Annotated in this window: 51 protein-coding genes, 1 tRNA gene, 1 other RNA gene and 1 pseudogene (1 of these 54 cut by a window edge); 22 read left to right on the forward strand and 32 right to left on the reverse strand. The window is 44.2% G+C overall.

All coding sequences use genetic code 11. The annotated features are described in order from the left end of the window. The 9 genes and pseudogenes from B0180_RS00450 to B0180_RS00490 form a co-directional block, all read left to right on the forward strand. A partial coding sequence (locus B0180_RS00450; RefSeq protein ID WP_167366895.1) for a site-specific DNA-methyltransferase occupies window positions 1-1,487 on the forward strand: 1,487 nt, incomplete at its 5' end. A gap of 2 nt (window positions 1,488-1,489) precedes the next feature. Beyond that, the gene (locus B0180_RS00455; RefSeq protein ID WP_078255176.1) at window positions 1,490-4,267 is read left to right on the forward strand and encodes a DEAD/DEAH box helicase family protein; all 2,778 of its coding nucleotides are present in this window, start codon (window positions 1,490-1,492) and stop codon (window positions 4,265-4,267) included. Window positions 4,268-4,485: 218 nt separating this feature from the next. After that, window positions 4,486-5,769, forward strand: coding sequence for an aspartate kinase (locus B0180_RS00460; RefSeq protein ID WP_078255177.1), 1,284 nt, complete (start codon window positions 4,486-4,488; stop codon window positions 5,767-5,769). 212 nt (window positions 5,770-5,981) lie between these two features. Further along, window positions 5,982-6,149: pseudogene (csrA, locus tag B0180_RS00465) on the forward strand (carbon storage regulator CsrA); the annotation flags it as partial. A 98-nt stretch (window positions 6,150-6,247) separates the two neighbouring features. Next, window positions 6,248-6,595, forward strand: coding sequence for a HopJ type III effector protein (locus tag B0180_RS00470; RefSeq protein WP_078255179.1), 348 nt, complete (start codon window positions 6,248-6,250; stop codon window positions 6,593-6,595). 250 nt (window positions 6,596-6,845) lie between these two features. Beyond that, entirely contained in the window at window positions 6,846-7,082 is a 237-nt protein-coding gene (gene rpmB / locus B0180_RS00475; RefSeq protein ID WP_049236285.1) for a 50S ribosomal protein L28, read from the forward strand. Window positions 7,083-7,122: 40 nt separating this feature from the next. Continuing rightward, window positions 7,123-7,278, forward strand: a complete 156-nt coding sequence (rpmG, locus tag B0180_RS00480) for a 50S ribosomal protein L33 (protein WP_049236287.1) — start codon at window positions 7,123-7,125, stop codon at window positions 7,276-7,278. A gap of 175 nt (window positions 7,279-7,453) precedes the next feature. Beyond that, window positions 7,454-7,646, forward strand: a non-coding RNA gene (gene ssrS / locus B0180_RS00485) — 6S RNA. A 116-nt stretch (window positions 7,647-7,762) separates the two neighbouring features. Next, window positions 7,763-7,838: transfer RNA gene (locus B0180_RS00490), tRNA-Asn, on the forward strand. Window positions 7,839-7,924: 86 nt separating this feature from the next. On the opposite strand, the gene B0180_RS00495 is transcribed toward B0180_RS00490, so the two are convergent. The 3 genes from B0180_RS00495 to purM all read right to left on the reverse strand — a co-directional run bounded on the left by B0180_RS00495 (window position 7,925) and on the right by purM (window position 10,504). Continuing rightward, window positions 7,925-8,625, reverse strand: a protein-coding gene (locus tag B0180_RS00495; protein ID WP_420866047.1) for an IS1 family transposase whose coding sequence is annotated in 2 segments (ribosomal slippage) — window positions 7,925-7,974 and window positions 7,974-8,625 — 702 coding nt in all. Because the reading frame shifts where the segments join, the coding sequence is not laid out codon by codon here. 164 nt (window positions 8,626-8,789) lie between these two features. Then, complete coding sequence (purN, locus tag B0180_RS00500; protein ID WP_078255181.1) at window positions 8,790-9,458, reverse strand: phosphoribosylglycinamide formyltransferase; 669 nt, start codon at window positions 9,456-9,458, stop codon at window positions 8,790-8,792. After that, the gene (purM, locus tag B0180_RS00505; RefSeq protein WP_078255182.1) at window positions 9,458-10,504 is read right to left on the reverse strand and encodes a phosphoribosylformylglycinamidine cyclo-ligase; all 1,047 of its coding nucleotides are present in this window, start codon (window positions 10,502-10,504) and stop codon (window positions 9,458-9,460) included. Before purM ends, purN begins: the two co-directional genes overlap by 1 nt. 260 nt (window positions 10,505-10,764) lie before the next feature. Here purM and B0180_RS00510 point away from each other — a divergent pair, with 260 nt between their 5' ends. The 3 genes from B0180_RS00510 (at window position 10,765) to B0180_RS00520 (ending at window position 13,541) form a co-directional block, all read left to right on the forward strand. Continuing rightward, window positions 10,765-11,874 (forward strand): AI-2E family transporter, encoded by a 1,110-nt coding sequence (locus B0180_RS00510; protein ID WP_078255183.1) that lies wholly within the window; start codon window positions 10,765-10,767, stop codon window positions 11,872-11,874. 161 nt (window positions 11,875-12,035) lie between these two features. Then, window positions 12,036-12,815 (forward strand): DnaA ATPase domain-containing protein, encoded by a 780-nt coding sequence (locus B0180_RS00515; RefSeq protein ID WP_078255185.1) that lies wholly within the window; start codon window positions 12,036-12,038, stop codon window positions 12,813-12,815. A gap of 78 nt (window positions 12,816-12,893) precedes the next feature. Continuing rightward, entirely contained in the window at window positions 12,894-13,541 is a 648-nt protein-coding gene (locus tag B0180_RS00520; protein WP_078255187.1) for a DUF2057 domain-containing protein, read from the forward strand. Window positions 13,542-13,583: 42 nt separating this feature from the next. Here B0180_RS00520 and zupT read toward each other — a convergent pair whose 3' ends face one another. From zupT to B0180_RS00560, 8 genes are all read right to left on the reverse strand, one after another. Then, window positions 13,584-14,390, reverse strand: a complete 807-nt coding sequence (gene zupT, locus B0180_RS00525; RefSeq protein ID WP_205276503.1) for a zinc transporter ZupT — start codon at window positions 14,388-14,390, stop codon at window positions 13,584-13,586. Window positions 14,391-14,535: 145 nt separating this feature from the next. After that, window positions 14,536-14,793 (reverse strand): 50S ribosomal protein L27, encoded by a 258-nt coding sequence (rpmA, locus tag B0180_RS00530; protein WP_003659274.1) that lies wholly within the window; start codon window positions 14,791-14,793, stop codon window positions 14,536-14,538. A 64-nt stretch (window positions 14,794-14,857) separates the two neighbouring features. Then, window positions 14,858-15,169, reverse strand: a complete 312-nt coding sequence (gene rplU / locus B0180_RS00535) for a 50S ribosomal protein L21 (protein ID WP_049236325.1) — start codon at window positions 15,167-15,169, stop codon at window positions 14,858-14,860. A 179-nt stretch (window positions 15,170-15,348) separates the two neighbouring features. Beyond that, complete coding sequence (locus B0180_RS00540) at window positions 15,349-15,747, reverse strand: hypothetical protein (protein ID WP_078255189.1); 399 nt, start codon at window positions 15,745-15,747, stop codon at window positions 15,349-15,351. A 133-nt stretch (window positions 15,748-15,880) separates the two neighbouring features. Continuing rightward, window positions 15,881-16,984 carry an RNA-guided endonuclease InsQ/TnpB family protein gene (locus tag B0180_RS00545; RefSeq protein WP_078255190.1) on the reverse strand — a complete coding sequence of 368 codons (1,104 nt, stop codon included), beginning with the start codon at window positions 16,982-16,984 and terminating at the stop codon, window positions 15,881-15,883. A gap of 103 nt (window positions 16,985-17,087) precedes the next feature. Continuing rightward, window positions 17,088-17,606: a TPM domain-containing protein gene (locus B0180_RS00550; RefSeq protein ID WP_078255191.1), complete on the reverse strand. Its 519-nt coding sequence runs from the start codon at window positions 17,604-17,606 to the stop codon at window positions 17,088-17,090. Continuing rightward, window positions 17,606-18,724, reverse strand: coding sequence for a TPM domain-containing protein (locus B0180_RS00555; protein WP_078255192.1), 1,119 nt, complete (start codon window positions 18,722-18,724; stop codon window positions 17,606-17,608). Before B0180_RS00555 ends, B0180_RS00550 begins: the two co-directional genes overlap by 1 nt. A 22-nt stretch (window positions 18,725-18,746) precedes the next feature. Next, window positions 18,747-19,391 carry a LemA family protein gene (locus B0180_RS00560; protein WP_078255194.1) on the reverse strand — a complete coding sequence of 215 codons (645 nt, stop codon included), beginning with the start codon at window positions 19,389-19,391 and terminating at the stop codon, window positions 18,747-18,749. Between the two features lie 583 nt (window positions 19,392-19,974). On the opposite strand from B0180_RS00560, the gene B0180_RS00565 reads away from it, so the two are divergent. Continuing rightward, window positions 19,975-21,486: an alanine/glycine:cation symporter family protein gene (locus tag B0180_RS00565; RefSeq protein WP_420866048.1), complete on the forward strand. Its 1,512-nt coding sequence runs from the start codon at window positions 19,975-19,977 to the stop codon at window positions 21,484-21,486. Window positions 21,487-21,670: 184 nt separating this feature from the next. Here the strand turns inward: B0180_RS00565 and exaC are convergent, their stop codons facing one another. The 20 genes from exaC to serS all read right to left on the reverse strand — a co-directional run bounded on the left by exaC (window position 21,671) and on the right by serS (window position 45,758). Continuing rightward, a complete protein-coding gene (gene exaC / locus B0180_RS00570) occupies window positions 21,671-23,182 on the reverse strand; it encodes an acetaldehyde dehydrogenase ExaC (RefSeq protein WP_078255198.1) in 1,512 nt (503 codons plus the stop codon). 229 nt (window positions 23,183-23,411) lie between these two features. Further along, window positions 23,412-25,409: a protein-disulfide reductase DsbD gene (gene dsbD / locus B0180_RS00575; RefSeq protein WP_208609370.1), complete on the reverse strand. Its 1,998-nt coding sequence runs from the start codon at window positions 25,407-25,409 to the stop codon at window positions 23,412-23,414. A 161-nt stretch (window positions 25,410-25,570) separates the two neighbouring features. Beyond that, window positions 25,571-25,696 (reverse strand): cytochrome bd-I oxidase subunit CydX, encoded by a 126-nt coding sequence (cydX, locus tag B0180_RS00580; RefSeq protein WP_049236336.1) that lies wholly within the window; start codon window positions 25,694-25,696, stop codon window positions 25,571-25,573. A gap of 11 nt (window positions 25,697-25,707) precedes the next feature. Beyond that, window positions 25,708-26,844, reverse strand: a complete 1,137-nt coding sequence (gene cydB, locus B0180_RS00585) for a cytochrome d ubiquinol oxidase subunit II (RefSeq protein ID WP_233424892.1) — start codon at window positions 26,842-26,844, stop codon at window positions 25,708-25,710. A 14-nt stretch (window positions 26,845-26,858) separates the two neighbouring features. Continuing rightward, window positions 26,859-28,463 carry a cytochrome ubiquinol oxidase subunit I gene (locus B0180_RS00590; RefSeq protein ID WP_078255439.1) on the reverse strand — a complete coding sequence of 535 codons (1,605 nt, stop codon included), beginning with the start codon at window positions 28,461-28,463 and terminating at the stop codon, window positions 26,859-26,861. Between the two features lie 244 nt (window positions 28,464-28,707). Then, on the reverse strand, window positions 28,708-28,836 hold the full coding sequence (locus B0180_RS00595; protein ID WP_078255201.1) for a methionine/alanine import family NSS transporter small subunit: 129 nt from the start codon (window positions 28,834-28,836) through the stop codon (window positions 28,708-28,710). Window positions 28,837-28,848: 12 nt separating this feature from the next. Continuing rightward, entirely contained in the window at window positions 28,849-30,339 is a 1,491-nt protein-coding gene (locus B0180_RS00600) for a sodium-dependent transporter (RefSeq protein ID WP_078255202.1), read from the reverse strand. 340 nt (window positions 30,340-30,679) lie between these two features. Continuing rightward, on the reverse strand, window positions 30,680-31,453 hold the full coding sequence (lpxA, locus tag B0180_RS00605; RefSeq protein ID WP_078255204.1) for an acyl-ACP--UDP-N-acetylglucosamine O-acyltransferase: 774 nt from the start codon (window positions 31,451-31,453) through the stop codon (window positions 30,680-30,682). A 41-nt stretch (window positions 31,454-31,494) separates the two neighbouring features. Continuing rightward, window positions 31,495-32,022, reverse strand: coding sequence for a 3-hydroxyacyl-ACP dehydratase FabZ (fabZ, locus tag B0180_RS00610; RefSeq protein ID WP_078255205.1), 528 nt, complete (start codon window positions 32,020-32,022; stop codon window positions 31,495-31,497). A 70-nt stretch (window positions 32,023-32,092) separates the two neighbouring features. Further along, window positions 32,093-33,106 carry a UDP-3-O-(3-hydroxymyristoyl)glucosamine N-acyltransferase gene (gene lpxD, locus B0180_RS00615; RefSeq protein ID WP_078255206.1) on the reverse strand — a complete coding sequence of 338 codons (1,014 nt, stop codon included), beginning with the start codon at window positions 33,104-33,106 and terminating at the stop codon, window positions 32,093-32,095. Continuing rightward, window positions 33,106-35,547 carry an outer membrane protein assembly factor BamA gene (gene bamA, locus B0180_RS00620; RefSeq protein ID WP_078255207.1) on the reverse strand — a complete coding sequence of 814 codons (2,442 nt, stop codon included), beginning with the start codon at window positions 35,545-35,547 and terminating at the stop codon, window positions 33,106-33,108. The genes lpxD and bamA overlap by 1 nt, the downstream gene beginning before the upstream one ends. Window positions 35,548-35,720: 173 nt before the next feature. After that, window positions 35,721-37,097: an RIP metalloprotease RseP gene (gene rseP / locus B0180_RS00625; RefSeq protein ID WP_078255208.1), complete on the reverse strand. Its 1,377-nt coding sequence runs from the start codon at window positions 37,095-37,097 to the stop codon at window positions 35,721-35,723. Next, window positions 37,094-38,338, reverse strand: coding sequence for a 1-deoxy-D-xylulose-5-phosphate reductoisomerase (gene dxr / locus B0180_RS00630; RefSeq protein WP_078255209.1), 1,245 nt, complete (start codon window positions 38,336-38,338; stop codon window positions 37,094-37,096). Before dxr ends, rseP begins: the two co-directional genes overlap by 4 nt. A gap of 51 nt (window positions 38,339-38,389) precedes the next feature. Continuing rightward, window positions 38,390-39,238: a phosphatidate cytidylyltransferase gene (locus tag B0180_RS00635; RefSeq protein WP_078255210.1), complete on the reverse strand. Its 849-nt coding sequence runs from the start codon at window positions 39,236-39,238 to the stop codon at window positions 38,390-38,392. A gap of 59 nt (window positions 39,239-39,297) precedes the next feature. Next, window positions 39,298-40,050 carry a polyprenyl diphosphate synthase gene (gene uppS / locus B0180_RS00640; protein ID WP_078255211.1) on the reverse strand — a complete coding sequence of 251 codons (753 nt, stop codon included), beginning with the start codon at window positions 40,048-40,050 and terminating at the stop codon, window positions 39,298-39,300. Window positions 40,051-40,151: 101 nt separating this feature from the next. Continuing rightward, complete coding sequence (frr, locus tag B0180_RS00645) at window positions 40,152-40,706, reverse strand: ribosome recycling factor (protein ID WP_049236355.1); 555 nt, start codon at window positions 40,704-40,706, stop codon at window positions 40,152-40,154. Between the two features lie 48 nt (window positions 40,707-40,754). After that, window positions 40,755-41,480 carry a UMP kinase gene (gene pyrH, locus B0180_RS00650; protein WP_078255212.1) on the reverse strand — a complete coding sequence of 242 codons (726 nt, stop codon included), beginning with the start codon at window positions 41,478-41,480 and terminating at the stop codon, window positions 40,755-40,757. Between the two features lie 206 nt (window positions 41,481-41,686). Continuing rightward, window positions 41,687-43,675, reverse strand: coding sequence for a transketolase (gene tkt / locus B0180_RS00655; RefSeq protein ID WP_078255213.1), 1,989 nt, complete (start codon window positions 43,673-43,675; stop codon window positions 41,687-41,689). 67 nt (window positions 43,676-43,742) lie between these two features. Beyond that, a complete protein-coding gene (locus B0180_RS00660) occupies window positions 43,743-44,399 on the reverse strand; it encodes an NAD(P)H-binding protein (RefSeq protein WP_078255214.1) in 657 nt (218 codons plus the stop codon). A gap of 90 nt (window positions 44,400-44,489) precedes the next feature. Then, window positions 44,490-45,758 carry a serine--tRNA ligase gene (serS, locus tag B0180_RS00665; protein WP_078255215.1) on the reverse strand — a complete coding sequence of 423 codons (1,269 nt, stop codon included), beginning with the start codon at window positions 45,756-45,758 and terminating at the stop codon, window positions 44,490-44,492. 224 nt (window positions 45,759-45,982) lie between these two features. Between serS and B0180_RS00670 the strand changes: the two genes are divergently transcribed. Next, complete coding sequence (locus tag B0180_RS00670; protein ID WP_078255216.1) at window positions 45,983-46,636, forward strand: YcxB family protein; 654 nt, start codon at window positions 45,983-45,985, stop codon at window positions 46,634-46,636. A 96-nt stretch (window positions 46,637-46,732) separates the two neighbouring features. Here B0180_RS00670 and B0180_RS00675 read toward each other — a convergent pair whose 3' ends face one another. Continuing rightward, window positions 46,733-48,238, reverse strand: a complete 1,506-nt coding sequence (locus tag B0180_RS00675) for a M48 family metalloprotease (protein ID WP_078255217.1) — start codon at window positions 48,236-48,238, stop codon at window positions 46,733-46,735. Between the two features lie 214 nt (window positions 48,239-48,452). Between B0180_RS00675 and B0180_RS00680 the strand changes: the two genes are divergently transcribed. From B0180_RS00680 to rpoH, 8 genes are all read left to right on the forward strand, one after another. Then, on the forward strand, window positions 48,453-50,126 hold the full coding sequence (locus B0180_RS00680) for an ABC transporter substrate-binding protein (RefSeq protein WP_078255218.1): 1,674 nt from the start codon (window positions 48,453-48,455) through the stop codon (window positions 50,124-50,126). A gap of 127 nt (window positions 50,127-50,253) precedes the next feature. Next, the gene (locus B0180_RS00685) at window positions 50,254-51,879 is read left to right on the forward strand and encodes an ABC transporter substrate-binding protein (protein WP_078255219.1); all 1,626 of its coding nucleotides are present in this window, start codon (window positions 50,254-50,256) and stop codon (window positions 51,877-51,879) included. Window positions 51,880-52,073: 194 nt separating this feature from the next. Next, window positions 52,074-52,994 (forward strand): oligopeptide ABC transporter permease OppB, encoded by a 921-nt coding sequence (oppB, locus tag B0180_RS00690; protein WP_049236371.1) that lies wholly within the window; start codon window positions 52,074-52,076, stop codon window positions 52,992-52,994. Between the two features lie 13 nt (window positions 52,995-53,007). Next, window positions 53,008-53,907 carry an oligopeptide ABC transporter permease OppC gene (gene oppC, locus B0180_RS00695; protein ID WP_049236373.1) on the forward strand — a complete coding sequence of 300 codons (900 nt, stop codon included), beginning with the start codon at window positions 53,008-53,010 and terminating at the stop codon, window positions 53,905-53,907. Window positions 53,908-53,952: 45 nt separating this feature from the next. Beyond that, a complete protein-coding gene (oppD, locus tag B0180_RS00700; RefSeq protein WP_078255220.1) occupies window positions 53,953-54,930 on the forward strand; it encodes an oligopeptide ABC transporter ATP-binding protein OppD in 978 nt (325 codons plus the stop codon). A gap of 3 nt (window positions 54,931-54,933) precedes the next feature. Beyond that, a complete protein-coding gene (gene oppF, locus B0180_RS00705) occupies window positions 54,934-55,917 on the forward strand; it encodes a murein tripeptide/oligopeptide ABC transporter ATP binding protein OppF (RefSeq protein WP_078255221.1) in 984 nt (327 codons plus the stop codon). Between the two features lie 145 nt (window positions 55,918-56,062). Continuing rightward, complete coding sequence (locus B0180_RS00710; RefSeq protein ID WP_233424881.1) at window positions 56,063-56,404, forward strand: sulfurtransferase TusA family protein; 342 nt, start codon at window positions 56,063-56,065, stop codon at window positions 56,402-56,404. A gap of 425 nt (window positions 56,405-56,829) precedes the next feature. After that, on the forward strand, window positions 56,830-57,671 hold the 5' portion of the coding sequence (gene rpoH / locus B0180_RS00715; RefSeq protein ID WP_204371699.1) for an RNA polymerase sigma factor RpoH. Its footprint extends 13 nt past the window's final position; 842 of the gene's 855 nt are visible here — the first part of the coding sequence; it begins with the start codon at window positions 56,830-56,832; its stop codon lies beyond the right edge, outside the window.

Consider the following 57,671-nt stretch of genomic DNA (forward strand, 5'->3'; position numbering starts at 1 on the left):
ACCAACCAACCAACCAACCATTATCGCCTGATTTTTTAGACAATCAAGCATTTTTTGATAAAAATGGCGACCTACAACAAAACCTACTCATCAAAGGCAACAATCTGCTTGCCCTACACTCACTTAAAGAACGCCTAGCGGGAAAAATCAAACTTATCTATATAGACCCACCGTATTATTTTAAAGAAAAGAAACCGCACGATACTTTTAATTATAATTCAAATTTTAAATTGTCATCTTGGTTGGTTTTTATGAAAAACCGCCTTGAAATTGCAAAAGAATTGTTATCCAAAAATGGCATTATCCTAATTCACATCAATGAAGACGGTAATGCTTATTTAAAGATTCTAATGAATGAAATTTTTGAAGGTGAAAACTTTGTAGAAACATATATATGGAAAAATACAGACAATCCAGATAGCCTATCCAAAAAATCACGCTCATCAGTTGAATATATTATTGCTTTTGAAAAGAAAATAAACAAATCTATATCTTATATTGGGAAAGATACTGAAAATGGAGATGCCCCTTTACTGCATACTGGTAATAATTATAAACCACTGACTTTTCCAGCAGGTTCCATTAAATTCAAATTAGCAGATGGAAAAATAAGCAAAGGTAAACCTGATAGAGTAGAGATTGTAAATGACTTTGATATCATAAATGGTATTAATGCACAGGAAGTTACTTTAATAGGAGAGTTTGTATGGTCGCAAGAAACTGTTTATGAAGAGATTAAAAAAGGAACTTATTTTTTAATAAAGTCCCATAAGTTCTCCATTCGCTTTCAGAGAATGGAATCTAATTCGATGGCGCCTGAAAAATATATTGATGAAATTTATTTGTCAAAAGCAATCGGCGTTGGTACAAATGAAGATGCTACATCACACCTAAAAAAATTAGGGCTGACCTTTTCTAATTCAAAACCTGAAAGTGTTGTTTCATTCTTTATTAAAGCTGTAACCAATCCAAGCGATATTGTTTTAGATTTTTTTGCAGGTAGTGGCACTACCTGTACGGTGGCTCATAAAATGGGACGGCGCTGGATTGGTATTGAGCAGATGGACTATATTGAGGATATCACCAAAGTACGCTTACAAAAAGTCTTAGATGGTGAACAAGGCGGTATTTCTAAGGCGGTAAACTGGCAAGGCGGTGGGTCATTTGTTTATCTTGAACTCAAAAAATACAATCAATATTTTATCGATAAAATCCTGCAAGCTCAAACTATGGGAGAGCTGGATACCGTCTATAATGACATGGCAAAAAACGCATTCTTTAAATTTTGGTTTGATAAAGACGACTTTCAAAAGCAATATAAAAAAGATGCCGATGACAAGCAAATCAGCCTAGATGAGCGTAAAGTCATTTTAATCAAGGTGATGGATGAAAATCAGCTGTATCTCAATTATGCCGACATGGACGACACACGCTTTAATGTTAGCGATGACGACAAAGCCTTATCAAAAGCGTTTTATGGAGAATAATCATGGCAAAAAATAAAACCAAATTAAAAGACACCTTAGGCGAGTTTTTATTTCATCAAATCAAGCATGACCCTGATTATAGACAGTGGTCGCTTGATTTTGAGATGCCAAATTATATCACTGACAATCTGTCTCGGATGCTGCGTGATTATCAGACAGAGGCAGTGAAGCATTTTATTTATCTGTATGAAAGCGGGCAGATAGACAAAGCCAAACACGTGCTATTTAATATGGCGACAGGCACGGGCAAAACGCTGACTATGGCGGCGATCGTGCTGTATTTATATGAATGGGGTTATCGTAATTTCGTGTTTTTGGTACACCAAACCCAAATCAAAGAACAGGCGATAAAGAACTTTACCGATAGTAATTTTGATAAATATTTATTCAAAAAACAAGTGAAATTTAATGGCAAAAGCATACCCATTAAAGCCATAGAGCGCTTTGAGGACAGTAAACGAGCGGGTATTAATTTTATGTTTTTTAGCACACAAATGCTTTATGAACGCATCAAAACTGCCAAAGAAAACAGCATCAGCAGTGATGACTTTGCAGAGCATGATACAATTATCATCGCCGATGAAGCCCATAGATTAAATGTCAATACTAAGAAAAAAACCGAAGTGACGGACGAAAACAACTGGGAGACAGCAGTACAATCGGTACTACACGCCAATCCCAAAAATCTACTCTTAGAATTCACAGCGACAGTGGATTTAAAAAATGAAAATATTCATAAAAAATATAAAGACAAATTGATCTATAAGTACGACTTTTTGCAATTTAATAAAGACGGATATAGTAAACAAGTGGCGTTTTTATACAACAGCGAAACGCAAATCGCCGACCAAAAACGCCTACTTATCGTTAATGCCGTAGCACTTAGTGAATATCGCCGACTGCTGGCGGAGCGCGAAATGGGCGTGGTCATTAACCCAATCGTGCTGATCAAATCTACCAAAATCGCCCAAAGTGAGACGGACAGAGCGTTTTTTCATCATGTCATCAGCTCACTTAGGGCAGATGATTTTGACCATTTACAACGCATGGCGCAGGACAAAAAAGATTTGTTTGATGATAAGGTCAATGTCATCTCACAAATGTTTTCTTGGTTAAAATCAAAACAAGCCAATCTCGCCACCCAAAAAGACACCACGGGTATTTATGCCTTTATCAGCCATATCAAAGAACGATTTGCCGAAAATCACACCATGATTTATAACAGCAAAAACAAAGAGCGTGCTGATTTGTTGCCGCTGCTTGATAACCCAAAAAATACCATTCGGGCGATATTTTCGGTCAATGCACTCAACGAAGGCTGGGATGTGCTTAGTTTATATGACATTGTTCACTTTGACATTTCTGCTAGCAAAAAAGTCTCATTGCAAGACATTCAGCTCATCGGACGTGGGGCAAGGCTATGCCCCTACGCACTGCCCAAGCGATATCATCGTGATGAAGATTTGTTTGGCGGGACGGAGTATGGCAAAGACCCATTTCGGCGTAAATTTGACCAAAACCCAGAGGACAATGGGCGATTGTTAGAAACGTTTTATTATCACTTTGTCAAGACAGGCGTTTTTTTGGAAAATCTACAACAAGAGCTATTGGGCGAAGGTATCATCAACGAAGGCGTAGAGAAAAAAACGATTTATCTAAAGCCACAGTTTCTCCAAAGCCAAACCTACCAAAAAGGCTTTGTGCTAATCAACCGTCAAGAATACCGCTCAAAAAATACACAAGATGAGATTAATTTGACTTTTGATAGGCAAATTAATGCCAGCAGTTACCAGCTTCATGCACGCACACTGACCGACAAAGAACAAAACAAGGCGTTAGCCACTGTCAGGTATAAATCCATAAAAATCCTGCCAGAGTATTTTTCAAGGCAGTTATTGTACAAGGCGTTAATTCGGGCAGAAAATGGTTTTTTTAGATTAAATAACCTAAAAAAACACATCATCGGCATTACCAGCATTGATGAGATGATTGATACCTATCTACCCATGTATGACATCAAATACAGCTATGAACAAGGCAAAGATATTGACAGTTTATCCGCCGATGAAAAACTACAAATGCTGGTTGGTAGTATTTTGCCAGAAGTCAGAAAAGCCATTGATAAATATCTACCGATTATCAAAGGCAGCAGCACATTCACGCCCAAGCCTTTATCTGAAGTATTTCAAAAGCAAAAAAATATCTATCTGACCGCTTATCCCAGTCTAGATGAGCAAGGCAAAAAAACTTACATTGCTCCTGATGAGCGAGCCAGAGCCCAATCTTGCCATGAGAACAGTGAGCTACAATACGCCGTTGATATTGCCAAATGGTATGCTTATAGTGAAAACTATGGCACCAGCGAAGAAAAACGCTTTGTCAAATATATCGCAGGCTACATTGATGACTTGCAAATCACCTATCAAGGGGCGGAGATCTATCTGATACGTAATGAACTGGATTATTATATCTTTGATATAAATAGCGGTCGTAGGTTTAGCCCTGATTATATGATGATTATCAATGATATAGTCAAACAAAAAGTGTATTATCAATGCTTGTTTGAACCAAAAGGCGGACATTTGCTTGACAAAGACCAATGGAAAGAAGATGCTTTGGTCGAATTATCAGAAATAATTAAGATTCATAATCAAAATATCATAAATAGCAATAACAACCAAAGCTATCATCACATTAAATGCTTAGGCTTTAAATTTTACAATAGTGAGGCACAAGACGATTTCACCTTAGATTTTCAGCAAAAATTATTAAACCAATAAAATAATCATGCTAGGGCATTAAGACAGAGTCTTTATATCGATCATCTTGACCAAAAACTGTCGCAGCATTGGCATTGTCAAGGCAAGCAATAAAAACGCTTGTCACATGTCATGCAATCCGTTAAAATATTTAAGTTTTTTGTATCGTAACGAAGTTCGACTCTGCTTATTGTCACATTCAGATAAGCAGTTGTTATTTTATTTATAAGGCATCATTCATGGCACTAATCGTACAAAAATATGGCGGGACTTCGATGGGCAACATCACTCGCATCAAGAATGTCGCTCAGCGCGTCAAGCGTTGGCATGACAACGGTCATCAAGTCGTTGTTGTTGTTTCTGCTATGAGTGGTGAAACCAATCGATTGATTGGATTGGCGCGTGACATTACCACCGATCCAAACCCTCGTGAATACGATCAAATGGTCTGCACAGGTGAGCAAGTTTCTATCTCACTACTTTCAATGGCACTAGAAGCCATCGGCGTAGAAGCCAAATCTATGACAGGCGGTCAAGTTGCCATTCGCACTGACAACACTCACACCAAAGCGCGCATCCAAAGCATTGATACAGATCCCATTTTCAATGAACTTAATGCAGGTCGCGTTGTTGTGGTTGCTGGCTTTCAGGGGATTGATGAACATGGTGATGTGACCACTTTGGGGCGCGGCGGGTCGGACACCACAGGTGTTGCTTTGGCGGCGGCTCTCAAAGCGGATGAATGCCAAATTTATACAGATGTTGATGGTGTTTATACCACTGATCCGCGCGTCACCCCAAAAGCCAAAAAACTTTCTAAAATCACTTTTGAAGAAATGCTAGAAATGGCAAGCTTAGGCTCAAAAGTGCTACAAATTCGCTCTGTTGAATTTGCAGGCAAATACCAAGTGCCACTGCGTGTATTGTCTAGTTTTGATGACAATGCCGACGGCGTTTTCGATGATAATTTTAAACAAAATGTGGGCACACTGATCACAATTGATGAAGGAGACGATATGGAACGTGCAGTTATTTCTGGGATTGCATTCAACCGAGATGAAGCAAAAATTGTAGTTCGCGGCGTGCCAGATCGCCCAGGCATCGCATCAGCCATTTTAAGCCCTGTCAGTACCGCCAACATCGAAATTGACATGATCATTCAAAACGCATCAGATGAAGGCTTCACTGATTTTAGCTTCACTGTTCAGCGTGGCGATTATGAAAAAACATTGAAAATTTTAAATGAGCGTGTCAAAGATGAAATCGGCGCCAGCGAGATTTTTGGTGCAAACGATGTCGTCAAAGTCTCTATCGTTGGCGTGGGCATGCGCTCACACGCTGGTGTGGCAAGTAAGATGTTTGATACCTTAGCCAGCAATAACATCAACCTACAAATGATCTCAACCAGTGAAATCAAAGTCTCTGTCCTGATTCAAGAGCAGCACCTTGAAAAAGCTGTCAAAGAGCTACACACTGCTTTTGGGCTAGATCGTGAAGATGGCGAAAGTAAAGTGGCGGGCTAATCACACGCCCATCACCTGATTTCAAAGGTGATGACACAAAAAATAACGAAATCTTCGCAAAAACTACTGACAATCTGCTTAATGCCCCTTATAATATTGCATTAAGCAGATTTTTTTGGGGTTAATCCGCCCTGCAACCACACCGATTTGCGATAATGATGGATTAAAATGGGACAATAACAGTAAATCGGTGGCATCAAAGGAGCATAATAATGCTAATTTTAACTCGCCGAGTTGGCGAAACTTTAATGATCGGCGATGAAGTGAGTGTCACCGTCCTAGGCGTCAAAGGCAATCAGGTTCGTTTGGGTGTGAATGCACCAAAAGACATCGCTGTTCATCGTGAAGAAATCTATCAGCGCATTCAGCATGAGCGTTCTATGCAAATGCACATGAGCCATCTTGAGCAAGGTGGTAACTTTGCTCCGCCATCATTTGATGATGACGATTATTTCAATCGCTAAGCTATGGGTGGGTCATGAAAACAACGGAAATTTCTCGCATATTGGCAGGCATTGAGTCAAATCAGCTGAGCTTTAATGATGTGCTTGCTTTTATTGATGCGCATTATAGTTATCAGCCGATTGATTTTTCAAATGGTGAAGTTACCAACCCTGCTGGCATCAATGAAGGCAGCGCCAAAGTTCTAAGCCTGGCTAAACTTCATGGGCTCAATAAAGTGGATACGCTAAAGTTATTTGCTGAGCATTATCGCGCTGTTCAAGCTACCCCGCAAGGCGTAGATCACGCCAATATTCGCAACTTTATGCGCTATGGCTGGGCAGGTGTGGGTATGCCAACCAATGCTCTCACACCAAAAGCTTAATTCTTTTTGTGATTACACCCAAAGGCTTGAAAATACCTTGTCAAGCCTTTTTAATTCGTGTATAATTCGGGTTTTAATTTTTCTGCTACTTCTTGATTGTCGTCGCCTTTAACGGTAAGAAAGAAATGGCCTAACCATGAAAAGTCCTGCTTTATTTGTGCTGTGTCCATACCACAAATAATAAGCACCCAAGCATGACTGGCACACCCGATACCGCTCAATATCCGTGCCACCAGATTAGGAGTTCACCATGTCTCGAGTATGTCAAGTGACTGGAAAGCGCCCACAAGTGGGTAACAATGTATCGCACGCTAACAACAAAACTCGTCGTCGCTTTTTGCCAAACCTACACAACCATCGTTTTTGGGTAGAGTCTGAGAACCGTTTTGTTCGTTTACGCGTTTCATCGAAAGGTATGCGTATCATCGATAAGCAAGGCATTGACAAAGTGCTTGCTGATTTACGTGCACAAGGTCAAAAAATCTAATCGATTTTTGCCAATTACCGAATAGATAAAGGATACGATCATGAGAGATAAAATTAAACTAGTTTCTACCGCTGGTACTGGTTATTTCTACACCACCACTAAAAATAAGCGTACCATGCCTGGCAAAATGGAAATCAAAAAATTTGATCCAAAAATTCGCCAACATGTGATTTTCAAAGAAGCAAAAATCAAATAATTGCTTTTTGAAATATCAAATGCCCATTGAATTCAATGGGCATTTTTAATATCTTTTAATATTCAACATTAAGACTGTTTAAAGATATTTTCATTTAAAATCAATTACTTAACTTAACTAACTCACTCAAATCTTTAGAATTTTACTTGAAAAATTCGCTCATTTTGTTATAATAAAACTACTGAAGTACTCGCCAGTAGAGCGTATTCCTGAGCCGATAATCTTATCTTAGGATTTGAGCGACAGTGCTTTGTTGAGCAGGCCTGCATCTTTTAGATGAATCAGGAAGCCGTAATAAGCATGGCTCTCATCCGCCTTGAACTTCACGGTTCATGGTAACCCCTTTACAGCGGTACTTTGGTTTTTTCATTTTTATGACAGTTTTCTGAAAATTTTTTGAAAAATTTACGAAAATCTGTTGACAGCTTAAGATATTCTGCTATAATAGCGCTCATCTTAAGCGAACTGCTTAAGTAACCGACATTCCCCAATAGCTCAGTCGGTAGAGCATCGGACTGTTAATCCGTGTGTCCCTGGTTCGAGCCCAGGTTGGGGAGCCATATTTAGAAACCCTTAGTGAATAACTAAGGGTTTTTCTTTTGCTTATGAAGTGCTTATTTTGGCTATGGTTCAAAAAGTATGCTCACTAGACCCAGCCATAATTGATATAGTGAAACAATAAATCAAACGCTTTAAATGGTTAGACAACTTCTTTGAAAAACAGCAGGTTTTCCTAAAAACTCGCCGAAGTCTGTGTCTAAATCGGTTGTTATTACCTTCAATATCAACCGTATAGCGTTTGCCTATCTTTTGAAAATCCAAATCAAAAGCAGTTAAAAAACTATCCCAATTATCACAGCAAATATAACCAAAATCAATCTCTAATGCCTTAAGCTTGGCTCTTAACATTCTTGCTGTTTTTAGATTACGTTTACCCCAAGCAAAGCAAACAATTTCGCCAGTATCAGGTGCGTAAGCATACACAAGCCAAACTTTGTTTTTCTTACCCCCTACATATGTCCAAAATTCATCAACTTGTAATTTGTTGTAATAGCGTTGTTTAGGTTTTATCTGATGATTAGATTTTACTAATACATTCAATACTTTGTATTTACTGACTTGCTCAATGACGACAATGTCAGCAATGCTACAGCCTCGAACTAACATTAGACGTATTTTGTCATCAATAGAGCTTTGACATCCTTTGTAGGTAAGTTCTGATTCATGGACAAATTGTCGATGACAATCTTTACATTGGTAGTTCAGTTTACCGTAGATTTTTTTGCCGTTTTTCTTTATACTTAAGCTTAGGCAGCTTGGGCATTGGATAATAATTTGTGTCTTCATAACCTCAAATTAACATCTTTTTCCCAAGTTGTCTTTACTATTTTTATCTCAGCATACTTTTCAAACCACTGCCCTTATTTTTAAGTTACTTAATTAAAAACCCAGCTGTTTATGGCTGGGTTTTTACTGTTTGAGAGTGCTAGCACCAAATCAACCAAAGCCTATTAGGGCTGATCTAGCCATAATTTCAGTGGTAGTGGCATCATGCTGCTACTGTTTGCCGTTTTGGCATCTTGAATGCTAATAACACCTTTAATGATCAAATCAATGGTAAAGGGCACCAGCTGATGCTCAAGCACTTGTACGCGCTTAGCTAAGGTTTCGGCACTATCGCCAGTGCGAACACTTAGCCATGCTTGGCTCAATACCTGCCCAGCATCCAGCTCAGCTGTTACCAAATGCACGCTGCAGCCATGGTGGTTATCGCCGGAGCGCAAGACTCTTTGATGAGTATCCAATCCCTTATAATTAGGTAATAAAGAAGGATGCAGATTGATCATTGGGCAAGGCACGCTATGAATAAACTGAGCAGACAGCACGCGCATAAAGCCTGCCAATACGACCAAATCAGCTGACCACTGCTGAATTTGCTCAAGCGCATGTTTCTCAAAAGTGCTGATACTCATGCGTTTGCCACTTGGCACATGAGATAGCACCGCCACTGGAATGCCCGCCTCTTTTGCTCGTGTAATAGCATAAGCATCTTCTCGATTGCTGATCACACCAACAAGATCGATTTCAAGATCACCTGATTTGACCCGATCAATTAAAACCTGCAAATTCGAGCCGCTGCCTGAGACCAGCACAGCCACTTTCATGCGTGCTTGACTCATTAGGCGTACACCACCGCATCACCAGTGCGCTCAACGATTTCACCAATTCTCCAAACTTGCTCACCTTGAGCAGTAAGTTCACTCGTCGCCTGTTCGGCTTGATCGGCAGGAATAACCAAAATAAACCCAACGCCGCAGTTGAAGGTGCGATACATCTCTAAAGTTTGGATGTTTCCGCCCTGTTGTAGCCATTGAAAGACTTCAGGCAGAGTCCAACTTTGGGTGTCAATTTGCGCTGCCAAATGATCAGGCAATACACGGGGCAAATTCTCAGTCAAGCCGCCGCCGGTGATGTGCGCCATGGCGTGAATATTAGCATTACCCAAGGATTTTTGTAGGGCATTGACAGACTTGACATAAATGCGTGTTGGTGCCATCAGTGCATCTGCCAAGCTAGTACCATCAGCCAAAGTATGTGCATTAACATCGGTATTGGTTACTTCAATCACTTTGCGAACCAAAGAATAACCATTTGAATGCACGCCGCTAGATGCCAAAGCAAGCAAAACATCGCCCTTTTGAACATGCTCACCGGTGATCACTTCTGACTCTTCAACCACACCGACACAAAAGCCTGCCAAATCATAGTCTTCATCTTGATACATGCCGGGCATTTCTGCAGTCTCACCGCCAATCAGTGCGCAATTTGCTAATTGACAGCCCTCGCCAATACCTGCAATAACAGTCGCGGCAGTATCGACATCAAGCTTACCTGTAGCATAATAATCTAAGAAAAACAGCGGCTCAGCCCCACAAACCAACAAATCATTCACACACATTGCCACCAGATCTTGACCAATCGTTTCATGGCGGTTAAGCTGTAGCGCAAGCTTAAGCTTGGTGCCAACGCCGTCCGTGCCTGACACAAGCAGTGGTGATTTATAGCCAGTCGGAATGCGGCAAAGCGCCCCAAATCCGCCCAAGCCACCCACCACTTCAGGACGACTGGTCGCTTTGGCAACCGATTTGATACGCGCAACCAGCGCCTCGCCTGCGTCAATATCTACGCCTGCATCTTTGTAGCTGAGTGAGGTTTGGTCTGTCATGTTTTACCCTTATTAAAAATGAGATGTTACTTAAATTTGAATAATTATATCAAATTTTAACCCAAAATATTAGATTTGCCCTGAATTTATTTGACGGTCTTCTATGGTTAAAATTAAGCTATTTTGCGATTTTGATGACAGCTACCAAGATTTATCAAAAATAATGATTGATTAAAATATACATAAAATTACGTGTAAATTTAAATAAAATCACCTACAATATCAGGCATCATCTTCCCCCTTTCATGCTTTGAGTTTTCATGTATCCAGCCAAAATTGATCCTTTTTTTCGCCGTTTGTTTATTTTAGCGGCGCTGTGTGTGTTTTTATATGCTTTGTTCTTGATGAAGGCGGTTATCGCGCCTTTCATTGCAGCATTTATTTTGGCATATTTTTTAAATCCTTTGGTTAGCCGCCTTGCTTTAATCATGCCAAGAATTTTGGCGATCTCGGTGGTTTATATCAGCTGCGTGATTGTCGCCAGTGCGCTGATCATTTGGTTGGTGCCGATGATGTGGGCTCAATTACAGCTTCTTTGGGAGTCGTTACCCAAAATCATCGCTTGGTATAATGACGTGGGTAGAAGCTGGATTGCACGGTATACCGACAATGAGCTTTTGCCGCTGGATATTGATTTGATTTCTAATACGGCATTAACCTATTTTCAAAATAATTATCAAGTAAATGATGTCCAAGACTTGATTAAGCAAGTATTTAGCTCAGGTCTTACGGCAGCCAATAATATCGGCTTGATAGTCATGGTGCCAATTTTGACGTTTTATTTTTTATTGGGTTGGGATCAGCGACTGCACACTTGGAAGCTGTCTGTGCCCAAGCCTTATACCCATAAGGTTGTTAGAATTGCTCGTGACTGCGATGCCGCTTTGATGAATTTTGCCAAAGGTCAGTTTTTGGTAATGCTGCTGCTTGGAGCCATTTATGCCATTCAGCTGCAGCTGATTGGTCTGCAACTGGGATTGATCATCGGTATCACAGCAGGCATTGCAAGCTTTGTGCCTTATTTGGGTTTTGGCATTGGTATTATCGCGGCGCTGATCGCAGGACTGTTTCAATTTGGGTTAGATTGGATCTATTTGGGTCTGATTTTTGGCGCATTTATGGTTGGGCAGGCGGTTGAAGGCTACATTCTACAGCCTTTATTATTGGGTGATAAAATTGGCTTGTCGCCTTTATGGGTAATTTTTGCCGTATTGGCAGGCGCATCTTTATTTGGATTTGTAGGTATGTTAATTGCCTTGCCTGTTTCTGCCGTGATCAATGTTTTGTTTCACTATGCTTATGATGCCTATTTATGCAGTGATTGGCACGAAGGTCAAAGACAGCTGCCTTTATGGAAAGAAGACGACTGAACTCGTATTTGGTATAAATCACTTGCGCAAAATGCACAAAATATGGTATATATAGCCACTAAAAAACACAAGAAGTGTCATTTTCACTCATTATTTATAGGCTTTTGAACCATAACGATAAAAACCAAAATGCGCTATGAACACCCATCAAGGCTGTCATCATGACTGAAGCAATACAAGATTCATTGAATTTGGACATTCGCCCCGAAGCATCGCTTGATGATTTTCGATCCTCAAGTTACCGCTCCATTTTGGACGCTGTTGATAAATTGGTACAAGGCAGTTTGCGCGAGCTGTTCATTGTTGGTGCTTCCGGCTTTGGCAAGACGCATTTGGCAAGCGCCATCTATGAGCATTATACCTCTATGACCTCAAAGATGGTCATCAGCTTAAATTTAACCGAGCTGATAGAACAAGATCCGCATGCGAGCGCGCTTGTCGGGCTTGAGATGTTTGATTTGATCATTGTAGATGATCTACAAATGGTTCGGCACAGCTACGAATGGCAAGAAGGCTTATTTCATCTGATTAACCGCATTCGTGAGCACCAAAAACAGATACTATATCTGGCAGATGATCCGGCGCGTGAGCTACAAATTGGATTACTGGATCTGCATACTCGGCTGTCGCTTGCGCCGATGCTGACTTTACCGGATAATGATGATATTAATGATCGCCGCATCTTGCTTGAAGTCATTTTAAAGAAAAAAAACTGGAAACTGCCTGAAGAAATTTTTGAGTATTTGCTTGAAGAAGGTCCTAGAAATGCTGGGGACATTAACACCGTTCTCGATCACATTCGACCTTTGCTAACACGCCTGTCACGTGTACAAATTCCCAAAAAAACCATTACAGAAGCCAAGCAAATTATCTTACACGAAACATTCATGCTTGAAATCAGCGATAATACCGATTCCGATTTTGGTCATCCGCTGATTTAAAATTAAGGGAAATACTAGCAATATCGCCCAATTAATGGTATGTTATGCCACATATATCGCCAACAAAAAGGATATTTTATGAAAAAAGTCAGCCTAGGCTTGCTCGCTAGCGCCCTACTCAGCACCGCTGCCGCTGCCCAAGTTCAGCTTAATGTTGATGATAACATTAAGGTAACCGCGATTAACGGTCAAGAAATTCGTCATGGGTTGTTACAGCCTCTACAACGAAATTTCACCCTGGAGCCAGGTCGTCATGTGATTACAGCACGTTATGATCGGTTGTTTGAGCTGCGTAATGATGAGCATGATTATCTTAAATCAAGCAATATCACCGTGACCGCAAATTTTGCTGATAACCAAACGTATCAGCTGGTCATGCCAAATCAGCCAAGAGAGTATCAAGCTGCGAAAGAATATGCCAAAGCACCCAGCTTAGCAGTGTCACACAATGGTCAAATCATCGCTCAAGAAGATGCAAAAGAAGGTGAGCGTCAAGGTCTTTTGAGCGGCATTACAGGGGCGATCGGCGGGATGTTCAGCCGTGGTGATTCTGCTGTTGTATCCAATCAAAAAGCAATCGCTGCAATCGATAATAGCCAGTCTAATAACACGCCGACCTCAAACACATCGCCGCGTGCTAATAACAATTTGGATGGCTTTATGCAAATTTGGCTGAATGCTAGCGATGAAGAGCGTGAAAAGATCCGTCGGTGGATTGAACAATAATTAGCCCATAAAAAGCTCTGTAAAAGCAGAGCTTTTTTAATGCTATAAGTTAAATAGCGCCAAACTGATGGCAATCATACCCATGCCGCCCACCAGTCCATACACTGTTTCGTGTCCATCAGAATAACGCTTGGCAGCGGGCAGCAGCTCATCCATCGCCAAAAACACCATCGCCCCTGCAATAATCCCAAATACCCACCCAAAGACATTAGGTGATAAAAATGGTGCCAAAATCACATAACCCAAAATGGCGCCCATCGGTTCTGCAAGCCCTGAAATAAAGCAGCATAAAACGGTCAAGCGCTTGTTTTGAGTGGCGAAGTAAATGGGGGCGGCGATTGAGATCCCTTCAGGAATATTATGTACGGCGATCGCAAATGCCAAAGGCGCGCCAAGCGTTGGGCTTTCTAAAGTAGCAAAGAATGTCGCCAAGCCCTCAGGGAAATTATGCGCAGTAATCGCAAATGCCGACATCAGCCCAATTCTTTTTAAATAGCTTTGGGTTTTGTCTTGAAACTTTGGATCATTGACATCAAGCGTCTCATGCGGATTTGGGATCAGGCGATCCAAAAGTAAAATTGCCAACAATCCTGCCAAAAAGGCAAAAGTTGCCCAAGTAAACCCAATTTTACTCATTTCATCAAAACTTTGAACCGACTTTGAGAATATTTCAGTCAAAGAAACAAAGACCATCGCCCCAGCCGAAAATGCCAAACCAAAAGCCAAGATGCGCGGGCTGGGCGTTTTTTGAAAAAAAACCAAGGCGCTACCGAGCACCGTCGCAAGACCTGCAGCAAGTGTGATCAAAAACGCGATTGCTACATTATCTACAATCATAAAGCCATTCATCGCATAGGTATAAAAATAGTCAGTTACCAATTGAGCAAGATACCACTGACCAAATCAAAAATCCAGTAAAATCATTCACTCATTCATAAAAAAAGCTCATCACATATATACGATGAGCTTTTTTAGTGGATCTATTTATCGCAAATTATTTTGCTAAAACAGAAACGTAACGACGGTTAAATTGACCTTTAGTTTCAAATTTAACTACGCCCTCAGTCAAGGCAAATAGCGTATGGTCACGACCCATACCTACACCTTCACCGGCATGGAATTCAGTACCACGTTGACGAACGATGATGTTACCAGCAACAACATCTTGACCACCAAATACTTTTACGCCAAGCATTTTTGGGTTAGAATCACGACCGTTACGAGTAGAACCTGCGGCTTTTTTATGTGCCATGAGAATATCTCCTGTTAAAATACCGATGGGCAATGCCCTAGGTATCAAATACTAATGTGGTGAATTAAGCGTTGATGGCTTTGATTTTTAGCTCAGTGAACCATTGACGGTGACCTTGCTCTTTGTGGTAGTGCTTACGACGACGATGCTTTACGATGCGCACCTTCTTGCCACGACCATGCTCAACCACTTCAGCTTCTACACTCGCACCAGCAACCAAAGGCGCACCGATTTTGATGTCAGCGCCATCAACAACCATTAGCACGTCTTCAATGTTTAGCGTCTCGCCTTTTTCAGCTTTTAGCAGTTCAACTTTCAAAGTTTCGCCAACGCTAACACGGTGTTGTTTACCGCCGCTTTTAATTACTGCGTACATCTTGAGTTCTCCAGATAAACCTGTGTGCCGTGGTCATCCCTTTGATGACTCTTGATAACGAACACGACAAGGATGCAAAATAAGGCGGTATTATATAAAATTCTGCCAAAAAACGCAAGATAATTTTCAAAATTTTGTTCATTATTAGACAGCTTGCATAGACTGCCAAATAGCTGTCGTCAATCCATCACCTGATCAGCATGCGCGCGTATCTTGATCATTAGATCTGATACCATTTGTGCTGTAAAGCGTGTGTTTAGATTCAGGATGAGCACATCGCCAAGCTGACGCTCGGCCATCACCGCCTGATCGTCAAGCGTAATAATCGCGACTTGATTACCTTGGCGGCTGATGAGCAGGCGATTGGATTTGGGCACAATATCAAAGCCAGGCAGACTTGCTGATAGCATATGATAGAGCTTTTGGCGCTGAGATTTAAGCGGATCGGTGTTTGATAATGCCAAGGTATTACCCAAAGAGCGCTTTGATGGGCGCTTGAGAGCAGGCTTTATAAGCGCCAACAAAAACAGCACCCCTAACAATAAACACAGTCCAATCAACCAACTTAACGCGCTCACAGATTTTTCCTAAAAATTGGGCGATCCATCAAAGGATTATTCTCACCACATTTAGCAACATCAACTCCCAGCATACCCTTATTTTAAAATGATCGCAGTGGATGTAGATGTCATTATTGACTTCCTCCCCGCCCTATCGTTTGGGGATTCCTACAGCTAGACGGTCAAGCCCGACCGCAAGAATGTTCCGACTGGCATTGATATCTCTATCATGCCGTGTGCCACACTTTGCACAAGTCCATTCTCTTATTCGCAAACCTGCTCTACCTTTCGGACTACTGGACATATCGCCACAGCACGAACAAGTTTGGGTAGTGTATCGCTCTGATACGATTACAAAACGGCAACCTGCATTCTTACATTTATAGATCAGTTGCCGTTTAAGCTCAAACCAACCTGCATCGTAAACCGATTTGGCGAGTTTGCCTTTTTTACTGTTAAATTGGGTGGTTTTCACATCACCGACCACGATTAGGGCGTTATCCTTGACTAATTGGGTGGTGAATTTATGAATTAATTCTAACCTTGTATTTTTGATTTTGGCGTGGATTGCCTGTACACGCTTGTTTTTACCTGCACGCTGAGCAATCGCTAACTCTTTGGCATATTTTAGAGTTTGCTTAATATGCAGTTTATCACCGTTTGAGGTGGTCGCACTGTCTTTTAAGCCAAGATCAATACCAACCGAACCTGTGCCACAAGTGGTTTTAGGATGGTTTTTGACAGTAATGCAGGCGTACCAGCGGTGACGGCTGTCTTGGACAATCTCACAGGTGTTGATTTGATATAGTGATAGGTTGTCGCTATCCCATAGGTCAATGACTAGCTTTTGTCCTTTGGCTAGGGATAGTTGCAGGGTTGATTTTAAGCCTTTTTTACCGCTTTGTCGTGTCGCTAGGTGTTTGATGGCTGATTTCTTAAACGGTATCCAGCCCAGTGATTTGCGTTTTGCTGTTGGGCGATTGGTTCGCCACTTAAGCTTAGCTTTTTTAAACTGCTTACGACTTTTTGCATGGGTTTCATTGATGGCTTGAATGGTTTGAGAATGTAAGCCTAGTAGCTCACCGCTACCTTTGGTGTAGTCGTTTAAATCATAGGCAGATAAGAATTTGCCTGTGCGCTGTAAATATTTATAACCCAAGTCATTGACATAATTCCACACGAAATTGACTAAACCACTTAGGCAGTTTAGTTGGTTTGTGTGTTTATCTTTGATGCGTAGCTTGAGTGTTTTCATGGATTTATTATATCATTTTATTAAGCTAAGAGATTAAAAAGTTAGATTTACCACCTTATATCCACCGCCTGAAGTCGCAGGTTTACGGTGGTGGTGGATAAACTTATTTAAGATAAGTGACTTGATTGGACAGCTCATTACCCATTTCGTCATCACTTGGATAGTGCGTTTTTAATAATTCACCAATCTGAGTGATCAGCGCCGTCAAGCCCAGTTGCATCTTACCCTGGCGAAATTGAGCGACTGTGTCATCGCACATTTTTTGCCAATAATCCATATGGGCTTTTTGATCAATGCCGCGATCAGCGATGATCTCAAGGTCGTGCTCGCATAAATTGACATAGACTAGCACGCCAGAGTTATGCTCGGTATCCCAAACCTTATGTGTGGCAAACAAATATAAGGCGCGTTCGCGACAGTCTTGGCTATAAGCATTGGCGATGGGCAAATGATTTTCGATAATCAGGTAAATCTCACCACGATGACCCAGCTCCGCCTGCGTAATCGCTTGTGTTAATGCTGCTTTGACAGTTTTGGTGAGCCAGCGATTATGCAGCGAGGGGATGTAAACCATCTGACGAAACAGTCGTGCCAAGCTTTTGGTTGATTGAATCGTTTGCATTACCAAGAACCTCCTGCACCACCACCGCCGAAGCTGCCACCGCCACCGCCAAAGCCGCCACTACCAAAACCACCGCCGCCGAAGCCGCCGCCTCGCCCGCCGCTACCAAAACCACCGCCACCAGTGATGGGCACTGAGATACCCCGAGCCAATAAAAATACCCATAATATGACTGCAGCAAATATCGCCACAAAAAACCCAGTACCGCTCATCAGTGCTATAACAACAAATCCGCCTGCGCCGATAGTAGCGCCCAAGAATCTTCCAAGAAGCGCTCCCAAAAAAGAGCCAACAATCAGTGCAATGATGAATAAGCCAATGATATCTACATCCACAGCATCATCAGCTTGAGCTTTGGCTTGAGCATCCGCACGAGCCAAACTTTCAGGGTCGGCTCTTAGGCGCTCATCAATGCGCGCAATCCCTGCCGACAGACCTTGAGCATAAGCCCCTGAGCGAAAAGCTGGAGTGATGTCCTCACGAATAATGCGATTCAATGCTGCGTCAGGCAGCACACCCTCAAGCCCATAACCTGTCAAAATATACATATTACGATCATTAACCGCAACAGTAATCAGCAAACCATCATCTGTATCCGCCTGACCCAGCTGCCATCGCTCAGCGACAGCGAGTGAATAATCAAAAATATCCACGCCATCAGTACTTGGAACGATCACCAAGGCAGCTTGAGCTAAGTTATCTTGATAGATACGCTGCAGCTGCTCTGTCAAATGCAGATATTCTGATGGTGTCAATATTTTGGCAGCATCAACCACAGGCGTATTTAAAATCAGCTTATCATGACTGACATTTTGGGCAGTTGAAGTGGGCGTATTGGCAGGTGCTGATTGGGCTTGGACATCTGCCGACTCAGACAAATCAGCCATCTGTCCAAATTCGCGCACAGACTCAGCCAGCGGTGAATCAGGATCACTTTGAGATGCGCGATTGGCGCTAATAATCAAAGCGGCTAAGTCATCTTCGGAGGCAGATGCTGTTGCAGTATTTGATACAGGCTCAGAAGCCCAAGCAGACGCACCCAAAACCAACATAACTGGTAATAAAAGTGCCATTATGCGTCGCTGTATCGCCTGAATATGAGCGTGCATTTTTTGCATTGACTTAACCACGCTGAGCCAATTACTGCGCAGTGCCAGTATTTGAGTTAGCACTGCCTGTATTGGCGTTATTACCAAAGTTTACTGTGGGTGCCGTTGAGATCGCTGCTTCATTTTCGACACTAAAATTAGGCTTAGGCTTCATGCCAAACACCATCGCTGTCAAATTTGTAGGAAATTGACGCACAGTTGTATTATAAGTACGCACATCTTCGATATAGCGATTACGAGCAACGGTAATACGGTTTTCGGTACCTTCTAGCTGAGCTTGTAGATCTTGAAATAGCGCATCTGCCTTCAGATCGGGATAACGCTCAGAGACCATCATCAGACGAGACAGCGCCGAGGTCATCTGACCTTGAGCCTCTTGATACTGCTGCATGGCTTGAGGATCGTTAAGCGCTTCAGGCGTCAGCTGCACGCTGCCCACACGAGCTCTGGCTTCGGCAACTTCACTAAAAACCGCTTGCTCATGCGACGCATAGCGCTCAACGACCTGCACCAAATTGGGCACCAAATCAGCTCGGCGCTGATATTGGTTAACGACTTCAGACCAAGCAGCTGCCGTTTGTTCATCTTGAGCTTGCAAGGCATTATAGCCACAGCCAGACAGTGTTAAAGTTGAAGCCAGCATTGCGCTCATAAGTAGATGTTTTTTCATAATCATTATCTCCAAGATAAAAGGCGGTATGCCGCTAATATGTCTGAATGTGTATTAAAATACAGGCTTTACACCGCTTTTTCAATAACGCTTACCAAAAACCGACAAAACAATTTTGTTTTGACTCTATTTATCAAAAATCTTAAAAAGACTTTAGGATTTGATTATTGTTTGGATTCAAGCCTTAATTAAATTAACATTAAAACTTTTATAAACTCCCTGCTGGGTAAGCTTTTGCTTATCTCTGTCGTCATTATATTAATAAACAAAACAATATAGGCTCAGTCTAAAATCCATCAAAATCGCAAATTGGCTAATGAATTTATCATTGATTGGTTTAAATTTACCCAAAATTCATAATTTTTTACGAAAAATTTCAATTTTTACTAGCTTTTATCGGCATTTTATGGCAAATTGCAACAATCTAAGGCAAAATGTTGCATGTTTTCGGTAGAATGTGGCATTTTTGTATCTCTTAGGGCAAATGGATTGGCTATCAATTATCCAACATCCTAGATTGAGATGGATTGATAGCATAATTGTGGTCTGATCATCCCAATGATAAATTTCTTGGGATAAACGAAGGAATATGCTTATGGAAAGCATGATTGACACCCTCAATGGTATTATTTGGAGCCCTGCACTGATTTATCTGTGCTTGGCTGCTGGTCTATTTTATTCTATCCTTACTCGTTTTGTGCAGCTGCGTCATTTTAAAGAAATGATCCGCCTGCTTTTTTCTCGCAATGATTCACCTGAAGGCATCAGCTCATTTCAAGCACTGACAGTCTCTTTGTCTGGTCGTGTGGGTACGGGTAATATCGCTGGTGTTGCCGCTGCGATCGGCTTTGGTGGTCCAGGTGCAGTATTTTGGATGTGGGTGGTTGCTTTCTTGGGTGCCGCCACTGCGTATACCGAATCAACCCTAGCCCAGATTTATAAAGAAACCGACCGTGGTCAATATCGCGGTGGTCCTGCCTACTACTTTGAAAAATTCTTTGGCGGCGGTTTTGGTAAGTTCTATGGCATTTTGGTTGCCGTATCCTTTATTATTTCTTGTGGTTTATTTTTACCAGGCGTTCAGTCAAACGGTGTTGTCAAAGCCATCACAGGTATTACAGGTGAAGGCAATATGGTGAACACCGCTTTTGGTGCTGTCGGTATGAATACTTTGGTCGTCACACTGATCATGGTGATTATCTTAGGCTTGATCATCTTTGGCGGGATTAAGCGCATTGCTCGTGTTGCCGAATTTGTGGTACCGTTTATGGCGCTTGGCTATATCTTAATGGCGGTATTGATTATTTTATTTAATATCAATCAATTACCAGGCGTCATCAGCTTGATCGTCGGTGATGCCTTTACTGCTCAAGCAGGCTTGGGCGCTGCCATCGGCTGGGGTGTAAAACGCGGCGTATATTCAAACGAAGCAGGTCAAGGTACAGGTCCACACCATGCCAGTGCTGCTGAAGTTGAACATCCTGCACAGCAAGGCATGGTACAGGCATTTTCGGTCTATGTCGATACTTTATTTGTCTGCTCGGCGACCGCTTTCATGATTTTGATGACTGGTATGTATAATATCCAAGGCACGCTGCCAGAAGGACAGTTCTTGGTTCAAAATGTCGATGCAGCAACCATCATCAGCGGACCTGCATTTACCCAGATGGCTGTCTCAAGCATGTTCGGTGGATTTGGTAATCTCTTTGTGGCGGTGGCGGTTTTCTTCTTCTCATTCACCAGCATTATGGCTTACTATTATATCGCAGAAGTGAATGTGGCATATTTGACGCGTTCAATGAAAACCACAGGCGCATTGTTTGTCATCAAACTGGTACTGATCTTCGCTGTGGCTTATGGCGCTATCAACAGCTCAGGCTATATCTGGAACATGGGTGATGTTGGCGTAGGCTTGACCGCTTGGCTAAACATCGTGGGTATTTTGGTCATCTTCTTTATGGCTAAGCCTGCTATTTTGGCGCTCAAAGACTACGAAGCCCAGCAAAAAGCTGGCGTAACCAAGTTTACTTTTGATCCTGTCAAACTGGGCATCAAAAATGCAACCTTCTGGGAAGAGCGCAATAAAAAAGAACAAGGCTAATTCATTTCAAGCCAATAAAAGCCCCATGATATCATGGGGCTTTTATTATATTTGCTAAGTACCTAGCGAACGCCTAGCGATTCTGTGTCTGATACCAATATAATTAAATATCAATTAATCAGCTTTAAGTTAAGCAAAAAATTTGACCCACCAATGGCAGGTCAAATGTACCGATCTTAGATAATTAGAAGAAACCCATCGCTTTGGGCGAATAGCTTACCAATAGATTTTTGGTTTGCTGATAATGCTCAAGCATCATTTTGTGGTTTTCACGGCCAATGCCTGACTTCTTATAGCCACCAAAAGCAGCATGGGCAGGATAGATATGGTAGCAGTTCGTCCATACACGGCCTGCTTGAATAGCACGGCCTGCACGGTAAGCGGTCGTGCCATCACGAGACCACACGCCTGCACCCAAGCCATAGATGGTGTCATTGGCAATTTCCATCGCCTCATCAAAGTCCTTAAAGGTGGTGACTGCCAACACAGGACCAAAGATTTCGTCTTGGAAGATCTCCATGCTATTTTCGCCTTTAAAAATGGTCGGCTCAATGTAATAACCACCGTCCACATCATGACGCGCGCCACCGCCTGTCAAGACTTCGGCGCCTTCGGCCTTGCCTTTATCAATATAGCCCAAGATCTTATCTTGCTGCTCTTGAGAGGCTTGCGCACCAACCATGGTCTCAGTATCTAGCGGATGACCTGTTTTGATTTTCTTGACGCGCTCGACCGCCTTTTTTAAGAATTCTTCGGCGATACTTTCGTGAACCAAGGCGCGTGATGGGCAAGTACATACCTCCCCTTGATTCAGAGCAAACATGGTAAAGCCCTCCAAGGCTTTATCCAAGAATTCATCGTCTTTATCCATAATGTCAGCAAAGAAAACGTTCGGTGATTTGCCGCCCAATTCCAGAGTCACAGGAATGATGTTTTCTGTGGCATACTCCATGATCTTTTGACCCACTTCTGTTGAGCCCGTGAACGCAACCTTACCAATCCTTGGATTGGTCGCCAAAGGCTGACCGACATCAGGTCCAAAGCCATTAACGATATTGAGCACGCCTGGTGGTAATAAGTCTTCAATCAGCTCAACAAGTACCAAAATACTAACTGGTGTCTGCTCAGCAGGTTTTAAGACAATGCAGTTACCCGCTGCCAAAGCTGGGGCTAGCTTCCAAGCCGCCATCAGAATCGGGAAGTTCCATGGGATAATTTGCCCAACCACCCCAATCGGCTCATGATAATGATAAGCAACCGTATCTTCGTCGATCGGAGAAATGCCACCCTCTTGAGCTCGGATACAGCCAGCAAAATATCTAAAATGATCAATCGCCAAAGGAATATCCGCCGCCAAGGTCTCACGCACAGGCTTACCATTCTCCCAAGTCTCAGCGACAGCCAACAGCTCAAGATTTTCCTCCAAACGGTCGGCAATTTTTAATAATAGGTTAGAGCGCTCAGTCGGCGAAGATTTATTCCAAGTTTTTTTGGCTTCATGAGCAGCATCTAAGGCAAGCTCAACATCTTCAGCATTGGATTTGGCAACTTTTGCAAACGGTTTACCATCGACAGGTGAAATATCGTCAAAATACTCACCACTGACAGGGGCGACCCATTTACCGCCGATGAAATTATCATATTTTTCTTTGAAAGTAACTTTACTGCCTTCAGTATTTGGATCGGCATAACGCATAATACAACTCCTTTGTTATCATAAATATCAATAAAAACCGAGCCTAATTTGAGTGTACAAGTTTACTCGGTAAATTCATCATGCCTGAATTTGACTCAATAATCAAGTATATTTTAAAAAATTAACGATGCATTAACACTTTGTGATAGTCACTGTCAATTCATAAGCGATACTCAAAATCCATCCAATAAAAAAGCTCAACTTAATGAGCTTTTATGATAATAGACTTTCATCGAGACAGGGCATCTTTGAGCGTGTCAAGTTTAGTTTCACCCAATAATACCTGATCGAGCTTGCCTTGATGATAAATCAATAGCGCTGGTGGTCCGAATAGTTGATAGCGCGCCAAAATGGCTCGGCTATTTTCTGTGGTCTCAGAGACATCGAGTTTCACCACTTGATAATCATCCATCTCACGGGGTCGATTGGTGAATAATGTCCGCTCCATGATGCGACATTCAATACACCAATCCGCTGTCACATCCACCAAAACTTTATCATGTGCCGCCAAGACATCATCAAGCTCAGCTAATGTATCAATTTTGATATCTTGATGGTTAGACGATGCAAAGCTTGGTACATGCCAAGGTCGCCAAGCGTCATTTGCGCCAATGATCATTCCATAACCCAAAACTGCTGCCCATGCTGCTGGGATGATGGCAAGTAATTTGAAAATTTTTCGGCTTTGTCCCACCGACACAAATAGCCAAGCCGCCAAAGCGGCAAACCACACCATCCACAGCCCCAACATCCATACGGATAAGACAATGCGCTCAATCAATAACAAAGCAACCCCAAGCAGCAAAAATCCGCCCAAGCTACGAATGTGCTGCATCCATGCGCCTGATTTTGGCATCCATTTGCCATGCGCTGTACCCATGACAATCAATGGCACAGAAATACCGATACCCAATGCAAATAACGCCAAAAAGCCAAAAATCACATTACCGCTTGCCGCAACGACCGTCAGTGCACCAGCCATGGGTGCTGAAACACATGGGGACACTACCAATGCTGACAACAGACCTGACAAATAACTACCGCCAATGGTGCCAAGTCGGCTATCGGCTGCTTGCGATTTGGCGGATAACGTGTTTGACAGTACGCTTGGCAGGCGCAGCTGAATCCAACCAAACATAAAAAGTGCAAAAAAGACAAATAAGAGTGCTGCAACCAAAAGAACTTCAACGCGCTGCAACCAAGTTGCGATGCCAAGCGCCTGCCCAAACCAAGCAATCAGCGCCCCAAGTAGCCCATAAGCGGTCGCCACACCCACGCCATAAGCAGAAGACAAAACAAAGCCTCGCTTGGCACTGGATTTGGCGTGCTGACGCGCTACGATATTGGCAACAATGGGAATCATCGGATAAACACAAGGCGTAAACGCAAGCAAAATGCCCGCCAAAAACAAAAAGCCAATCATCAAAATCGGAGACAGATTTTTATCATTCACTTCAGGCAATGTGTGATCGAGGGCAAATTTTTGATCAACATCATTGGCTATCGTAGCTTGAGTAAGGTCATCTGTTCCATCATCAGAAGCCTGAATATCAGAGGCTACTCGCTGTTCATCAAGCTTGCTTTGGTCATCCAAATGTTCACTATTTGTGTCATTTGCAGCCGATTGATCACTTGTTTGGGCAGCCAAAGTCGGTGTTTGGCTTAAATTTTGCTCAGCGGATACAGATGCTTTGGCAGCTGGGCTGGGCTGGGCTTTAGCGGTGGGTGCAACTGACTTGTCTGCTTCTAAGCTGATTTGGGCGGTCGTGATCTCTGGTGGATAACAAAGTCCTGCTTTAGCGCAGCCTTGCCAACGCACCTCAACTGGCTGTTTGTCAATGGTCGTTTGGCTAGACAGCTTAACACGTGCAGTCACATTCTCCTCAAAAACAGGCACGACACCAAATGTGGGATCATCGATGATTGTAGGCATTTTATCAAATACCCACTGCCCAGCGCTGACACCATCAGGCAGCTTGAGTGACAGCCGCTCTTGGTAAATATAGTGCTTGGGCGTAACCTGAAAACTGACAACAAGCTCATCCCCCGACTGAGAGGCAGACACTTGAAATGCTTCATGAACGGGCAAAAATTTTGGCTGACTTGCACCGCCAAATAACGACGCCAAATTATTGGCGGCGGCAGGCATAGCGGCGCCCACCGACGCCGTACTGACTATTGACGCTCCCAAAGCAATCGAATACATGCAATTTTTTAGTTTTGACATGCCACACCCAAATTAAAGATTACTGCATTATTTGATCAAATTTGGCAAATTATACCACGCTTGTATTGCTTGAGTTTTGCTAAATCAAAGATACTAATCGTTAAACCAACATAAAAATCACCCCAAGTGCACTGGCTTGGGGTGAGGTTTATCGATGTTCTTTATTTTTTATTGTCAAACTGCTTAAATGAGTCATTGCGGCTGTCTTCAAACTCAACCCAAACCGCACTGACAATGGCGAGCAGTACTGCAAAACCCAATCCCAAAATCCAAGCAAAATACCACATAATCTACCTCATTAATAAAGTGTTTTTTCGTTTTCTTTGATATAAGCCTTGGTGACTTTTCCTCGCATCACTGCATAGCCCCAGCTGGTATAAGCCAACACGACAGGCAACAAGAAAATCACCACAAAAAGCATAATTAACAAAGTAAAATGGCTTGATGTTGAATCCCAAACGGTCAGGCTTGAGCGCGGATCGGTAGAAGATGGCATATAAAATGGGAATAATGCCACGCCTGCCGTTCCGATGATGCCAAGCAGCGCTAGGCTTGAGCTTACAAATGCGGTCAATGTGCGACCCATTTTTAGTAAAGCAATGGTCACAAGTGGCATCAGTGTACCTAATGCTGGTAGCAGCCATAGCCCAGGATGATTATAAAAATTAGTCATCCAAGCACCAGATTGGATTTGTACTTGTTTTGATAGTGGATCAATTACCGCACCACCATCTACAGCACTTACCAAAACATAACCGTCTAATGTCTGCACCCAAAACCCTGCGATGACAAAAAGCACTGAAGTGATGACCGCGGCAACGGTTGCCGAGTTTTTGGCGCGAGATTGCACATCTTCAATGGTGCGATGCGCCAAATACACACCGCCTTGCATGGTTAGCATGGCAACACTGACCAAGCCACATAGTAAGGCAAATGGTGCCAACAGCTCAAAAAATGAACCAGAATAAGTAGATACCAAATTTTGGTCAAAACTAAACGGCGAGCCAAGCAATAAATTACCGAAAGCCACACCAAAAATCAATGCAGGCACGCTCGATCCAACAAATAACTGCCAATCCCACGTATTGCGCCATTTGTCGTTTTTGATCATGCTGCGGTATTTAAAGCCAACAGGACGGAAAAATAATGCCCACAATGCTGCCATTAATGCCCAATAATAGCCACTAAACGCGGTCGCATACACCAAAGGCAGTGCCGCAAAGATCGCCCCACCAGCGGTAATAAACCAAACTTGGTTACCCTCCCAGTGCGGTCCAATCGTATTGACAATGATGCGTCTTTCGGTATCGGTACGACCCACAAAAGGCAATAGCGTACACACTCCCATATCGTGGCCATCCATGATGGCAAAGCCGATCAGCAAAACACCGACAAGCAGCCACCAAATCAGCTTTAATAATTGATAGTCAAACAATTCATACAGCATGGTTATACCTCCTGCTTATCGGATGGCTGAATTAAATGCTCTGATGCCGTTTCTCCGAAGTACTTACCCGTCCCAAGACTTGCAGGACCAAGACGCACATATTTAAGCATCAAATACACCTCAACGATCGCCAATAGGGTATAAAAAATGACAAACCCCGCCATGGACAAAATCACATTGCTCACATCGATATTAGAAACCGATAAGTGTGTCGGTAAAATCCCATAAACTGTCCACGGCTGACGACCATATTCTGCAACAAACCACCCTGCTTCTGCTGCGATCCAAGGTGCAGGAATCATCACCAATGCAAATTTTAATAGCCAAGGCTTGCTCATAAAATTACCTTTCAAAGTAAAGAATAAGCACAAGCTATATAAAACAAGCATCAGCATACCCATGCCCACCATCACACGGAATGTCCAAAACATCGGAGCGACACGCGGAACACTGTCGTCCACGGCTTTTGAGAGCATTTCTGGAGTGACATCAGCCATGTTATCGGTGTATTTTTTGAGGAGTAGTCCGAAGCCCAAATCTTCTTTATGCTCCTCAAAAACGTCAATCAAGGCTTGTGGATTTTCAACGCCATTTAGCTTATTTTCACGCATCAAATCCAAGGCGCTAACAGCAGTCATGCCGTTCACGATGCGATCGGCATTTAGCTTTTTGATATCATGAATGCCTAAAATCTCAGTATCAAATGAACGCGTACCTAAAACCCCCATGACATAAGGGACGTGAAGCGACCAGTCATTTTTTTGTTCAGCTTCATTAATACCGGCAATGACATTAAAGCCAGCTGGTGCAGGTTCAGTCTCCCACATGGCCTCCATGGTTGCCAATTTGGTTTGTTGAGCTTGTCCGATCGAGTATCCAGATTCATCCCCCAAAACAATGGCGCTACAGATGGCAGCAAAGCCAAATGCCGCCGCAACATGAAAACTGCGCTTAGCAAACGCAATATCCCGCCCTTTTAGCAGATACCACGCTGACACCCCAAGCACAAAAGATGCGCCTGTCACATAGCCTGCCGAGACAGTATGAACAAATTTATTTTGGGCATCAGGATTCAAGAAAACTTCAGCGAAGCTGACCATTTCCATGCGCATGGTTTCATAATTAAATTCAGCACCAACTGGATTTTGCATCCAGCCATTCGCTACCAAAATCCACAATGCCGATAAACTGGTACCCAGCGCCATTAGTACCGTTGTTGTGAAATGCTGCAGCCGAGACATTCTATCCCAACCGAAGAAAAATAGCCCAACCATGGTGGACTCAAGGAAAAAAGCCATCAAGCCTTCGATGGCAAGCGGTGCGCCAAAGATGTCGCCCACATAATGTGAATAATATGCCCAGTTTGTACCGAATTGAAATTCCATGGTTATGCCTGTGGTTACCCCAAGCACAAAATTAATTCCAAATAGCTTACCCCAAAACCGGGTCATGTCTTTCCAAATTTCTTTGCCCGTTGTTAAATAAACGGCTTCCATGATGACCAAAAGCCATGTCATCCCAAGCGTTAACGGCACAAATAAAAAATGGTAAAGTGCAGTCACAGCAAACTGCAGACGTGACATATCAACCAGATGCTCGGTAATCATACCAAATCCCTTAAAAATGACAAAAGCTGTCATTCTCCCAATAAACAGCTTTATATTTTGATGACATCAGTCAAGGCAACCCATCCATGTGCGTTGTCAGCGTAAAATTCAAATCATTATAGCCAATATCTCTAACAAACACCATGGATAATTGATGAAAGCTAGAGTCACTTTTTAAGATTGAATAAACCAAACAAAAACCCGTCAAGTCGGTAGCTTGACGGGTTTTTTGAGCGGTGCATCATCAATGATGAGATGGCACTTTATCCATATCGATATCAGGATGTTTGGCAAGATGCAGCGCAGAGATGATCAGACCACCCCAAATTACTGTCATTGCAACAATCATAATGATCAGTGCTAAAGTTCCCATTTTTAAATCTCCTTATTGTTCTTCATGAGACGAATGACCTTTGATGCGCGGTAACACCAGTGCCAATATGGCACAGATAATAATCACGCCCCATCCAAAGATAAACTGCACATTGACCGGATAACCGCCATAACCTTCGGTAAGCAATGATTTAAGCGTCAAACCCAAGGTGACAATCAAAGCGATTGGTGTCACAATCGTCAGCATGAATGACCAAACCGCGCCTACTTTCACACTTGAGATGGCATTGATGTGATTGATCAATTCAGGCAATTTATTGCGATTAAACCAAGTGACCCAAATGATAGACAAGATCGCGCCAAAGACGATGCCAATATTATTCACAAAATTATCAATCACATCCACAAATGTGATGGCATTTTGAGAACCAAATAACGCAATCGAGATGATCGCTGAACCCAATCCAACAACGGTGACCGATTGCTGTTTTGACCAGCCAAACTTATCTTGGACAGCTGAAATAGGCACTTGCAGAATTGATACCATTGAAGTCACGCCAGCGACAAACAAAGATCCAAAGAACAAAATACCTACCAAATTGCCTGCATCACCCATGGTTGAGATGATTTTTGGGAAGGCAATGAATGCAAGACCAATACCGCCTGAAACCACTTCAGAAACTGGTACGCCTGATGCCTGCGCCATGAAGCCCAAAACAGAGAAAATCCCAATGCCTGCCAAAAGCTCAAACGATGAGTTGGCAAAACCTACCACCAAACCCGAACCAGTCAAGTTGGCATTACGCTTAAGATATGAAGCATAAGTCACCATGATCCCAAAACCAATCGACATCGAGAAAAACACGTGTCCATAAGCAGCTAGCCAAACCTTAGGATCCGACATTTTTTCCCAATTAGGCGCAAAGAACGTATCCAAACCCATCGTTGCGCCTGGCAAAGTGACCGCGCGCGCAACCAATACGCCAAACATAATCACCAACAAAGGAATGAAAATTTTATTAGACAGCTCCACACCTTTTTTGATGCCGCCGTATAAAATCAGCAATACGATCGCCCAAACAACCACCAAGCCGATTAACAGCTGTGATGAATAAGCCATGGTTAATTCACTGGCATTTTGTAGATAGGTATTAAAGAAAAACCCTTCGGTATCTTCACCCCACTGCTGACCAACTGCAAATAGCGTGTAGTTACCCGCCCAGCTCAACACCGACGCATAATAAATACCAATAATGGTACAAACCGTCACTTGCCACCAGCCAATGCCTTCGGCTGATTTGATAAAACGGCGATAAGCCGTCGGCGGTGCACCTTTATATTTTTGACCCATCACATAATCTAAAAACAGCAAAGGGAATCCTGCCGTCGCAAGTGCGATCAAATACGGTAAAAAGAATGCACCACCGCCATTTTCATAAGAAACATAGGGGAAGCGCCAGATATTACCCAAACCAACAGCCGATCCGATGGCTGCCAAAATAAAGCCAGAGCGTGCTGACCAACTTTCTCGTTGCGCCGACATAATAGCTCTCCTAAAATCCTATCACTCATTTGAGAGTATCAAATATTCTTGCGTGTGACATATCCTAAAGTCTAAGTGTCAAACTCCAGTCATATAGCCACCGCGCCCACTTTTTATTTTGGTGTTTTATCCAAACTTTTTAAGATAAGTTTTTAAAATGATAAATGCACCACTATAGTTTGTATGAACTTACAAAAAAAGTCAAACAAATCCTATAATTAAAAGTAAAAAACCTGCAACAAATCGTTACAGGTTTTGCAAATGCGATAGATTATTTAAATAAATTTATTATCTTTTAAGCAGGAATTAAAAAATTCAATCACTTTTTATCTTTTTCAATTTAGCGAACCAAGCCACGCTTACTATTAGTGATTGAATCAATCAAAAGCTGCACTTTAGGCTCTGCTTCGACCAATTTTTCAAGCTCAGTCAAAGCCTCGTCACGCAGCAATCCTGAGCGAAACACCAATCGATACGCTTGATCCAGCGCTTTGATGGTTTCTTGCGACCACCCTTTTCGGCGCATGCCTTCTTTATTTATGCCGTGCGCCTTGGCAGGATTGCCTGACACCGTCACATATGCCGCCACATCTTTGACAATTAAGCTGGCACCGCCGATCATGCTATAGTCATCAATTCGGCAAAATTGGTGGACGCCAGATTGACCGCCGATAATCACGTGATTGCCAATATAAGCATGTCCAGCAACGCCCACATTATTTGCCAATACATTGTGATCCCCAACCAAACAGTCATGAGCAATGTGCACGTTGACCATAAACAGGTTTTGGTTGCCGATACGGGTCACGCCTTGATCTTGGGCGGTGCCACGATGGATGGTGCACGCTTCGCGAATGCGATTATAATCACCAATCTCAAGATAGGTTGGCTCGCCTGCGTATTTTAAATCTTGGGGATTCTCACCAACACTGGCAAATTGATAAATGTCATTATGTGCACCAATGGTGGTATTCTCACCAATGATGACATGGCTACGAAGCACAGTATGTGCGCCAATCTTACTGTTTTTGCCAATGATACAATAAGGTCCGATGATGGCTGAATCATCTATGATTGCAGACTCATCAATAATCGCCGTAGGATGAATCGTCATGGTTACCTCTTAAAAATTTATCTCAAATGATTGCATGTTAATCATTTGATGCCATCCACCTTTTGGCGAGCGATCATAATTTCAGCACTGCATGTCAGCTGACCATCAACATGGGCAGTGCACTCAAATTTATAAATGTCTCGTTTATTCATCAAAACTTTTGAGCGAATCACCAACTGATCACCTGGCGTGACAACTTTCTTAAAACGAACCTTATCCACACCTGCAAACAAGTACAAATAGCCATCATCAGATGTCTGCCCTGCGCTGATAAAGCCCAAAATGCCTGAAATCTGCGCCATGGCTTCGACTTGTAGCACGCCTGGCATGATCGGATTATCTGGAAAATGCCCATTAAACATCTCTTCATTGATGCTGATGTTTTTATATCCAGTGATCCATTCATTAGGCCTGCAAGCGGTTACCCGATCAATGAGCATAAACGGATAACGATGGGGTAGATAATGCTTAATTTGATCATAGCGAAGTGGCAGCGTGATGCCTCGCTCACTGAGCGCTGTCAGATCAGTATCATTCAGTAGCTCAAAATCAATACTAGAAACGGACATAAATTTCCTTATATATCAAAGCTTTAACAAAGCAAATCAGATGATCGGTCAATCATCCAAAATCTTTGGTTTATTTTTCGCCCATTTGACGGAATCTGGATGCGGCACGTCGCCATTTTAAAGAAGGCATCGCAACCGTACCCGACGAATAGCTACCTGCCTCACGAATATCACTAATCACCATACTCATGCCTGTGATGGTCACACCATCGGTAATGGTGAGATGACCACTAATACCGACTGCACCGCCAATGATACAGTTTTTGCCGATTTTGGTACTGCCTGCAATCCCGCATTTTGCGGCGATGGCGGTACCGCTACCAATCTGTACATTGTGAGCAATCTGCACCAAATTATCAATAATCACATGATCGCCAATGATGGTATCATCTACAGCACCGCGATCAATACAGGTATGGCTACCAATACGGACATGATTGCCAATGACCACTCGTCCAAGCTGAGCGATGCGTTGCCACTGCACATGACCATCAGCCAATGCCGGTGCAAATCCAAAGCCTTCAGAGCCGATGTTAGCATGGCTATGAATACGCACCTGCTCACCAATGACACAGTCATGATGAACGATAGCACCAGCATCAATCAAGCTACCCTGACCAATCTGCACACGCTCACCAATGATAGCACCTGCACCGATGATCACGCCATCAGCGATGTACGCCCCCGTCCCAATGACAGCATGCGCGCCAATGGTTACTTGCTTGGAAATGTGTGCTGAGTCGCAGATGACCGCCGTATGGTGTATGCCCGATGGATCATTAGGCGCAAATAATGCGCTAACACAAGCATAAGCCAAATAGGCATCTTTCACCAAAAGATAAGGTGCTGACGCATTGACTGCGTGTGCTTTATCGGCAAATTTATCTGACAATAAAACCAGCCCTGCTTTGGTGTCAGCCAATTCATTGATGTATTTTGGCTGTGCCAAAAAGGCAATTTGTCGATCATTTGCACCGCCCAAATTAGCCACTCCAATAAAGATGGCATTATGATCTAATGCTTCTTTGTTTAAGACTGGCTGGCGCTTTTCAATGGCTGTGATAATGTCATGAATGCTGAGCATTAAAATACGCTACCAATTTGGAATTGTACAGTATCAGTTTCGTCAGTGTCTTTTTTGTTCAAGGCTTTGGCATAACTGATGGATAAAGGACCGATCGGTGTATACCAAGTTGCACCAACGCCAGCACTATAACGCAATTCTTTATCTTGAGTGAGCAGCGGATAGTTATTCGCTCGAGCATTTTGTTCAGTCGTCGCTTTTGGATCTTCAAAACGTGTCAAATCAATGGTTTCTTTATCCATACCCGTGGTGTCAAACACCTGACCACCTTCAATAAAGATGACTGGACGCACTTGATCCACCCAGTCGCCCTTAAATGGCAATGGTAAAATTAACTCAGTGCCAAAGGTTGCCAAGGCGTTACCGCCAACAATTTCACCACGTGGGAAAGCCTGACCACGGCGTGCTGCCAAATATGCTTGAGAGCGCGGACCCAAAGAAGATTGGTCATAGCCACGCACCGAACCATAGCCCCCAGCATAAAAGTTTTCATAAAATGGCAGATCATTACCATAGCCAAGCTTGGCGTAGCCGCGTAGCACAGAGTCCTTAATAAATGGGCGATAAATATTGCCTTGATAGACAGCTTTTTGGTAGGTTTTATCACCAAAACCGAATGTCAAATCCACATTATGACTCATGCCTTTGGTTGGGAATACTGGTCGATCTAGGCTTGAGTAACTCCAGCCTAAAATGGCATTATAGCTGGTATAGTCATTTTTAAAATCAGGGACGCCATTGGCATCAACTGAGATTTCACCGCCATCATCAATCAGCTGCTTAACATTGCTGATACCCATGAAGCGACCACCACGCACTTCAGTTTTATCGATATTTACACCTAGGCTTAATCGCTGATTTTCATCGATCGGATAGCCATAGCTTAATGAGCCGCCATAAGAGTCAAGCACATAGTTACTGATGTTCTTATCATCATACTTGGTTTTGCGATAATAACCATTTAAGCTTTGAGAGACGCCATTGACGGTAAAATATGGATCAGTCATGCCCAAGCTGTAAACTTCTCGCGTTTCAGAACGAGAAAATGACGCGTTAACACGATTACCTGTACCCATAAAATTACTTTGTGACACATCAAACTGGAAAGTCACACCGCCACTTTGAGAGTAGCCAGCAGCGATGGTCGACGAGCCTGATGGCTGTTCTTCTACCACAAAATTCACATCAATTTGATCCGGCGAATTCGGCACCGGGCGAGTATCTACGGTCACATTTTTAAAGAAACCTGTACGCATTAGGCGTGCGCGTGACAGCTGAATCTTTTGGTTGGATGCCAATGCACCTTCAAGCTGACGCATCTCGCGGCGAAGCACTTCATCTTGGGTTTTAAAGTTACCCGTAAAATTAATCCGTCTTACATAAACAGGGCGCACCGGATCAATATAATAATCCACATCTACCGTGCGTGTCTCATCATTAATGCGCGTCACAGGACGAATTTGGGCATAATAGTAGCCATCATCTCCAAATTTAGCACTGATACCACCTGTTGAGCTATCAAGTTTGGCTTGTGAGAATCCTTCTCCAGACTGAAACTCTAGTAGCTGCTGCAGCTCATCTTGGGTATAGGTAATATTTCCCATAAACTGCGCTTGTCCGAAACGATACTGCTCACCTTCATCTAACGAGATCTCGATAAAGACGCGATTTTTGTCTTCGTTAATGTTAAGCTTGGCATCCTTAACCTCGAAGCGCACAAAGCCCGCATTCAGATATTTGGCGCGCAAGCTCTCCAAACTTGCAACCAATTTTTCTTGGGTGTAGCGGTCAGCTTTTGATAGTGGATTGATTTTGTTGTCTTTGATGGCAAGTTCATCAATCAAATCTGCATCGCTAAAATGTCGATTACCAATGATATTAATATCAACCACGCGCGCAGGCTTACCCTCAGCAAACGTCATATCAAGCTTGACACGATTGCCATCCATTAAGGTCTGTTTGACTGTGATTTCGGTATTATAGTAGCCTTGCGACATGTATTGATTGGCAAGCTCAGTTTCAATCATCTGCACTGTGGCTTGCTTGAGCGGCTGACCGACAGCCAAGCCTGCATTTTTAAGACCTTCTTCCAAGCCATCTTTTGGAATTAAGCGATTTCCTTCAAAATTGATCTCAGCAATCAGCGGTCTTTCGGTGACTTGATAGATAATACGCCCTTCTTGATGATAGACCTGCACATCCGAAAAATTGCCTGTTGCGTACAGCGCTTTGACACCTTCAGCCAGCTTCGCTTCGCTCACCACTTGCCCCAAGCGAAACGGTAGCACGGTTTGCAAGCTTTCAATAGTCACTCGCTGCAAACCTGTGATGGCGATATCATTCGCCACAAAATCCGCCGCCTGCGCCTCAACCGACATCACCATCGTGACGGCGATTGCGATTGCGCTGACCTGAAAACCTTTAAAATATGAATTACGCATAAGTCTATCCAAACTTAATTTTAAAAATTTCTAAAAATAAGGCATAAAAATGTATCAAAACTTTTCTACGCCCAAATTTATATTGTGTAAAGGTAAGCCAAAAAGTTAAATTTGGCAAGCATTTCAGTTTAAAAAATTCAAAATTTTTTGTTAAATGTTTGAAAAATCAAGAATCAGCCAAATAACCGCATGATATCGTTACTGATTGCAAGCAACATGAAACAAAAAAGCAAAAGCGCGCCAAACTTAAAAGCACCCATCTGAATGGACTCACTCATCGGTTTACCCATGATTAGCTCATAGGTATAAAATACCAGATGACCACCATCTAATACCGGAATGGGCAGCAGATTGAGCACCGCTAGGCTTAAGCTGATAATCGCTGCCGTCGATAGCACTTCTTTAAATCCAAGCTCAAAACTGGTCTTAGATACCTCAGCGATGGTGATTGGTCCTGATAAATTTTCAATGCCAATCAGCCCTGTGATCATCTTGCCCATGGCATTTAGCGTCATGGCTGACAGATCGTATGTTCTTCGGATGGCTTGAGTGAATGCCTCGCGAGCGCCATAGTGGATCGTCATACGGTATTCAGACGGGATGAGCTGATCTGAGTCGACCTTTGGACGAATGCCTAACTGCCCAACCACGCCGCTTCGCGTCTCAACAGCGCGAGGCATTAGTTTTAGATCAAGCGGCTCACCTTGACGCATGACTGTGACATGGAGCATGGTTTCTGGATTTTTTTGGATGATCTGTGCGGCGCTCAGCCAGTCATTGATCGGTTCACCATTAATGGCGGTAAAGGCATCGCCGACCTGTAGTCCCATCATAGCACCTGCGCCATCAGCGACCACCTCACCAACAATGGGCGCAATCACCGGCTGATAAGGCAGGACACCTAAACTATTCAAAGGATCATTAGGCTCACGGCGACCATCTGTCTGCTGCATAAATCTTGCAACTTCAACCGACTCTTGGGCAATTTGACCGTCTCGCTCAATACCCACATGAATGGCAGTACTTTCACCCATCCGAGCAGCTAAGGCGTATGCGGTTTCTTGCCATGTATCGACCGGCTTATCATCAATACTAATAATCTTATCGCCAACCACCAAACCACTGGCAGCAGCGGGCGAATCATCGATAATCTTACCGATACGCGTATTAAGCTGCTCGCTGGGAAATAAAAACAACACCCAAAATAAACCAATGGCAATTAAAAAATTCATCACAGGACCGGCTGCGACGATGGCAATTTTCTTAAGGGGATGCTGATGATCAAACGCCACAGATTTTAGCTCATCAGGCACAGTCTCACTGCGCCCATCTAGCATTTTGACATAACCACCAAGCGGAATGGCGGCAAGTTGATACTGTATCCCTGATCGCTTGGAAGTCCACCCAAACAGCTTGGGTCCAAAACCAATAGAATAAGTCTGCACCTGCACGCCGCACAATCGAGCAACGATATAATGTCCAAACTCATGTAAAGCAACCAAAGGACCAAGCACACAGATTGCCGCAAAAATCATGTACAAAGCAGTCATAGATCACCGCCTTTGTTAAGCTCGTTTACTTTGGCTTCGGCAGCTTTTCTTACTGTGTTATCCATCAAGAGTATACGCTCAAGCCCAAATTTTTCATCGGCAAAATCTTGTGAATATTTTTCAATGATCAAAGGATCATTCAGGCAAGCTTCGACAATAAGTGCGATGTCGGTCAAGCGTATGCGCTCTGCCAAAAACGCCGCCACAGCGATTTCATTGGCTGCATTGAGTGTGATACATGCGCCTGTACCAAGTTTTGCCGCTTGTCTTGCCAGTTTTAAGCAGCCAAATTTTTCTAGATCTGGCGCCAAGAATTTAAGTTCGCTTAATTGGTACAAATCAAGACTGCTAACCCCAGCATCGATGCGCTCAGGATAGGCGAGCGCATGCGCAATGGGCGTTTTCATATCTGGGCTGCCAAGCTGAGCCAAAAAACTGCCGTCTATGTACTCAACCAAGGAATGCACAACGCTATTAGGATGAATCACCACCTTGATTTGATCTTCTTTAAGATCAAATAAATGACACGCTTCAATCAGTTCAAGCCCTTTATTCATCATGGTGGCAGAATCAATGGAAATTTTTTGACCCATTGACCAATTAGGATGGTTCACCGCTTCTTTGACGCTGGCATTTTGCATTTGTTCGATTGATTTATCCAAAAATCCCCCACCAGAAGCGGTTAGCCAAAGCTGCTTAATACCGTACATCGGCTCATGTATGGCGGTGTTATCGGCTTGAATGGCGGCAGGTAAGCATTGATAAATGGCATTATGCTCTGAATCGATCGGCAAAATGGTTGCGCCATGTTTTTTTGCCGTTTTCGTCACCAAATCACCTGCCATCACAAGCGACTCTTTATTAGCAAGCAAAATTCGCTTACCTGTGCGTGCAGCCGCCAATGTGGACGACAGACCCGCTGCGCCGACAATGGCTGCCACCACCGTATCCACCGCATCATCACTGGCAATCTCAATCAAACCGTCATCGCCTGAAAGCACAATGGTGTCCAAGCCTGCCTCGGCAACTTTTTGACTAAGCAGAGCATGATTATCAGGCGAAGTGCAAATTTTGGCAGGGTGAAACTCAAGCGCCAAATCCAGTAACTTATCAACACGCCCAAACCCTGTCAGCGCATGAATGCGATAACGATCGGGATACTGTCGGATAATCTGCAGCGTACTATCACCGATTGAGCCTGTCGCTCCCAGCACTGCCAAAGATTGAGGGGTGCTATTCATTACCATCCTTAAATTCTGCTTTGATTATTAAAAGTGATTCGGTAGAAAAGATCAAAAAGGAATGCGCATGGCTGCAAAATGCATTTTTACCCAAATTTCTGTAAAAATACCAAGCTTTAATAATAGCCAAAAACCAAAAGCAAACACCGGCGTGGCTGAAAGCAGCGAATCAATCCGATCCAAAACACCGCCATGCCCTGGTAGAATCGTCCCAGAATCCTTGATACCTGCGCGGCGCTTGAGCATGGATTCAAACAAATCGCCCAGCACACTGGCAAGCACAGTCAGCCAAGACAAAATCAAGAACAGTGCCAAAGTCATGCCAGACAGCTGCAGATAGTTACCCACCAAAATGGTAACCACCCCAGAGACTGCCAAGCCGCCATATAAGCCTTCTATGCTTTTATTTGGTGATACATTTGGCGCCATTTTTCGTTTGCCAAATTTTCTGCCAACAAAATAAGCCCCGCTGTCTGCACACCATACCAACAAAAATACATACATCAGCCACCAAGGCGACATCTGCCAAAGCCCATACATCGCAGTGATGGCAGCGGTGAGAATGACTGCACCCATGTACACCAGTCGCCTACCATACCATTTTTCTTTATCAGGATATTGAAATACCCAAGCAGTTGCCATCACCCAAATACCTAGCGACGCCGCCCACCAAAACACCCAAGTCCAAGGCACCAAAATCGACAGCATCGTAATGAGTAATACCGCCAAAATAAACTGTGCTGGCTGCTTCCACTTTGGCATGAGTTTCGTCCATTCATGTGCAGCGATCAAGACGCCGATCGCCAACAGCGGCAACACAAAAATCGGCATTGAGCTTGCAAATAATGCAAACCCAACAATTACAACCAAAACAATCGCCGTTTTTATTCGTTGCCACATAGCTAAAACATCCTTGCAAAGGGTTATCAATTTTAAAGCGCTTAAAAAATCACTTCAGCTTAGCGCTCGGCTTTTTGGACCTGTTCGCTAGTCATACCAAATCGGCGCTCTCGACCAGCAAAAATACGGATCATCTCATCGAGCTCATCACAGCCAAACTCAGGCCACAATGTGGGCGTAAAAAATAACTCAGCATACGCCGCTTGCCAGAGTAAAAAATTTGAAATGCGGTACTCGCCGCCTGTACGGATAAGCATATCCACTGGTGGCAAATCAGCCAATTCCAGCTGCGCGCCGATCGTCTGAGCATCAATACTATCAGCGCAAAGCTTGCCTGCCTCAACTTGTTTGGCAACTTTTTTAGCGGCATTGGCAATGTCCCACTGCCCGCCGTAGCTGATGGCGATCACCAAAGTCATCGCATCAAAATGCGCAGTCTTTGCTTCTGCTTCTGCCATAAGTTTTGCCAAATCATCAGAAAGCTGGCTACGATCCCCAATAAAACGCAAGCGAATGCGATACTGATTCATGCGTGGTAGCTGTTCATAAATGGTCTGAGACAAAAGGCGCATCAAAAGATCCACCTCATCTTTTGGACGCGCCCAATTCTCGCTTGAAAATGCAAACACCGTCAGAGCCTGAACCCCTATAGCCAAACAATGCTCAACAATCGGATCAAGCGCATCTTTGCCTGCCACATGACCTGCACCTGTTGCCAGCTGTTTGGATTTACCAAAGCGGTTGTTACCATCCATAATGATGGCAATATGCTTGGGAATGGTGGGCAAAGAGGCACAAATTTGGGTTGTCATGGTGTTACATTACCGTCATTTAAATCTAAATTTAATCCAAATAAATGAATAACATGGATAAAGAAAACTCCTTATCCATGCCATATCTCACTTATAATCAATCACACTTCCATCAGCTCGCTTTCTTTTTTCTCAAGACGGCTATCAATGGTTGCGATAAATTTATCGGTCAATTTTTGAACATCGTCAGCGGCGCGGCGCTCATCATCTTCAGAGATCTCTTTTTCTTTTAGAAGATCTTTAATATCGCTTAGCATATCGCGGCGAATATTACGCACCGATACGCGCGCTTGCTCAGCATCAGCACGAGCAATTTTTTGCATATCGCGGCGAGTTTCTTCGGTCAATGCTGGCATCGGAACGCGGATCACATCGGCAGTCATCGGATTTAAACCCAAATCTGCCTCACGGATTGCTTTATCAACCGCTTGCACCATTGAGCGGTCAAAAGGCTGTACCAATAATGTGCGGCTATCTTCCACGTTAATGCTCGCCACCTGGTTTAGTGGTGTGTCAGAGCCATAATAGCTCACCATCACACCTGACAAAACGCCAGGGTGCGCGCGTCCTGTGCGAAGTTTACCAAAGGCACCTTCAAGGGCTTCAATGGATTTTTGCATACGGCTTTCGCCATCTTTTTTAATATCATTAATCATAAAATTTCCTTAACTATCAAACATTCAATTAATACAAACCGCGGTCAATCAGTGATACACTCGTGTACCTTCAGCTTCGCCCATGACGACATTAAGCAGTGCATTGGGTTTATTCATGTCAAAGACTTGCAGCGGTACATTGTGTTCACGGCACAAAGCAATCGCGGTCAGATCCATCACGCCCAATTTTTTCTCGAGCACTTCATCAAAGCTTAGACTATCGAATTTTATTGCATCTTCATGCGTAGATGGATCCTTATCATACACACCATCAACTTTGGTGGCTTTTAAGATCAGACCTGCTTCAATCTCAATACCACGCAAACATGCTGCAGTATCTGTGGTAAAAAATGGATTGCCCGTTCCTGCCACAAAAATACATACCTCGCCATTGTTCAGATGGCGAATGGCGTCACGGCTAGAATACGATTCTACCACCGTATCAATGGCGATCGCTGACATCAAGCGAGTTTTGATATTGCGGCGCACCAAGGCATCACGCATCGCCAGACCATTCATGACGGTTGCGAGCATCCCCATCTGATCGCCCGTAACACGACCAACCAAGCCTTGCTTTTGTAGGGTGCTGCCACGATACAGATTACCGCCACCGACGACGATGCCCACTTGCACACCCAACCCACGAAGATGGGCGATGGATAGGCTCATTTGATCCAAAATATTAGCATCAATACCCATATCACGACCGCCAGCCAGCGCCTCGCCCGACAGTTTTAATAAAATGCGTGAAAATTGTGGATTTTTATCAGACATACAGCCCCCAAGCTGATTAAAGTGGCTTATTTAGCCTTTACAAAATTAGGACATATTGCCCTAATTTTAGCATATTTCATCAATCTTTGATACTGATAAATCATGAGCAATCTGATCTTATCATTACTTAAACCACTTCTTAAATTAAAACAAAAAAATCGGATGCATCAACTCACCCGATTTTTAAATGTCTTGCGATTAAATGGTTAAAGCAAAGAATTTACCGCCTCTACCACCGCTTGCGCTGTGATGCCAAAATGCTCAAACAGTGCCTTGGCAGGTGCAGACTCCCCAAATGTGGTCATGCCAATGACCTTACCATCTAAGCCGACGAACTTATACCAATAATCGGTGATCGCCGCTTCGACAGCAACGCGCGCACGAACATCAGATGGCAGCACGCTTTCGATATAATCGCGATCCTGCTTCACAAAAATTTCAGCACATGGCATAGAAACCACACGCACGCCTTCTAGCTGCTCATACGCTTGCATCGCAAGCTCAACTTCAGAACCTGTTGCAATGATAATCGCGCGCAATTCGCCTTTTTCGGGCGCTAAAACATATCCGCCTTTTTCGATGTTTTTAATTTGTTCATCGCTGCGTGCTTGGAATGCCAGATTTTGACGAGATAAAATCAGTGATGATGGCGCGGTGTCTGTTTTTAGTGCCATTTTCCATGCCACTGCTGTCTCAACCGTATCACAAGGACGCCACACAAAATGATTTGGGGTCATGCGTAAATTGGCAATCTGCTCGACAGGCTGGTGCGTTGGACCATCTTCACCCAGACCGATGGAGTCATGAGTATAGACATTAATCACGCGCTGCTTCATCAGCGATGACATACGCACGGCATTACGCGCATATTCCATGAACATCAAAAATGTCGCTGTGTAAGGGATAAATCCGCCATGCAGTGCCACGCCATTGGCAATCGCTGTCATGCCAAATTCACGCACGCCATAATGGACATAGTTACCATCAGCGTGATCTTGAACGCCTTTGGCACCTGACCACAAGGTCAGATTTGAGCCTGCAAGGTCAGCTGAACCACCCAAGATTTCAGGCAAGTTCGGCGCAAGCGCTGCTATGGCATTTTGGCTGGCTTTACGCGTGGCGATACTTTCTGCTTTTTGAGCACAGGTTTGGATAAACTCGTCCGCCAATTGATCAAAATTCTCAGGCAGCTCGCCACTTAAGCGGCGTAAAAGCTCGGCAGCTTCTGTAGGATATTTGGCTTCATAATCATTAAATTGCGCTCTCCAAGCGGCTTCATCGGCTTCACCTTTGGCAGTGGCATCCCACGCCTGATAGACATCATCAGAGATGATGAACGGTGTGGCGTCCGCCCAACCAATCTCGGTGCGCGTCAAAGTAATCTCATCTAAGCCCAAAGGTGCGCCGTGACTGATTTCTTTGCCTTGTTTATTCGGTGAGCCCAAGCCAATGATCGTTTTACAAATGATAAGCGTCGGCTTGGCTGATTCAGCTCTGGCTTCTTTGGTGGCTTCGCGGATGGCATCTGAATCATGTCCATCGACTTTTAATACTTGCCAGCCATAGGCTTCAAATCGCTTGGCAGTGTCGTCCGAAAACCAACCTTCAACCTCACCATCAATTGAGATGCCGTTATCATCATAATAAGCAATCAGTTTGCCAAGCCCCAAAGTACCTGCCAATGAGCACGCTTCATGACTGACACCTTCCATCAAGCAGCCATCGCCCAAAAACGCATAGGTAAAATGATCAATGATCGCGTTGTCAGGTTTGTTAAATTGCGCTGCCAAAGTCTTTTCGGCCAAAGCAAAGCCTACCGCGTTGGCAATCCCTTGACCCAAAGGTCCTGTCGTCGTCTCGATGCCATCAGCATAACCGTATTCAGGATGCCCTGCTGTTTTTGAATGTAGCTGACGGAAATTTTTAAGATCATCAATGCTCAAATCATAGCCAGTCAAATGCAGTAACGCATACAGCAGCATAGAGCCATGACCATTAGATAGCACGAAACGGTCACGGTTTGCCCATTTGGCATTCTTTGGGTTGTGGCGCAAAAACTCTCGCCACAGCACTTCTGCGATATCCGCCATACCCATCGGTGCGCCCGGGTGACCTGAGTTGGCTTGTTGGACGGCATCCATCGCAAGAATACGGATGGCGTTGGCGTTATGGCGTTGGTTAAGTTCGATTGGCATCAGCGAAGTTCCTAACAAAAAATTTGCTCAATTATATCATATTTTCAGTATTTTTGGGTTCTGAAATTTAGCCATTTTGGCGATCAAGTGCTGACAGTTGCCATAGCATCTCTTTGGCGATAATGCCTGACTTGCCTTGCTTAATTGCCTGTCTCATGGCGCTTGCCAAATCCACCACAGGCATGGGTTTTAGGCTGCCAAACGGCTTTATTTGGCTGATTGTGCCGAGGACAGTCTCGCCAATTTTTTCGGCGACACGATCGGTGTTAGGGCGCTTTAATAAGGGCGGTCTGACAATCACACATCGCTCAAAAGATAAGTTTGACACCGCCCTTTCTAGAACCCCTTTTAGGCGTGGATAAAATAGCCAAGAGTTTGCATCGGCGTTCTCAGCCGATATCAGCACATAATAAGGCACGCCATTGATCGTAGCCGCTTTAGCAACGGCAAGCTGATACTCATAATCAACCTGCCACTGACGATCTTTTGAGCCTGCTTGCTTAAGCGTCGTACCTAAGCATGAATACAGCACATCGCCCTTGATGGTATCCGCCCAAGTTTCAGAATGATCAAAATCAATCAGATGCACTGTCAGCTTATCATGACAGATATCCATATCTTGACGCACAAAAACATGCACGCTATCATAATCAGGATCGGTCAGTAGCTGCTCGGTAAGTGCTTGACCTGTAGCGCCTGTGGCGCCGATGACTAAGGCTTTCATTATCACATTCATCCAAGATATTTGATGGCTTGATCCTATTTATCATGGCACCCAATCAAAAAATGCCGCTATAAAAACGGCATTTTGGTCTTAGGCAATCACTTCAAGTCCGCCCATATAAGGCTGTAAGGCTTTGGGAATGGTGATCGTGCCATCGGCATTTTGATGATTTTCCAAAATCGCCAACAAAGTGCGACCAACCGCCAAACCTGATCCATTCAGCGTATGCACCAATTCACTGTGTTTGCCATCTTTTAGTCGAGCCCCCATACGGCGCGCCTGAAAATCGCCACAGTTTGAGCAGCTTGAGATTTCACGATAGGTGTTTTGAGATGGCAGCCACACTTCGATGTCATAGGTCTTCACCGCGCTAAAGCTCATGTCGCCTGTACAAAGCGTCACGACGCGGTAAGGCAGCTCAAGCGCCTGTAAGATATCTTCTGCTTGTGCGGTCATATTCTCAAGCGCCTGCATTGAGTCATCGGCACGCGTGATTTGCACCATTTCGACTTTTTCAAATTGATGCTGACGAATCAGTCCGCGCGTATCTCGCCCTGCACTGCCTGCTTCGCTACGAAAACAAGGTGTGTGCGCCGTCAGCTTGATGGGTAGATCTTTGGGCGCAACAATGGTGTCACGCACACTGTTAGTCAGTGGCACTTCTGATGTGGGGATCAGGTAATACTCTTTTTCGCCGCGCAGCTTAAATAAATCTTCCTCAAACTTCGGTAGCTGCCCTGTACCTTGCAGGCTGTCAGCATTGACCATATAAGGGACATACATCTCGGTATAGCCATATTTTTGGGTGTGCGTATCAAGCATAAACTGCACAAGCGCGCGATTAAGCTTGGCAAGATGCCCTTTTAGGACACTAAAGCGTGAGCCAGTTAATTTGGCTGCCAATTCAAAGTCAAGCTGACCCAAATTCTCGCCGATATCGGTATGATCTTTGATCTCAAAATCAAACTCGCGCGGTACGCCCCAGCGGCGCACTTCGACATTGTCACTTTCATCACTGCCGACAGGCACGCTGTCATCAGGCAAGTTTGGGATTTGTAGTGCAGCAGTCGTGATGGTATTTTGAAGCTCTTTAAGTTCATTTTCGGCAGCTTTCATGGCTTCACTGACCGCCTGCATCTCGTTCATCAGCTCACTGGCATCTTCACCGTTTCTTTTGAGCTCACCGACTTTTTTGGCGCCTGCATTTTTTTTGGCTTGCAGCTCTTCGGTCTTGACTTGGATAGATTTGCGCTGATTTTCAATTTCCTGCCAAAATGCCACATCCAACTCATAGCCACGCGTGGCAAGTTTGGCTTTTAGCTCTTCTAAGTTACCACGCAAAAATTTAGGGTCTAACATATAAAATCCTATCAAGCACAAAAACGCCCCAAATGGCGCTTGGCGTGCTAAAATGATTAACAATAAAAATTTATTCTTATAATAGCAAATTTTCCCCCAAAACTTAAGCCAATTTCAAATCAAAGCTGCCAAAAGCCAAAAAATTTTGGCAAATGTGAACTTTGGGTTTATTTTTTTGGATAAAATGGGTAATATAGGCAAATTCATCGTTAGGATTCATCTCAATGACCAAAGCACTTTATCCCTATACGCTAAAGCCTGTCGCTTTAAACATGAGCGAAACTGAATTTCGTGCAGCACAGTTATCATTGTTTGAAAAAGGCGCAAGCAATTTTACATTAAAGTCCTTAAAGCGCACAGAGTGGATTGTGATTGCCTTGATGGTTATTGCAGCGATCGCAGGCTTAGTGCTTGTCAGTGGCTATTCAACCATCATTTTTTGGCTTATGCTGATTTTGGTGGGTGTATATCTGCTTGCTCGTACTTTGGGCATGAAGTGGTATATGAAGCGTGAGTATGAAAAACAAGTAGCGGATACCCAAATGCCTGAGCAGCTTCATGATCTACAATTAGGCGTGCAGTCACATGGGCTGGTCATGGCGATGCCTGCGCCGACCGATCTGATGAAATCGCCGCAAATGCGCGGTATGCAAATGCGCGCGGGTGCCACGCAGTCAGCGACCATTCCTTGGAATGCGGTCAGCAGCTGGGATGAGACAGATGAATATTTGTTCATGATGTTTGACATGAAAGGTCAAAAAGGTAGCCAAATCATCCCAAAACGCCTCGAAAAACAAGGCTTGCCCATCGATACCATCAAAAAACACCTAAGCCAAGTTAAGCCAAAGGGCTTGGAGTCGATGATCCAAACGCCTTAATCAAGATAACCACGACAATCACGACCAAATATGACACCAAATCGGCAGAAACACTCTGCCGATTTTATCATTTGACTTTGCAGTATTATCCACCCATCAAGGCTTAAAATCTCTGGCAGCAAGCACGCTATTTTTGTCATGATTTAGCATGGTAAGCAGCGCATGGTGATTTGACGACCGCGCCACTTGCTCAGCTTGAGCGAGCGACTGTAAGGCTCGATCATATTGAGCCTGCCAAAGCTCGACTTGGCTGCGAGTGCGCAGTGCGTGAATTTGTGCCATAGCTTTGGCAGCAGGATCAGTCGCTTGATTTGCCATCTGCTCATAAGCGCGAAAACTGATTTGCCAAGCTTGAATGTCAAATGAGCCATCTTTGGTCAAGTTGCCCAATAAGCCCAAAGCAGGCACAGGCTGATCTTGATCAATATAAACCTCTGCCAATGCCAAGCGCAGATCGCGCCGCTCTGGATAAATGCGCTGACAAGGCGCCAACGCCGCCAAAGCATCATCATACTGCCTAGCTTGGCTATACACATAAGCTTGGGTAAGACACATGATCGGGTCATATCGATCAAGCTGGATGGCATCAAAGACATGAAGCGCCTCTTGATGACGACCTTGATCTGACAAATTCATCGCAAGGCTCAATTTGGCGCCATCGCTGTGCTTGGCATTGGCGAGCAGCTCAGCATGGGTGGTTTGCTCAGTTAAATATTTGATGCGCCAATACAGCTGATCAAACAGCACCGCCTGAGACTGTAGCACCGCTTGATTGGGTTTGGCATAGGCTTGGGCGCGCGCGGTGGACTCGGACAACCGCTCAGCGGTAAACGGATGCGACTGCACAAAACTTGGGATGAATGCGTTTTTGGATTGATTCAAATTCAGCTGCCTTTGCATCCGTCCAAAAAATCTTGGCATCGCTCTGGCGTCAAAGCCTGACTGCGCCAAAATCTGCATGCCCACACGATCAGCCTCTCGCTCATGCTCACGACTGAATTTGGCAGCATTTTCGGCGCTTGCAGTTTGTGAGCTTGCCATCACAGCCAGTACAGCATCGCCGCCACCTGCTGCCGACGCAGCGATCGCCGCCAATAAGCCGCCAAGCTGTAAGGCAAGTAGGCGTTTATTATTATTAAGTCGATGCTCATAGTGCCTTTGGCTGATGTGCGCGATCTCATGCGCGATCACGCTTGCCATCTCATCCACCGCTTGGGCTGCCATCACTGTCCCAGCATTAATCCCAATCAAACCGCCTGGCACTGCAAAGGCATTGATATTATTATCAGCGATCACGACCGTGTGATATAAAGGCACCGTGCGCACTGTGGCATTCATCTGAGCGCTCATCTGCGCGATTACCTGATTGACCCAAGGATCGCGAATCAAAGGCAGGCTTGCATTGATCTGCCGAAGTGACCAAGCGGCGATCTGCTCATTGCGATGCTTGTCATAAAATCCTTGGGTGGTTGCAGCTGGCATCTGATAGGCTGACTGTCCCTGATATACCGGTCCACTCTGGGCAAATGCTACGGTAGCCCCAGCCCCACTGCCCATCAAAGCTGCCATAATGACACATCGAATGACTTTTGGATGACGCATGACTTATCCTTTTAAAAGTTCATTCAAATTATACCCCATAACTTTGGCTGCGCACGCCTAATTTTGGGTGTTTATGTTGCTGCTATTGACATCAAGGTTACATTTTGTCAAAATAAGCTGCCCCCAAGTCATTTTATGAAACATTGAAGTTACATAAGTCTTGAATGGACGGCAGTCTCTACTTGGGAATCTTCACACATTTTAAGGATAAAAAATGCAATTACCGATGTTTACTCATACTCGTTTAGCGCTTGCTTTTGGCATTGGCGCTGCTTTGACCGCCTGTGGTGGCGACAAGCCTGCCGACACCGCCGCTACTACTGCTGGAGCTGCTGCGCCAGCGCCAAGCGCTGATGAGCTTTCGGATGTTCAAGAGCTGACAGTGAATAATGGCGCAGAGCCTGAATCACTTGACCCACACAAAGTCTCTGGCGTACCTGAATCAAATATTCTGCGTCAAATGTTCGTGGGCTTGACCACTACCGACCCAGAAGGTAACACCATCCCTGGCATGGCAGCTGAATGGTCAAGTGAAGACAACAAAGTTTGGACATTTAAGCTGCGTGATGCCAACTGGTCAAATGGTGACCCAGTGACCGCGCATGACTTCGTTTACAGCTTCCAAAGATTGGGTGATCCAAATACCGCATCACCTTATGCAACCTATTTGGCAGATGCCAAAGTGGTGAATGCTCAAGCCATCGTTGATGGTCAAGCTGCCCCAGACACGTTGGGCGTCAGAGCCATTGATGACAAGACGCTTGAAGTCACCTTGTCTGAGCCTGTCCCATATTTCCCACACATGCTGATTCATACTTCTGTTAAGCCAGTGCACAAAGCGACTGTAGAAGCTTTCGGTGATAAGTGGACTTCTCCTGAAAATATCGTGGTCAATGGTCCTTATAAAATCAGCCAATGGCAGGTCAATGAGCGCATCGTTTTGGAGCGTAACCCTGCTTATTATGATGATGCCAACACCACCATTAACAAAGTAACGCTGCTTGCCATCCCTCAAGCCACCACCGATGTACAGCGCTATAAAGCGGGTGAGATTGACATGACATATGATGCTCTACCACCTGAACAATACGACAAACTCAAGCAAGAGCTTGGCGCACAAGTCATTGAGCCGCCAAAACTTTGTACTTATTATTTTGAATTTAACCACACCAAAGCTCCGTTTGATGATGTACGCGTGCGTAAGGCTTTGTCATTGACGCTTGATCGTGACATCGTGGTTGACAGTATCCTAAAACAAGGTCAAAAAGTCGCTTATCAGTTCACCCCAGAATCTGCCCAAGGCATCAATAACTTTGAACCTGAATGGAAATCTTGGGATAAAGCCAAGCGCATCGAAGAGGCCAAAAAACTGCTCAACGAAGCTGGCTATAATGAGTCTAATCCGCTAAGATTTGAGCTACTTTATAACACCAACGAGCAGCACAAAACTTTGGCGGTGGCATCAAGTGCGTTCTGGAAAGAAAACTTAGGCTTTGTTGAAGTAAGCCTAAATAACCAAGAGTGGAAAACTTATCTAGAAACTCGCCGCAAGCAAAATCACCAAATGGCGCGCGGTGGCTGGTGTGCTGACTATAACGAAGCTTCTACCTTCTTAAACACCTTTAAGTCAGACAACTCAAGCAACTATGGTAAGTACAACAATCCTGAGTTTGACGCATTGATGAACAAGACGCTCTTGGCTGATGTATCTGACGCTGACCGCGCCAATATGTATCAACAAGCCGAAGCCATCTTGGATAAAGACAGCGCAACCATCTTTGTTTATCAATATACCGCGCCGCGCTTGGTCAAGCCTTATGTTCACGGCTTTACCTCAAATCCTTTGGGATCTTGGCAAGCCAAAGACCTAAAAATCACTAAGCACTGATCACCCAATCATGCGCTTGAATGATTGATCACACAGGCGGCAGTCGAGCACCCAAGCTGGACTGCTGCTTTTGCATTCACCGACGATGGATAAAGCTAAACCGTCACTTTTATAAAGGAATTTTGTAATGCATCTTAAACCCACCCTATTAACACTTAGCCTTGCGCTGGTTTTGAGCGCTTGTTCAAATGATACTGGCTCAAACCAAGCAAGTTCTGCAGCTACCAAAACCAATCAGCAAGGCATCACCATCAATAATGCCAGCGAACCTGAAACGCTAGACCCACATCAAGCCAAAGGCGTCCAAGAAGCCAACATCATTCGCCAGTTCTCCGAAGGCTTGGTGAGCACGGACAATGATGGCAATATCGTTCCTGGTATCGCAACCAAGTGGTCTTCTGAAGATAATAAAGTTTGGATTTTTGAGCTGCGTGACGCCAACTGGTCAAATGGCGACCCTGTGACCGCGCACGATTTTGTGTATAGCTTTCAAAGATTGGTGGATCCAGCCACAGGCTCTGCGTATGCCAGCTACCTTGATGACGCCAAAGTGCTCAATGCTCAAGCAATCATTGATGGCAATATGAAGCCTGAGACCTTGGGCATACAGGCTTTGGATGATAAAACCTTACAAATCACCCTATCTGAGCCCGTCCCTTATTTGGCGGATATGATGATTCATTCCGCTGTGCAGCCTGTTCACAAAGCGACGGTGGAAGCCTTTGGAGATAAGTGGACAGCGCCTGAAAATATCGTGGTCAATGGACCATTTAAGCCAGTTCAGTGGATTGTTAATGAAAAAATCGTCCTTGAGCCAAACCCAAATTATTATAACGCTCAAATGGTGACATTGCCCCAGTTGACCATTTTACCCATCTCACAAGCCACGACCGATGTCATGCGCTATGAAGCTGGCGAGATTGATATCACCGCCAGTGAGCTGCCGCCTGAACAGTTTGATGCCCTAAAAAACAAACTGGGCGATGAGCTAAAGACCGCACCAACCTTGTGCACATATTATTATGATCTGAATCACAGTAAAGCACCTTTTGACAATCCTAAGGTGCGTCAAGCGCTGTCATTGGCGATGGACAGAGAAGTCATCAGTGAACAAGTCATGGGGCAAGGTCAAATCGCCGCTTATCAATTCACCCCAACCGCCATCAAAGGCAGCGTCAATTATACGCCTCAATGGAAGGCTTGGGATAAAGCCAAACGCATTGAAACTGCCAAAGCACTACTGGCAGAAGCAGGCTATGATCAGTCCAATCCGCTAAACTTTGACTTATTATATGACACCAACGAAAGCCACAAAAAAATCGCCGTGGCTGCCAGCAGCTTATGGAAAGAATCGCTCGGCGTGGTGAATGTCAATTTGGTCAATCAAGAGTGGAAAACTTACCTAGACAGTCGCCGTAATGGTGATTATCAAATGGCAAGAGCGCGCTGGTGCGGTGATTATAACGAAGCGTCGACTTTCTTAAATTTGCTTAAATCAACCAACACCAATAACTGGTCTCGCTATAACAATCCTGAATATGACCAAGTTATGCTACAAACGCTTGCTTCAGGCATCAGCGACAGCGAGCGCACCAAGCTGTATGAAAAAGCCGAGCAAATCGCCGATCGCGACCATGCGCACATCGACATCTTTTATTATGCCAATGTCCGCTTGGTTAAGCCACATGTGGCAAATTACTCCAATAAAGATCCCTTGGATCAGTGGCACGCCAAATATTGGTCGGTCAAATAACCTGATGACATCTGATGGCAGGCGCGGTTTGGCGTCTGTCATTTGCTTTTAAAAATCAGGACGTTTTGGCGTATTAAAAATCAGCCAAACCGCCTTTGACTTGATTTTTAAGAATTCAAAACAGTATAATACCTTCCTTTTTGCATAATTTCAGGGAAGCTTTTTGCCACCGCAAATTAAAAGGTCATTTTTTTATGTTTAAACTCATCTTACGGCGTACTTTAGAAGCCATTCCAACGCTGCTTTTTTTGATTACCATTTCCTTTTTTATGATGCGCTTGGCGCCGGGTAGTCCTTTTACAGGTGAGCGCAACCTGCCACCTGCTGTGATGGCAAATATCGAAGCCAAATATAATCTTAATGATCCGCTGTGGCTGCAATACTTAAATTATCTAAAGCAGCTACTGCATGGCGATTTTGGACCTTCTTTTAAATATAAAGACCATACCATCAATGAGCTATTGGCTCAGCAGCTGCCAATCTCTGTCGAGATCGGTTTGTATGCGTTTATCATTGCGGTGGTATTTGGGGTGTTATTTGGTATCCTTGCGGCACTCAAACAAAACAGCTGGATCGATTATACCCTGATGACCTTTGCGATGGCAGGGGTTGCCATTCCTAGCTTTGTCAAAGCACCGCTGATGGTTTTGATTTTTGCGGTGACACTCAAATGGTTTCCTGCAGGCGGCTGGAACGATGGCGCGTTCATGAACCTTGTGCTGCCCGTCACGGCGCTGTCTTTAAGCTACATTGCCAGTATTGCGCGTATCACCCGTGGATCGATGATTGAGACCATGAATTCACCATTTATTCGTACTGCGCGCGCCAAGGGATTGCCGCTGCATTATATCGTCACCAAACACGCGCTGCGTCCTGCGATGCTGCCTGTGATTTCTTATCTTGGTCCTGCATTTGTGGGCATTATTACAGGCTCGATCATCATTGAGATGATTTTTGGCTTGCCTGGTATTGGTCAATTATTTGTCAATGGCGCACTCAATCGCGATTACAGCTTGGTGCTGAGTTTGACAATTTTGGTAGGCACTTTGACCATTTTATTTAATGCCATCGTTGATATTTTATACGCCGTCATCGATCCAAAAATTAAGTACTAAGTAAGGGATTTTTATGTCAAATCAAATGCAAACGGCAGCCATGCCGACGACGATCAAAGAAGTCAAAGGACGCAGTTTATGGCAAGATGCATGGCGACGCTTTTCACATAATAAAGCTGCCTTGATCAGCGGCTTTGTCCTGCTACTGATCACGCTATTTGTGATCATCGTGCCGATGGTCGCCCCTTATGGCTATGCCGATACCGACTGGGCAAATATGGCGGCAGCACCTTCTATTGAAACCAAGCATTATTTTGGTACTGATAATTTGGGTCGTGATTTATTGGTGCGTGTGGCGGTCGGCGGTCGCATCTCGCTGATGGTGGGGATTGCTGGCGCGCTTGTGGCGGTACTATTTGGGACAATTTACGGTGCCATCTCAGGCTATGTCGGCGGTAAGGTTGATATGCTGATGATGCGCTTTGTGGAAGTCTTGAACGCCTTTCCGTTTATGTTCTTTGTGATCTTATTGGTGACCTTATTTGGGCGCAATATCATTTTTATCTTTGTGGCGATTGGCTTGGTGTCTTGGCTTGACATTGCGCGTATCGTCCGCGGTCAGACCCTTAGCCTAAAAAACAAAGAATTTATCGAAGCGGCTCATGTTGGCGGCGTGTCAGGCTGGAAAATTGTGACTCGTCACATCGTCCCTAATGTCTTGGGTGTCGTGGTGGTCTATGCGTCTTTATTGGTGCCTGGCATGATTATGTTTGAATCTTTCCTAAGCTTTTTGGGCTTGGGCGTCCAAGAGCCGATGACCAGCTGGGGTGCGCTACTTCAAGAAGGCGCTCAAACCATGCAGGTGTCACCTTGGCAGCTGATCGTGCCTTCGGTATTTTTGGTGATTACGCTGTTTTGTTTTAACTTTATCGGTGATGGTCTGCGCGATGCGCTGGATCCAAAAGATCGCTAATTTATGGATAAATATCAAGGTACACGCCTACCTTAGGAGAATTATATGGCATTATTAAAAGTTAATGATTTAAAAGTAAAATTTGCCACCGAAGAAGGCTTGGTCACCGCCGTCAATGGACTTAATTTTAATTTAAATCAAGGCGAAACCCTGGGGATCGTCGGTGAGTCTGGCTCTGGTAAATCCCAAACCGCCTTTTCCATCTTGGGGCTGCTTGCCAAAAATGGTCATGCTGAAGGCTCTATCAAGTTTCGTGATAAAGAACTGGTGGGATTATCCCAAAAAGAATTCAATAAAATTCGTGCCAACGAAATCGCCATCATCTTCCAAGATCCGATGACAAGTCTCAATCCCTTCATGAAAGTTGGCGATCAGCTGGCGGAAGTGCTCATCTTGCACAAGGGCATGAATAAAAAAGAAGCTTGGGAAGAATCCATTCGGATGCTAGACGCCGTCAAAATCCCAGAAGCTCGTAAGCGCATCGGCATGTATCCACACGAGTTTTCAGGCGGTATGCGTCAGCGTGTCATGATTGCGATGGCACTGTTGTGCCGTCCTAAGCTTTTGATCGCCGATGAGCCAACCACCGCGCTGGATGTGACGGTTCAAGCTCAGATTATGGCGCTATTAAATGAGCTTAAGCGCGATTTTGAGACCACCATCATTATGATCACCCACGATTTGGGGGTCGTTGCAGGTACCTGTGATCGTATTTTGGTGATGTACGCTGGCCGCACGATGGCGTATGGTAAAACCGAAGAGATTTTTTATAATCCAACGCATCCTTACACCATTGGGCTGCTAGGCGCCATTCCGCGCCTAGATGGTCATTCCGAGCGCTTGACCACCATTCCTGGCAACCCTCCGAATTTATTAAATCTGCCTGCTGGCTGCCCATTTGTTGAGCGCTGTGAATACGCGATGGACATTTGCCGCACGACACCGCCAGAGCTAAAATTTCTACCCAATGAGCGTCAGCGCGCCTGCCATTGGCAACATCCCAACTTACCTGCCGGAGAATAATGCATGAGTACCCCATTATTACAAGTTCGCGATGTACAAACGCATTTTAATATCCATAAAAAAGGCGCGTTTTTTTGGCAAAAGCCTGCCACGCTTAAAGCAGTCAGCGGCGTATCATTTGATCTGAATGCTGGCGAGACCTTGGGCATCGTGGGTGAGTCAGGCTGCGGAAAATCTACTTTGGCGCGCACGATCATTGGACTTGTCAAAGCCAAATCAGGCAGCATACGCTTTAATGGAGAAGAGCTGGTTGGCATCTCTGAAAAAGCTTGGAAAACCAAACGCCAAGAAATTCAGATGATCTTCCAAGATCCGCTGGCTTCTTTGAACCCCAGAATGACCGTCGGCGACATCATCGCTGAGCCACTGCGCACACATCACCCTGAGCTTAAAAAAGACGAAGTTCAGGCGCGCGTGCGTGAGATGATGTCCAAAGTCGGTTTATTACCCAACTTAATTAACCGCTATCCGCATGAGTTTTCGGGCGGTCAATGTCAGCGTATCGGGATTGCACGCGCACTGATACTGCGTCCTAAGCTGATCATCTGTGATGAGCCTGTATCGGCGCTTGATGTCTCCATCCAAGCCCAAGTCATCAACTTACTCCAAGAAGTCCAAAAAGAGATGGGGCTTGCGCTGATTTTCATTGCGCATGATCTTTCGGTCGTCAAACACATTTCCGACAGAGTGCTTGTCATGTATTTAGGTCACGCTGTTGAGCTAGGGACCGATCAAGCTGTATATGATAAACCCACCCATCCATACACCCAAGCTTTGATGAGCGCGGTGCCACTGCCCGATCCAGAAGCTGAACGCAATAAAGAAATTCAGCTGCTGCCAGGCGATCTGCCAAGCCCCATCAATCCGCCGTCAGGATGTGTGTTTCGTACGCGTTGCCCAAAAGCCACCGACGCATGCGCACAGACCGAGCCTGTGCTAAGCGGACGTGATGATCATCAAGTCGCCTGCTTATACGCTGAAGTTTGATTTCGTCGCCTCGAGATGCTAATTTCGAGGCGATTTTTGATGAGTCATGTTTCACCATTTACCGCTCAAAATCAAAGCTGATCCATCCTTGCAAAATCTGCCGCTACCCCCATGTTTATATCACTTTTATTCGGTGGCACAGATTATGACTCACATTTTTGACACACTCACAGCAGAAGAAAAACCCACTTTCAAAGATCATTTGACCGACAAACTACACGAACTAAACCTCCCTTCAGACACAGTAGAGGCATTTTATGATGCTCGAAATCTGCCTTGTCCAATGCCCTTATTAAAAGCCAAAGTCACGCTGCGTCAAGTCGCTGACAACCAAGCGCTGTATCTGATCGCCACCGACCCAAACTCCCAAAAAGACCTGGTGGCTTATTGCACCAAAAACGCTCTTATTGTACATACATGGCACAGTCATGATTTGATCAATGATGCGCCTGTTTATCACTTTATCATCATCAAGCCTACAAACTAAGATCAAATTGCATTTATAAAAGATCAGCCCAAAGAAAATCAAGGTTAGTCAATTTTTACAGATTGTAAAATTTATGTGATTCAAAGATTGGAGACTAGCTAATTTTTAGAAAATTGCCTACAATAGCACTAAGATTTTGAGAATAATACAGGGACAAAATGGCACCCAAACGCACCCAAGATAACGATAATGATTATGATCAAGACTATGACGGCTATGATGATGCGTATGACGATGAGCTTGATGAGGATTTGATCGAAGCGCTTGATGGCTTTCATGAGGTTGATGATGAAGAATACGCCGAAGTCATCGAAGATATGGATGATTATGGCGATATCAATGCACCCAAAGATGCTACCACCCCTAAGACTCAACGCAAGCCATCTGATACAGATACTATCGCCACGCGTGATTTGGTGCCTGCCATGCCGACACATTTGGCGGCGCCCGGGGTAAATTTGGGCGCATACATCAATACCGTACATCAGATTCCTATTTTGACGCCTGAAGAAGAGCGTGCCTTGGCGGAGCGTTATTATAATGATGGCGACGTTGAAGCGGCTCGGCTGCTTGTGATGAGCCACTTAAGATTTGTCATTCATATTGCACGCAGCTATTCAGGATATGGCTTGTCCCAAGCTGATCTGATCCAAGAAGGCAATCTTGGCTTAATGAAAGCCGTCAAGCGCTTTGATCCTAATAAAGGGGTGCGTCTGGTCAGCTTTGCGGTGCATTGGATTAAAGCTGAGATTCATGAATTTGTGATCAAAAATTGGCGCATCGTTAAGGTTGCCACGACCAAAGCGCATCGTAAATTGTTTTTTAATTTACGCAGTCTAAAAAAATCCTCCAATCAGCTGACCTTAGATGAAGCAACCGCCATCGCCAATGACCTAAATGTGACCGTCAAGCAAGTTTTGGAGATGGAATCGCGCTTGACCAGTTATGATGCCTCTTTTGAGGCGCAAGATTCGGATGATGACGAAGGACGCTATGCTCCTCAGCTGTTTTTGGAGGATGCTGTCAATCCTGCCGATGTCGTGGAAGAGGCAGATTGGGAGGAAAATACCACCACTGCACTCAAAGATGCGATGGAGACTTTGGATGAGCGCTCTCGTGATATCATCACGCAGCGTTGGCTCGCTGACCAAAAATCCACCTTGCATGAACTTGCGGCAACCTATAATATTTCTGCCGAACGCGTCCGTCAAATCGAAAAAAACGCCATGAATAAAATCAAAGAAGCCATCACCCTTGATCGCATGAT

Origin of the sequence: Moraxella canis, from assembly GCF_002014965.1 — a bacterium.
Classification (GTDB): domain Bacteria; phylum Pseudomonadota; class Gammaproteobacteria; order Pseudomonadales; family Moraxellaceae; genus Moraxella; species Moraxella canis.

Excerpts from the sequence above, each read along its gene's own strand:
- B0180_RS00455 (WP_078255176.1), top strand. The coding sequence starts at position 1,490 with ATGGCAAAAAATAAAACCAAATTAAAAGACACCTTAGGCGAGTTTTTA.
- B0180_RS00460 (WP_078255177.1), top strand. The coding sequence starts at position 4,486 with ATGGCACTAATCGTACAAAAATATGGCGGGACTTCGATGGGCAACATC.
- B0180_RS00470 (WP_078255179.1), top strand. The coding sequence starts at position 6,248 with ATGAAAACAACGGAAATTTCTCGCATATTGGCAGGCATTGAGTCAAAT.
- rpmB (WP_049236285.1), top strand. The coding sequence starts at position 6,846 with ATGTCTCGAGTATGTCAAGTGACTGGAAAGCGCCCACAAGTGGGTAAC.
- rpmG (WP_049236287.1), top strand. The coding sequence starts at position 7,123 with ATGAGAGATAAAATTAAACTAGTTTCTACCGCTGGTACTGGTTATTTC.
- purN (WP_078255181.1), bottom strand. The coding sequence starts at position 9,458 with ATGAGTCAAGCACGCATGAAAGTGGCTGTGCTGGTCTCAGGCAGCGGC.
- purM (WP_078255182.1), bottom strand. The coding sequence starts at position 10,504 with ATGACAGACCAAACCTCACTCAGCTACAAAGATGCAGGCGTAGATATT.
- B0180_RS00510 (WP_078255183.1), top strand. The coding sequence starts at position 10,765 with ATGTATCCAGCCAAAATTGATCCTTTTTTTCGCCGTTTGTTTATTTTA.
- B0180_RS00515 (WP_078255185.1), top strand. The coding sequence starts at position 12,036 with ATGACTGAAGCAATACAAGATTCATTGAATTTGGACATTCGCCCCGAA.
- B0180_RS00520 (WP_078255187.1), top strand. The coding sequence starts at position 12,894 with ATGAAAAAAGTCAGCCTAGGCTTGCTCGCTAGCGCCCTACTCAGCACC.
- zupT (WP_205276503.1), bottom strand. The coding sequence starts at position 14,390 with ATGAATGGCTTTATGATTGTAGATAATGTAGCAATCGCGTTTTTGATC.
- rpmA (WP_003659274.1), bottom strand. The coding sequence starts at position 14,793 with ATGGCACATAAAAAAGCCGCAGGTTCTACTCGTAACGGTCGTGATTCT.
- rplU (WP_049236325.1), bottom strand. The coding sequence starts at position 15,169 with ATGTACGCAGTAATTAAAAGCGGCGGTAAACAACACCGTGTTAGCGTT.
- B0180_RS00545 (WP_078255190.1), bottom strand. The coding sequence starts at position 16,984 with ATGAAAACACTCAAGCTACGCATCAAAGATAAACACACAAACCAACTA.
- B0180_RS00550 (WP_078255191.1), bottom strand. The coding sequence starts at position 17,606 with ATGCAAACGATTCAATCAACCAAAAGCTTGGCACGACTGTTTCGTCAG.
- B0180_RS00555 (WP_078255192.1), bottom strand. The coding sequence starts at position 18,724 with ATGCAAAAAATGCACGCTCATATTCAGGCGATACAGCGACGCATAATG.
- B0180_RS00560 (WP_078255194.1), bottom strand. The coding sequence starts at position 19,391 with ATGATTATGAAAAAACATCTACTTATGAGCGCAATGCTGGCTTCAACT.
- B0180_RS00565 (WP_420866048.1), top strand. The coding sequence starts at position 19,975 with ATGCTTATGGAAAGCATGATTGACACCCTCAATGGTATTATTTGGAGC.
- exaC (WP_078255198.1), bottom strand. The coding sequence starts at position 23,182 with ATGCGTTATGCCGATCCAAATACTGAAGGCAGTAAAGTTACTTTCAAA.
- dsbD (WP_208609370.1), bottom strand. The coding sequence starts at position 25,409 with ATGTCAAAACTAAAAAATTGCATGTATTCGATTGCTTTGGGAGCGTCA.
- cydX (WP_049236336.1), bottom strand. The coding sequence starts at position 25,696 with ATGTGGTATTTTGCTTGGATTTTGGGATTGGGTTTTGCAGTACTGCTC.
- B0180_RS00590 (WP_078255439.1), bottom strand. The coding sequence starts at position 28,463 with ATGATTACCGAGCATCTGGTTGATATGTCACGTCTGCAGTTTGCTGTG.
- B0180_RS00595 (WP_078255201.1), bottom strand. The coding sequence starts at position 28,836 with ATGGGAACTTTAGCACTGATCATTATGATTGTTGCAATGACAGTAATT.
- B0180_RS00600 (WP_078255202.1), bottom strand. The coding sequence starts at position 30,339 with ATGTCGGCGCAACGAGAAAGTTGGTCAGCACGCTCTGGCTTTATTTTG.
- lpxA (WP_078255204.1), bottom strand. The coding sequence starts at position 31,453 with ATGACGATTCATCCTACGGCGATTATTGATGAGTCTGCAATCATAGAT.
- fabZ (WP_078255205.1), bottom strand. The coding sequence starts at position 32,022 with ATGTCCGTTTCTAGTATTGATTTTGAGCTACTGAATGATACTGATCTG.
- lpxD (WP_078255206.1), bottom strand. The coding sequence starts at position 33,106 with ATGCTCAGCATTCATGACATTATCACAGCCATTGAAAAGCGCCAGCCA.
- bamA (WP_078255207.1), bottom strand. The coding sequence starts at position 35,547 with ATGCGTAATTCATATTTTAAAGGTTTTCAGGTCAGCGCAATCGCAATC.
- rseP (WP_078255208.1), bottom strand. The coding sequence starts at position 37,097 with ATGACTGCTTTGTACATGATTTTTGCGGCAATCTGTGTGCTTGGTCCT.
- dxr (WP_078255209.1), bottom strand. The coding sequence starts at position 38,338 with ATGAATAGCACCCCTCAATCTTTGGCAGTGCTGGGAGCGACAGGCTCA.
- B0180_RS00635 (WP_078255210.1), bottom strand. The coding sequence starts at position 39,238 with ATGTGGCAACGAATAAAAACGGCGATTGTTTTGGTTGTAATTGTTGGG.
- uppS (WP_078255211.1), bottom strand. The coding sequence starts at position 40,050 with ATGACAACCCAAATTTGTGCCTCTTTGCCCACCATTCCCAAGCATATT.
- frr (WP_049236355.1), bottom strand. The coding sequence starts at position 40,706 with ATGATTAATGATATTAAAAAAGATGGCGAAAGCCGTATGCAAAAATCC.
- pyrH (WP_078255212.1), bottom strand. The coding sequence starts at position 41,480 with ATGTCTGATAAAAATCCACAATTTTCACGCATTTTATTAAAACTGTCG.
- tkt (WP_078255213.1), bottom strand. The coding sequence starts at position 43,675 with ATGCCAATCGAACTTAACCAACGCCATAACGCCAACGCCATCCGTATT.
- B0180_RS00660 (WP_078255214.1), bottom strand. The coding sequence starts at position 44,399 with ATGAAAGCCTTAGTCATCGGCGCCACAGGCGCTACAGGTCAAGCACTT.
- serS (WP_078255215.1), bottom strand. The coding sequence starts at position 45,758 with ATGTTAGACCCTAAATTTTTGCGTGGTAACTTAGAAGAGCTAAAAGCC.
- B0180_RS00670 (WP_078255216.1), top strand. The coding sequence starts at position 45,983 with ATGACCAAAGCACTTTATCCCTATACGCTAAAGCCTGTCGCTTTAAAC.
- B0180_RS00675 (WP_078255217.1), bottom strand. The coding sequence starts at position 48,238 with ATGCGTCATCCAAAAGTCATTCGATGTGTCATTATGGCAGCTTTGATG.
- B0180_RS00680 (WP_078255218.1), top strand. The coding sequence starts at position 48,453 with ATGCAATTACCGATGTTTACTCATACTCGTTTAGCGCTTGCTTTTGGC.
- B0180_RS00685 (WP_078255219.1), top strand. The coding sequence starts at position 50,254 with ATGCATCTTAAACCCACCCTATTAACACTTAGCCTTGCGCTGGTTTTG.
- oppB (WP_049236371.1), top strand. The coding sequence starts at position 52,074 with ATGTTTAAACTCATCTTACGGCGTACTTTAGAAGCCATTCCAACGCTG.
- oppC (WP_049236373.1), top strand. The coding sequence starts at position 53,008 with ATGTCAAATCAAATGCAAACGGCAGCCATGCCGACGACGATCAAAGAA.
- oppD (WP_078255220.1), top strand. The coding sequence starts at position 53,953 with ATGGCATTATTAAAAGTTAATGATTTAAAAGTAAAATTTGCCACCGAA.
- oppF (WP_078255221.1), top strand. The coding sequence starts at position 54,934 with ATGAGTACCCCATTATTACAAGTTCGCGATGTACAAACGCATTTTAAT.
- B0180_RS00710 (WP_233424881.1), top strand. The coding sequence starts at position 56,063 with ATGACTCACATTTTTGACACACTCACAGCAGAAGAAAAACCCACTTTC.